This window comes from Seramator thermalis (assembly GCF_004138125.1).
In the GTDB taxonomy this organism is placed as follows: Bacteria; Bacteroidota; Bacteroidia; order Bacteroidales; family Dysgonomonadaceae; genus Seramator; species Seramator thermalis.
In genome coordinates, this window is the sequence record NZ_RXHS01000005.1 from 57,672 (window position 1) to 115,342 (window position 57,671).

Consider the following 57,671-nt stretch of genomic DNA (forward strand, 5'->3'; position numbering starts at 1 on the left):
AGCGTGTCAACAAGCTCCAACCAGGCTGAAACTTCACGTTCTGTCGTGTTGTCGATTTGCGTTCCTTCAAATTCTCCTTTCAAAAACATGGTTTGCAGGATAAAATTCCCCTCGAACTTGCGATAAAGCTCTACCTGTTTTGCCACAGAATAGTTGGGTGAATTGGGGCGATCGATGAAGCGTACCGTATCGTCGAAAGCCGAATCGAGTTTCAGCACGGGATTGTCGATTTTTGTAAGCGCTTCAAACACACTTTTTTTCCCGACATTCATGCCGTTTGAAAGTACACTGATTTTGGCGTTCGGAAAATATCGGTTTCGTAGCTCCAAGGTATCTTCGATGATTCCTTCAAATTCGGGGTGCATTGTGGGCTCACCATTTCCGGCAAACGTAATTACGTCGAGTTTGGTTTGTTCGCGATGAAGCGTTTGGAGTTTGTCTTTGAGCGCTTCACGCACGTTTTGGCGATCGGGCAAGTGTGTTTTGGAGCGGAAATCCTTGTTGAATCCGCATTCGCAATAAAGACAATCAAACGAACACAATTTGCCGTCGTAGGGTAAGAGATTCACTCCCAACGAAGTGCCCAAACGCCGGCTATGAATGGGCCCATACACAATTTCGTGGAAAAGGATGGTTGACATAAACGTTTAAAAAATTAAGTTATAACCATGAAACAATCTGACCGGTTCCAAATCCGATAATCACATACCGTAAGAATTTTCCGATCGTCATTGTTGTCAATACTGTCGGAGTATTGGCGCGCATAAATCCCAACGCTACCAAAATTGCATCGCCTATAGCGGGAAGAAATCCAAAAAAACCCATAACAGCTCCCTTTCCGTGCAACCATTTGATGGTACTGTCGATTTTTTCGGGTTTTATCTTGAAATATTTTTCGAGCCATTCCGTTTTGCCAAGTCTTCCGATGTAGTAGCAGGTAGCACCACCGGCCGCATTTCCGATGGTGGCGAACAGTATGCATGTCCAAATATCCATTCCTACGGCGATGAGGGCTGCAAAAACGACTTCAGAGCTGAATGGCAGCACCGTTGCCGCAAGAAAAGAAGCGAGCAGCAAACCCCAATATCCATATTCTGACAATCCCTCGAGCATGATTTTCTGATGTTTTTTTGAAAAAAATCAATGAGCTTCGAGCCAATTTTTGCCGTATCCAAAGTCGGTTTTGAGCGGAACAATCAGTTTGCAGGCATGTTCCATCTCTTCTACCACGATTTTTCGTACGGTATCGAGCTCTTCTTCCACTACGTTAAAGTCGAGTTCATCGTGTACTTGCAGAATCATTTTCGACTTCAGTTTTTCCTTTGCAAAGCGGTCGTGTATCTTTATCATGGCCACTTTGATGATGTCGGCCGCACTTCCCTGTATAGGTGCGTTTATTGCATTGCGTTCGGCAAAACCCCTCACATTTGCATTTCGCGAGTTGATGTCGGGCAAATATCGTTTTCGACCGAAAATGGTTTCTACGTATCCTTTTGTGCGTGCAGTGGCGATACTTTTGTCCATGTAACGCTTAACGTCGGGAAAGGTTTCGAAATATTCGTCGATCAATTGTTTGGCTTCCGAGCGCGAAATCGAAAGTCGTTCGGACAATCCGAATGGTGTGATGCCATAGATAATGCCGAAATTTGCCGTTTTGGCTTTGCGGCGCATGTCTGCCGTAACCTCTTCGATGGGAACGTGATAGATTTTGGATGCTGTGGCTGCGTGAATGTCCTGGTCGTGCAAGAAAGCTTCAACCATGTTTTTGTCGGCACTCAAGTGTGCCATGATGCGCAGTTCGATTTGCGAATAATCCGATGATGCGAATACACATCCTTCGTCCGGAATAAACACTTTTCGCATTTCTTTTCCGCGCTCGTCCCGTACGGGAATATTTTGCAAATTCGGATTTGTACTGCTCAATCGGCCTGTGGCTGCAACGGTTTGATTGAATGAAGTATGAATTTTTCCGCTTCGCGGATTTATCAGTTGAGGGAATGCGTCGATATAGGTGCTGAGCAATTTTTTAATGCCTCGCTGTTCGAGAATTTTGTCGATGATAGGATGTTTCCCTCGCAGTTTTTCGAGTTCTTCTTCGTTTGTGCTGTACTGACCGGTTTTTGTTTTCTTTGGTTTTTCCACTATTTTCATACGGTCGAACAGTATTTCGCCGATTTGTTTCGGAGAATTGACGTTAAAATCGATTCCTGCCATTTGCACGATTTCATGTTCTATTGTCGAAAGTTCTTCGGTTAGTTGCTTCGACAATTCTTCGAGGGCCTTCAAGTCGAGGCGAACGCCTGTCCATTCCATGTCGGCCAGCACGTAAATCAGCGGACATTCAACTTCGTAGAGAAGTTTATCGAGGTTGTTTTCGTGAATTTTCTTCTCGAGAACGTTTTTTAGTTTCAACGTTATGTCGGCGTCTTCCGCAGCATATTCGCAAACAATTTGTGGATCGATGTCGCGCATGTTGAGCTGGTTTTTTCCCTTTGGTCCGATAAGCTCGTCGATATGAATTGTTTTATACTTCAAAAATGTTTCTGCCATGTAATCCATGCCGTGTCTCAATTCCGGATTAAGGAGGTAGTGAGCGATCATCGTGTCGAACAGTTTCCCTTTTACTTCAATGCCGTAATTTCGGAGTTCAAGCATATCGTATTTGAGGTTTTGTCCGACTTTTTCAATGTTTTCGTTTTCGAAAAACGGTTTGAAGAAATTCACCTGTCTTTGCGCTTCTTCGCGGTTCGATGAAATGGGAATATAAAAGGCTTCGCCTTCGTCGAATGCAAAAGACATTCCTACTAGTTCGGCCAATAATGGATCGGTGCCGGTGGTTTCGGTGTCGAAACATACCGATGGTTGAGCGCATAGTTTGCGATTTAGTTCTTCCAATTTCTCGTCACCTTCTATCAATACGTATGAATGTGGTGTGGAATGTATATCGGTGAAATCTTTTGGCAGATCGAATAGCGAAGGCCGGGGCGCAATTTCTTCGAGTGGTTCGTCAAACAAATTGCCTTGCATGGGTTGCTGTGGTTTGGATGTCTGTTTTTCCATATTTGTTTGCGGATTCAGAATTCTGTTTGTCAATGTTCTGAACTCCAACTCGTCAAAAATTTCTCTTAATGCCGCCTCGTCAATTTGCTGACGTTTTAAGTTGTCCGTCTCGATTTTTAGTGGGACGTCGGTTTTGATGGTTGCAAGGAATTTTGAAAAAAGTATTTGATCTTTATTTTCTTCAACTTTCTCCTTTATCGAGCCTTTCAACTGTTTTGTGTTTTGCAGTAAATTTTCAATACTGCCAAATTCCGTAAGCAGTTTATCTGCGGTTTTTGGCCCTACGCCGGGGCAACCGGGTATATTATCGGATGCATCGCCCATTAATCCCAACAAATCAATCATTTGTTGAGGATTCTTCAGGTTATATTTTTCCAATACTTTTTCGTAGTCTAAAATCTCGAAATCGTTGCTTCCGTATTTGGGCTTGTAAATGAAAATATGATCGTCCACCAGTTGAGCATAATCTTTGTCAGGAGTCATCATATAGACATCGAAGTTACTTTTGTCCACTTGTTTTGCAATAGTCCCGATCACGTCGTCGGCTTCGTATCCTTCCACTTCGAGGATTGGAATGCGATAGGCCTCCAGAATTTTTTTTATGACAGGTATGGCTGTTTTGATATCTTCAGGGGTAGCTTCCCGTTGTGCTTTGTAGGATTCGAATTGTGTATGTCTGAAAGTTGGTCCTGCAGGGTCGAAAGCTACCGCAATGTGTGTCGGATTTTCCTTTCGGAGCACTTCTTCCAATGTATTCACAAATCCGAAAATTGCTGATGTGTTTACACCCTTCGAGGTCATTCGCGGATTTTTGATGAAAGCGTAATAGGATCTGTAAATCAGCGCATAAGCATCAAGTAGAAAAAGCTTATTTTTTGTCATAAATATCTTTAATATTCGAGTTAATCTGCGTAAAGTTACAAATATTTGTTGCTTTAAGCAGAAATATTTCTACTTTTGTACGGAAGAATAGGTTTTATGGATTTCAGTCAGGTTATTAAAGACGCTCTCCGTCTGGAATTGATTCGTTTCGAAATTGCTCTTAGAAAATCTGTTGAAAATGATAATCGTTGGATTTCGGCTATCATTAATCATGTTCTATCAGCCGAAGGCAAGCGAATACGTCCAATGTTGGTTTTTCTCACAGCTAAATCGTGCGGGGGCGTCACTCCGGCAACTTATTATGGTGCAGTTACTATCGAGTTATTGCATACTGCCTCTCTTATTCATGATGATATTCTTGACGAATCCTCCATCCGTCGCGGACAACCTTCTGTCAATGCGGTTTTTGGTAACCATCAAGCGGTGTTGAGTGGTGATTATCTGCTATCTACTGCACTTCGCGAGAGTGTTAAGACCGGGAATCTCGAAATTGTTGATATTATTTCTCATCTTGGTCAAAATCTCACAGAAGGAGAACTCAGTCAGTTTGCCATTGCTAATGAAGCAATTATTGACGAGGACGAATATTTCAACGTTATCGACAAAAAAACCGCTTCGCTTCTTGCTGCATGTGCCAAAGTAGGAGCTTTGACCTCCGGCGCCGATCGTGATACTGTGAATAATTTCGAAAGATTTGGACGAATTCTTGGCATTACATTTCAGTTGAAAGATGATATTTTCGATTATTACAGTCAAGATGTTGGCAAGCCTACCGGCAGTGATATTAAAGAAGGAAAAATTACCCTGCCTCTCATCTTTGCGCTGCAAAATGCACCTCGTTCCGATGCTGACGAGATGCTCGAGATAATTCGTTCTCGAACTTATTCTGATGCCAATGTTGCTACACTTTTGCAGTTTGCAAAAACACACGGTGGAATAGATTATACCAATCAAAAGATAGATGCTCTACTCGCTGAGGCCGATTCCATTTTGGAATCGTTAAGTTTGAACGAAGATTATCGACCGCTCTTGCAACTTTTGTTCAAGTATTTAAAAGAGAGAAGTTACTGATTACAATTGCTTTTAAAGAATAAAAAAAAGCACCACCCTTCAAGATGGCGCTTTCCCGCTTTATTACGTTTTCCTATTTGCGGGGCTAAAAGCTGTTATTGAATTTCGATGCGTTTAGCCTTTGTAACGTTTTCATCTTCTTTCTTGACAGGTATCTCTACCATCAAAACACCGTTTTCAACTTTCGCATTTATTTTGTCTTTCTCCGCATTTTCAGGGAGAATCATCGTTCTTTGGAATTGTGTGTAAGAGAATTCGCGTCTCAGGTATTTACCTTTTTTGTCTTTTTCTTCACTTTCGTTTTTCTTTTCGAAACTGATGATCAAGTTGTTGTCATCATCCACCATCACATTGCAATCTTCCTTCGTCATTCCCGGAGCAGCGACCTCTACCACAAATCCATTTTCTTCTTCACGAATGTTGATTGCAGGTACCGACCTATTGCTCGTCAGCCATTCGTTACCGAAGAAATCGTTGAATACACTCGGTACTAAATCGTTGAATACGCTCGGTAACCAATTGGTTGTTCTTTTTACCAGTGCCATAGTTGTGCCCTCCTTTCTTATTTTTTATTTTTCAACTTTCACTATCAAACAAGCAAATGGCATGCCAATCCATTTTCGTAAAGTTTACCTATTTGAAAATGACAAAATGTCATAAAATATCAAATTAATAGGTTGTTATTGGCCAAAGCTATGTCAAAATGTATGATTATTGGAGAAAATCACAACTCTTTGCTAAAAGTGGCTGTGAACGTCGAGTGCAAAAATCGATTCAATTAGTCCTCAATTGCTTTCAATAATGTATTTGCCAATCGGCTTGTGCCTATTCTGAAAAGGTCTTTGTTGCACCATTCGTTACCCAATATTTCTTTCACAATTGTGTAATATTTTACGGCATCTTCAACTGACGAAACACCTCCGGCAACTTTGAATCCGATTTTCGTCTTCGTTTTGTCGTAATACGATTTTATGGCGTGGCACATCACGTACGCAGCTTCAAGTGTTGCTCCTTCATAAATTTTTCCGGTTGATGTTTTGATGAAATCAGCTCCCGAATACATCGCCAGAATGGCTGCATTGTGAATGTTTGTGGCAGTTTTAAGTGCTCCGGTTTCGAGAATTACTTTTAGTTTTGCTTCGTGGCAGGCAAACTTCACTTCTTCGATTTCTTCGCACATCTCTTCATATTCTTCTCCGAAAAAGAGGCCCAAATTAATGACAATGTCAATTTCGTCGGCGCCATCCATGACGGCAAGTGCCGTTTCGGCAATTTTTGTTTCGGTAAAAGTCTGCGAGGTAGGAAATCCTCCTGAAACACATGCGATTTGCACATCTGCAGTCAGCGCTTCTCTTACCGTTTTGGCGAAATTGGGATACACGCAGATGGCCGCAACATTATCTATTTCGGGGTTTGTTCCTTCGAAATCGTTCACTTGCTGAACCATCTTCCAGATATGTTCGCGAGTATCTGTACCATTCAGCGATGTGAGATCGATGCATGAGTATAGAAGTTTATACACCTGTTTGTTGTTGTTTTCTGCATACTTTTCGTTAATCAGTTCGGCAACCTTGCTTTTAACCTGTTCGTCGGACAAATCGAATGAATGCGTGCGAAGCACGTCGGTATAACTTTTGATATCCATTTTTTTCGTAAAATTACAGTTTGGTGATTGTGATTGTATATTTTATTCTTTATTGTCTGAATTCAGTTTCTTGTTTTGTTTGTGGCGTTCGGCATCTCTGTTTGTTTTCTTTTCGATATTGTTTGCAAATGCCTGTTCCAAATCTACGCCGGTTTGATTGGCAAGGCAAATCAAAACCCACAGCACGTCGGCCATTTCATCGGCTAAATCATATTTTTTGTCCGATTCTTTGAAAGATTGTTCTCCGTAGGTACGTGCGATAATGCGCGCAAGTTCACCAACTTCCTCGGTAAGTATGGCCATGTTTGTCAATTCGCTGAAATAGCGAACGCCGTAGGTCTTGATCCATTTGTCAACCTGAAGTTGAGCTTCTTCCAGTGTCATTGTCTTTATTTTTCTTTTGAGTCTATCCAAATGGTAACGGGCCCGTCATTAACGAGCGAAACTTGCATGTCGGCACCAAATTCACCGGTTTTCACGTCCTGTTGCAATATTTGGCTCATCGATGAGCAAAATTCTTCGTAGATCGGGATGGCAAAATCCGGTTTGGATGCCCGTATGTATGATGGCCGATTCCCTTTTCGAGTGTCTGCAAACAGGGTGAATTGCGAAACGACCAACACTTCACCTCCTGTTTGGAGTATCGATTGATTCATGATACCTTTTTCGTCGTCGAATATTCTGAGATTTGCTGCTTTTCTGCAAATATACTGAATATCTTCACGATTATCGGCATCTTCTATACCAATGAAGATCAACATTCCTTCTCCTATGCTGCTTTTTTCGTTTCCGCCGATATGCACGGATGCAGATAATACTCGCTGAATGAGTGCCCGCATGATTATGATTGATTTTTGAAGTGATCGATTACAATTTTTCCTTTTGATTCACCCACTACTTCGATGATTTCTTTTTCGTCAGCTTCTTTCAATCGTTTGATGCTTTTGAAATGTGTCAACAATTTTTTTCTCGTCTCCGTTCCCACGCCTTTGATATTGTCGAATTCTGAAGTCAATTGCGATTTGCTTCTTTTTTGTCGATGAAAGGTAATACCGAATCGATGAGCTTCGTCTCGAAGTTGTTGAATGAGTTTTAAGGTTTCCGAATTTTTGTCGAGGTAGAGTGGGATAGGGTCTTCGGGAAAATAAATTTCCTCCAATCGCTTTGCTATGCCGATTACGGCAATTTTGCCGTATAATCCAATTTTCTGAAGCGAATCTACTGCAGCGTGAAGTTGGCCTTTACCGCCGTCAATTACAATGAGTTGTGGCAGTGGAGAGCCCTCGTTAAGTGCGCGAGAATAGCGTCTTTCCACAATCTCTCGCATCGATGCGAAATCGTCGGGTCCTACAACGGTTTTCACATTAAAATGTCGGTAGTCTTTTTTCGAAGGTTTTGCTTTTTTAAACACGACGCACGAAGCAACTGGATTTGTCCCTTGAATATTTGAATTGTCGAAGCATTCGATATGCCAGGGAATTTCTTTCAGATGCAAATCTTTTTGGACGGTTGTCAGAATTCTTGTGGCACGTTGGTCGGGATTCAGCATTTCTGCTTTTTTCAACTTATCGAGTTTGTATTGTTTGACATTTTTGTCCGAAAGTTCCAGCAGTTTCTTTTTATCGCCACGTTGAGGAATCGTGAATTCTACATTTGTGAGCGTGAGATCGGGCAGAAAAGGGACGATGATTTCTTTGGATTCGCTCCCAAATCGTTGGCGCATTTCCACAATGCCAAGGCTTAACAATTCCTCTCTCGTTTCATCTAATTTTTTTCGGTATTCAAATGTATATGCTTGCACTACGGCTCCATTAACAACATGCAGGTAATTAATGTAAGCCGAATTTTCGTCGTCGTCGTATCCAAAAACATCTAAGTTGTAATTTAAATTGCTGACAACCTGCGATTTTTCTCTGAAATTCTGTATCAACAAATATTTTTCTTTCAAGGCCTGTGCCTCTTCAAATCGAAGTTCTTCTGCGTATTGCTGCATTTTCGATTGAAGTTGTTTTTCTACAATGCCGACATTCCCTTTTAAAATTTCAACAATTTCCTCGATGTTTTTATTGTAATCTTCGAGTGATTGATATCCTTCGCACGGACCTTGACAACGTTTGATGTGATATTCCAGACATACTTTAAACTTCCCGGCAGCTATGTTTTCGGGGGTAAGATTCAACCTGCAGGTTCTCACATGATACACTTTTCGGAAAATATCAATCAGTGCGTTGACGGACATCACCGATGTATATGGCCCGAAATATTTGGATCCGTCCTTGACAATATTTCTTGTTTTGTAAACCCTTGGAAAATATTCGTTTTTAACCACGATTGAAGGGTAAGTTTTGTCATCCTTCAGCATCACATTATATCGCGGTTTCAGTTGCTTGATAAGGTTGTTTTCGAGCAAAAACGACTCTTCTTCGCTATTGACGACAATATATTTTATCTGACGAATATTTTTGACCAGAACTCTCGTTTTGGGGTTATCCTGAAATTTGTTGAAATAAGAAGATACGCGACGTTTTAAGTCTTTTGCTTTTCCCACATAGATAACTTTGCCTTTTTCGTCGAGAAATTGGTAACATCCGGGACTGTGAGGAATTATTTTGAGCGTATTTTCTATTTCAGAATTCACTGCAAATTTTTTTCAGATTTTAAACTTCAATATTGTATCTATATCTACATCATGATTGAATAATGCACGACCGTTCAACTCTTCCAATTCGATCAGAAAATTGATATATATTTTTTTTACGCCCAATTTTTTCACGAGTTGGTATGCTGCAGCCATTGTACCTCCTGTAGCCAACAAATCGTCGTGAATGAGAACGACATCTTCCGGGACAAGTGCATCCTCATGAATTTGAATCACATCATCGCCATATTCTTTCGAATATTTTTCTTCGATTGTCTTATAAGGAAGTTTCCCGGGTTTTCGGATCGGAACAAACCCTGCATGCAGTCTGATTGCAGTTGCGGGTCCCATAAAGAAACCGCGAGACTCTATTCCAACCACTTTGGTGATGCCTTTATCTTTGTATCGTTCATAAAGAATATCCGATAATTCCTGCAGATGATCTGCATTTTGAAATAGGGTGGTTATGTCCTTAAATTGTATCCCCTCAATCGGAAAGTCGGGAATATTACGCACTGCTTCTGTAAGTTTTTCTATACTCATTATTTTTGTTTATTAGTAATGTTCCACGTGAAACATTTTGTGTCTATCTTCCTAATAATATAAGCAATACCGAAATGTCGTTTGGCGAAACGCCGGGAATTCTGCTCGCCTGTGCGATGGTTTCGGGGTTAATTTTGGTGAGTTTCTGTCGTGCTTCGGTGGACAAAGACTGAATTTCGTTGTAGTTGAATTTATCTTTGATCCGAATATCTTCGAGTCGCGATATTTTGTCTGCCATTAATTTTTCGCGTTTGATATAACCGTCATATTTTATCTTTATGTTTGCCGATTCTACGATTTCGTCGCGGCGATTCGGAATTTGTTCAACCTGTGCTTTCAATGGAGCGATTTCTTCAGTTAACGTTTCAATATCGATGTGTGGCCGCGAAAGCAGTTCGATGAGTTTTACGCCACGTTTCAGAGGCGCTGTGCCGATTCTTTCCAGAAACGGATTGATGCGATCGGCTTTGACCGAGAAATTTGAGATAAAATCGATGAGTTTGGCAATTTCAGCTTCCTTCTCATCCAAGAGTTGGATCCGATCGTGCTTAGCCAATCCAATTTCGAAGCCTTTGCGCGTTAGTCGTTCATCGGCATTGTCCTGACGAAGCAAAATTCTGTATTCGGCTCTCGATGTGAACATTCGATAGGGCTCGTCCACGCCTTTTGTTATTAAATCATCTATCAGCACACCAATATAGGCTTCGTCGCGGTGCAATACGAAAGGATTGCCTCCGTGACAATTGATATGGGCGTTGATTCCGGCTATCAGTCCTTGTCCTGCGGCTTCTTCATAGCCGGTTGTTCCGTTGATTTGCCCTGCAAAAAACAGATTCTTTATGTGTTTCGTCTCGAGCGTTGCATAAAGTTGGGTCGGATCGAAAAAATCGTATTCGATGGCATATCCGGGCCGGAAAATATGAACATTGCGAAATGCCGGTATGCGTTGCAAAGCGTTTAGTTGGGTTTGCAAGGGTAGGGAAGATGAAAAACCGTTCAGATAATATTCGTTGGTATGTTCACCTTCCGGCTCTAAAAAAAGTTGATGGCTCGTTTTTTGCGAAAATGTAACGATTTTTGTTTCGATACTCGGACAATAGCGAGGCCCGATGCTTTTGATTTGTCCGTTATAAAGGGGTGAATCGCTTAGACCTTCTCTCAACGCTTCATGCACGTATTCCGAAGTATTGGCAATCCAACAGCTGCGCTGGATGAGCTGTCGTTGAACATGGGGAAGATAAGAGAATTTGTGAAAATCGTCATCTCCCTTTTGTTCTTCCAAAAGGGAAAAATCGACGCTTCGTCCGTCGATGCGAACCGGCGTTCCCGTTTTCATACGATCGGCTTTGAATCCTGCATCTCGAAGCTGCTCGGACAATCCGAAAGAGGCCGGCTCTGCAACTCTGCCGCCACTTATTTGTACTTTTCCGATATGCATCAATCCGTTCAAAAATGTTCCGTTGGTCAAAACAACGGCTTTGGCTGTGAATTCGACTTGCATTTTAGTCTTTACACCCGCAACCGAACCGTTTTTCAACAGAAGTTCCGTTACGGTATCTTGCCACATATACAGATTGGGCGTATTTTCGATGATCTCGCGCCAGGTGGCGATAAACTTCATTCGGTCGCTTTGCACCCGTGGACTCCACATAGCCGGACCTTTCGAACGATTTAACATCCGAAATTGTATTGCCGTTCGGTCACTCACTATTCCCATTTGGCCTCCTAACGCGTCTATTTCGCGCACAATTTGCCCTTTGGCAATTCCACCTACTGCCGGATTGCAGCTCATTTGGGCAATTTTGTTCATATCCATGGTGATGAGCAGCGTTTTCGAACCCATGTTGGCTGCTGCAACCGCAGCTTCACAACCGGCATGACCTGCTCCCACCACAATTATATCGTAATTAAAATTCATCTGCGATTTTATGTAAGCTTGCAAAGATACTAAAAAAGAAAATTTGGCAGTAAAACTTTATGTTAATGGAGGATAACAATGCATCGCTCAAGGTATTTTACCAAAATATGAAGATACCCAATAAATGATTGATGCCGGATACCCTTGAAGATTGCACCCGAAATGGTCTTTAATCGATGAATCCCGCATATAACAAGCCGATCAACAAAAGCCATCTTTCGAATATTTTGATTCAATTATCTGTAAAAAATGAGATTCCGGCAATTTCTTTTTCCTGAAGATTCTCGGATGGGATTATGATTTCGGCTTAGTTATTTCGATCTGATTGATAGAGCTTTATCTTCTGCTTTTCGCATTTTTTTGCTATCTGCTTCAGATTTGTCCTTCAAACCACAGAGATGCAATATGCCATGAATGATGACGCGATGCAATTCATCATCGAAATTTGTTCCGTATTTTTCGGCATTTGAACGCACAGTGTCGATGCCGATAAAAATATCGCCCGATATGCGATCGCCTTCCGAATAATCAAACGTGATAATATCCGTGTAGAAATCGTGATGAAGATAGGTCTGATTGATTTCCAAAATTTTTGCGTCATCGCAAAAAATGTAGGAAATATCACCGGCCTTTTTTCCGTACTCTTCAGCTATAACCTTTATCCAGTTAGAAGTTGCGCGTTTTTTTATATTGGGTAGAGCCACATTTTCGGCTTGAAAAGTGATAGCCATGTTCGAATGATTTTATTGATTATTTTCGATGTAAATTATCCAAAGAAAAGATACGCCACAAAAATAGCGGCAATTACGCCGGCCAAATCGGCTAAAAGGGCATAGGGAACCGTATAGCGCGTATTTTTTATGTTCACGGCGCCATAATATACCGCCACGATGTAAAAAGTAGTATCGGTGGCCCCTTGCAATACTCCCGATAAACGACCGGCAAACGAGTCGGCACCGAAGGTTTTCATGGCGTCGATCATCATACCACGAGCGCCGCTCCCGCTGAGCGGTTTCATCAGTGCTGTAGGCATCCCGTCCACCCAGCGAGTATCTATTCCGGTGAAGGCAACAACGTTGCGAAGGCCTTCCATCAAAAAGTCCATTGCCCCCGAAGCGCGAAACACCCCAATTCCCACCAAAATGGCAATCAGATAGGGAATGATGGCGACTGCGGTTTTGAAGCCGTCTTTTGCTCCATCGATGAAGGCATCGAATATATTTATTTTTCTCTTCATAGCTTTCACGATGAAGGCGATGATAATGCTCAGAAGAATAATGTTGGCAATCAGGCTCGAAACAATGCTGATTTGTTGTTGAGGCATCGTCCGGAAAGCAAAAATTGTGGCGACAATGATGGCTGTCATTACTCCGAAGAATCCTAAAATAGTTTTGTCGAAAACGTTGATTTTTTGCTTCATGCACACGGCCAGCACGCCAACCAGCGTGGCTGCGAAGGTGGCAATCATAATCGGAATAAAAACATCGGCCGGATTGGAGGCTCCCATCTGCGCCCGATAAACCATGATGGTTACCGGAATGAGCGTAAGACCTGAGGCATTCATCACCAAAAACATAATCATCGGATTCGAAGCTTCTTCCTTGTTGGGATTGATTTCCTGCAATTCGCTCATGGCTTTCAATCCGAAGGGGGTTGCAGCATTGTCGAGGCCGAGCATATTGGCCGAAACGTTCATGAGAATGGATGCTGAAGCAGGATGCCCTTTGGGAATATCGGGGAAAAGTTTCGAAAACAGCGGGGCAGCGGCTCGGGCAAAAAGTTCAACCATTCCGCCGCGTTCACCGATTTTCATCATGCCAAGCCATAACGAAAGTACGCCCGTGAGCCCTAAGGAAATTTCGAAACCGGTTTTAGCCGAATCGTAGGTCGAATTCATGATTTCGGTAAAGATAGTGACATCACCAAAAAAAATCAATCGCACAAGTGCGACCACAAAAGCTATCAGAAAAAATGCAATCCAGATGTAATTCAGAACCATAAGCGATGTTTTCGACGATTATTTTTCAGTGCTGGGCTGAAACCGGTTGTACGAATTTGTTGCTCAAAGATAGTGCTTTCGGTGGAATAATATGTATCTTCGCTGCTTCAAATTCCTTAATTTATGGCATGGAAGGACTATTTGTATTTTCGGCAGGGCCAAAAGATTGCGGTTGTGATATTGCTGGGACTTATTTTGACGGCTTTGATCATCAATGGCGTAATATCTGCACGTAAACGGCAGGAAGTTGTTGTCATTCAGAACGATTCACTCCAAAGAGAATTCGAAGCTTTCGAGAAATCGTTGCTGGAAAAAGAAGAGAATATCGATTCGGGATATCGTCGGAGATATTACGCTTCATCTGACGAAAGGAGATATCCCGATCGGCAAAGCGAATATGAATCCAAGAATCGTGAAACAGGTTATACCCCTTTCCCAAAAGCAGAAAAGTTGGCCGAAGGCCAAACCATTTCGTTAAACGAAACGGATACGGCGCAATGGAAAAAAATTCCCGGAATAGGGAGTGCTTTTGCTTCGCGCATCGTAAAATATCGGAATCGATTGGGCGGTTTCACCTCCGTGAATCAGTTGAAAGAAGTGTATGGCATCGATGCCGAATTGTATTCGAAAATCAGCCCTTATATCAAACCTGACGGGAATTATTCGAAAATAAATGTCAATAAGTTGGAATTTAAGCAACTGCTCAGCCATCCTTATCTGAATTACAAACAAGTGAAAGCAATTGTCGGTTTGCGTGACAGAAAAGGCAAGATTGCTTCGATCAACGAATTGTCGATGCTCGACGAATTTACTACAGCCGATATCGAGCGATTGACGCCCTACCTCGAATTTGAATAAATGAGTGGAAAACTGAATCGCTCGAATAGCAATTCTTCCCTGTTTGTTCTATGGATGTAACCTATAGCATACATGGAGTTGCATGGGAGTTGCCATGGAGTTGCCTCGGAGCTATAGCATAGCAAGGCTATAGATAAATGGAGAGTAACATGGACGAAAAAGCCATGTTTTATTTTCTGAGCGCCTTGATATTTTCTTTCAACAATTCGATTTTGCTTTGGGCATCTGTCAATTTTTTGCGTTCATTTTCAACAATTTCCGGTTTGGCATTTTGAATAAAACGTTCGTTGCTCAATTTTTTCTGAACCGATTGTAAAAAGCCTTCCTGATAAGTGAGTTCGGCTTCGAGCTTTTTCAATTCGGCTTCCACGTCGATTTTTTCGGCCAGAGGTATCGAAAATTCGGTGGTTCCGACCATAAAGCCAATGCCGCCTGCGCTCTTTTCATCTACCCTGTCGATAGCCGAAAGATTTGCCATTTTCAGGATAATGCTGTCGTAGGCGTGGTTGTAATCACCAATCACTTGCAGCGTCAGCACTTCCTTGTTCGGAATGTTTTTTTCCAGCCGCACGGTGCGAATACCCGCGATAATTTCCTTCGTCGATTCGAAATCGGCAAGCAATCGGTTATCAATGCTTCGGGCACGAGGTTGCAACGCCGTCATGATACTTTCGCCCGGTTGACGTTCTTCGAGTGCCTGCCACAATTCTTCCGTGATGAAAGGCATAAACGGATGAAGCAGTCGCAGCAAGGCATCGAAAAATTGCAGGGTCGATTGATAAGTTTGGCTATCGATGGGTTGTTGATAGGCGGGTTTGATAATTTCGAGATACCACGACGAAAACTCATCCCAAAAAAGTTTGTACACCATCATCAGGGCTTCCGAAAGGCGGTATTTCGAAAACAAATCGTCCACTTCGGCAATGGTTCCCGAAAGTTTCGACTCGAACCATTCGATGGCAATTTTCGACGATTCCGGCTGTTCGATTTCGGCCGTCTGCCATCCTTTGACCAGCCGAAAGGCATTCCAAATCTTATTGTTGAAGTTACGTCCCTGTTCGCATAGCGCTTCGTCGAAAAGCAGATCGTTTCCGGCAGCGGACGACAGCAGCATGCCCATGCGCACACCATCGGCACCATATTTGTTCATCAATTCAATCGGATCGGGCGAGTTGCCCAATTGCTTGGACATTTTGCGACCGAGTTTGTCGCGAACGATTCCGGTAAAATATACATTGCGGAAGCAAGGTTGCTTGCGATATTCGTATCCGGCCATGATCATGCGGGCAACCCAAAAGAAGATGATATCCGGACCCGTTACCAAATCGTCTGTTGGATAATAGTAGTTGATATCTTTGTTGTCGGGATGATTGATGCCGTCGAACACCGAAATAGGCCACAACCACGACGAAAACCAGGTATCGAGCACGTCTTCGTCCTGTTTCAGATCGTCGATCGTAATCGGATAATCTACCTGTTTTTTTGCCTTTTCGTAGGCTTCCTCTTTTGTCATAGCCACCACGTACCCGCCTTTGGGCAGAAAATAAGCCGGAATGCGGTGTCCCCACCACAATTGGCGACTGATGCACCAGTCTTTCACATTCTCCATCCAGTGGCGATAGGTGTTTTTGTATTTATCGGGATAGAATTTGATCGTATCATTTTCTACTGCTTCCAAGGCCGGTTTGGCAAGTTGATCCATTTTCAGAAACCACTGCATCGACAGTTTGGGCTCGATCACTTCGTTGGTGCGTTCCGAAAAGCCGACCTTGTTGGTATAGGGTTCTGTTTTTTCGAGCAGACCGGCTTCCTGCAGATCTTTTTCGATTTTTTTGCGCACTTCAAAGCGATCCATGCCCGTGTAAGGAGCTCCGTTTTCGTTGAGCGTGCCGTCGGGATTGAAAATATCGATGGAAGGCAGACGATGTTTTTCGCCCAGCATATAGTCGTTGATATCGTGTGCGGGAGTTACTTTAAGGCAACCCGTACCGAAATCGATATCGACATATTCGTCTTCGATCACCGGAATTACGCGATTGATGATCGGCACGATTACTTTTTTGCCTTTCAGGCGGGCGTTTTTCGGATCGTCGGGATGGATGCACATGGCCGTATCCCCCATGATGGTTTCCGGACGAGTAGTTGCAACCACGGCATAGTCATCTTCACCTTCCACGCGGTAGCGGAGGTAATATAATTTTCCGTTTACTTCCTTGTGAATGACTTCCTCGTCGGATAGGGCGGTCAGCGCTTTCGGATCCCAATTCACCATGCGAACGCCCCGATAGATCAATCCTTTATCGAAAAGGTCGCAAAAAACGCGCAGCACGCTCTCGGAACGTATTTCGTCCATCGTGAATGAGGTTCGGTCCCAGTCGCACGATGCGCCCAGTTTTTTAAGCTGTTCGAGTATGATTCCGCCGTGTTCGTGAGTCCAATCCCAGGCATGACGAAGAAATTCGTCGCGTGAGAGGTCGTTTTTCTTGATGCCTTGCGATGCAAGTCGCGCCACCACCTTCGCTTCGGTAGCGATGGAGGCATGGTCGGTTCCGGGAACCCAGCAAGCATTTTTGCCCTGCATGCGTGCACGTCGCACAAGTACATCCTGAATCGTGTTGTTGAGCATGTGCCCCATGTGCAATACGCCGGTAACGTTTGGTGGCGGAATGACAATCGTATAGGGTTCACGTTCATCGGGTTCGGAATGGAATAAACGGTTTTCCATCCAATATTTGTACCACTTGTCTTCTACTTCTGCAGGGTTGTATTTGCTTGCAATTTCCATAAATCGTTAAGATTGAAGTGCAAAAGTACAAAAAAAAGACAAGCAGACAAGTGAAAATCAGTTGTAACGATGTCTTGAAGGTTTGTTTCGAAAGGTAACGACAGATGAAAAGGAAGCGGAAATATTGATATTTATTCGGGATAAAAGGGACTTTGTCGCGAAGAATTGCAATTCGGCGTGGATGCCTCGTATGTCTTTTTTCGCTCAAAAATAGAGTTAATATACTAAAACAACAATCAATATTTATTTAATATCACATTCTTTTCAATTCGTAAATATATTCACGTTCATTTACATTTCGACATAGTTGTTAATCTGAAACGGCTGTTTTATATCGATTTTTACACTTTTTAACGCGACGAGTAGGTTTTGTGTCATAACATTGGTCACTTTCCATTTTGACGAGTGACCTTTGTGTTCACACAAAACGTACTTTCCTGAATGCGGAATGGCATTTGTGAACCCAAAATGGTCGCTTTTCACTTTGACGACCGACCTTTTACGATTTACATGACCCACTCCGTTAACAAATTATGGGATGTTTCTCCATTTTTGATAACTATTTTTAAGGTGGAGTGACTTTTGTGCAGACACAAAACCCGTTCCTCGCGGCGACGAGTGAGTTTTGTCTGCAAACAAAGGTCGTTCCTTTTAACGTCGAACAACCTTTTTCGGGTGAAAAAGGTCGTTCCGCATTTTGCGACGTGAGTTGTTTCGATAGTAAAAGGTCGTTCAGCGCAATGCGAAGTGGGCAATTCGGCAAAAACAGGTCACTCCGCATCCTGCGGACGGGGTGTTTTACCGGTAAAAAGTCGCTCCTCATAGCGGAAAGTAGGTTTTGTGTCTGCACAAAAGCCGTTCCTCGTGATAACAAGTCGTAATTTTCAGCGGAAAATTATCGTTCCTTTAACAGTCCGGTAACCTTTTCGAATAGCGATTGGTCGTTCCGCAAAATGGGAATCCCATCATGTGGCAGTGAAATGGTCGTTCGGCAAAATGACGAGTGGGGTTTTCGGTGTGGCGAATTGACAAATCCCAAAACGGAAAGGGAAAATTTATTTTTGATAGTGTGCCTCTTTTAGGTCGAAATCCGCATTTCGGTTTTTGTCCTCAAGCTTTTGCTTCCATCACTCTGCATACAGCAGATAGGGTTTGCGTTGCTGCTTGAATCGAATCACATCATTCTGCCATTTTGCCTTGATTTCCCGGGCCGATTTTCCGGCAATGATGTCGCGACGAATGTAATCGACACCCACAAGTTTTTCGAAAAAAGGAGTAAAAAATCGTTCGCCCATTTGAAGATTTTGGTAGGCATCGATGAGGTAGGAAAGGTCGAATCCTCGATCGCGAATCGTCGAAAATGGGATGTTCCGCAGATCAACTCCGCAACAGCGCTGATTGAGCAACGGCGGATTTTTTGCGCCCGGCATGCTTTGGGGCGTGAAACAAAAAGTGGAGCCTTTATACCTCGGATGCCCGTAAACCTGAAACGGGAATGGGGTGCCGCGACCAAGACTCACGACGGTGCCTTCGAACAGACAAACCGAAGGATAGAGATAAATCGATTGCATGTTAGGAAGATTGGGCGATGGCGCTATGGGCAATTCGTACAACGTTTGATGGGTATAGTTTTCGCACGGAATGACGGTCAGGTCGCACTTGCGTTTTTCGGGCAGCCAACCTTCACCGTTGATCATTAAGGCCAATTCGCCCGGCGTCATGCCGTGAACGATCGGAATCGGCAGCCAGCCGACACCCGATTTGTGTTTCATATCGAGGATGGGTCCGTCCACATAAAATCCGTTGGGATTGGGACGGTCGAGCACAATCATTTTCTTTCCCGTTTCGGCGCAGGCATCCATCATGCGGGCCATGCTGATGTAATAGGTATAAAATCGCAAGCCGACATCCTGCAAATCGAAGACGAGGACGTCGAACTGTTTCATTTGCTCGGGCGAAGGCTTTCCGCCCGCATTTCCGTAAAGCGACCAGATTGGAATTCCGGTTTTTTCGTCGATGGAATTATTGACATGTTCGCCGGCATCGGCATTGCCCCGAAATCCGTGTTCGGGTGAGAAAATCCCTACAATATTTATACCGTTTCTCACTAATGCATCCACCAAATGTTCGTTCCCAACGATGCCGGTTTGATTGGAAAGAACGACCACCTTTTTCCCTTCGATAAGCGGCAAATAGCAATCGGTGCGTTCGGCGCCAACTTTCACGGGAGGAATTTGTGCAAACACGGATAGCGTTGCAAGAAATGAGACGAAGAGGAAAAATGGTTTCATTTCAATCTTCGATTTGAGTTTTCGAATATTTCTGTTGCTGATGCAGCATTTCGAATTCTTCTTCGATAGAAGCCAATTCTTTGCGAATTTCCTGGAGACGGGCAACGGCTTCGACACGTTTTTCTTCGTCGTCCTTTTTCGATTTCAAAGTCTGTCGGGCGCCTTCTATGGTCATTCCCTTTTCTTTTACCAAATGATACACGATCTCGATTTGCTGAATATCCTCTTTGGTATATTGTCGTGTGCCTCCGGCTGTTTTTTTTGGGCGGATGTTTTCGAATTCTTTTTCCCAATAGCGGAGCAGCGATACATTCACGGCAAAATGGTCTGCCACTTCCTGTATGGAGTAGTAGAGCCGTTTATCGCTGAATTGGATGAGTTTTCTTCGTTTTGCCATGACGGGATGGAGCAATTTGTATTTTAGAGGTTTGTAATCATGCAAAAATAAACTTTTTGCCGTAACTTTGCAAACCAAATTTCAGACCAATAAGTGATAGAATTTATGATGACTTCGAAAGAGATACGTCAATCGTTTAAAGATTTTTTTGCATCCAAAGGACATCAAATCGTCCCATCGGCTCCGATGGTTATCAAGGGCGATCCTACGCTCATGTTTACCAACGCCGGAATGAATCAGTTTAAAGATATTATTTTGGGAAATGTTCCTGCAAAATATCGGCGCGTGGCCGATTCACAAAAATGCCTTCGCGTAAGCGGTAAGCACAACGATTTGGAAGAAGTAGGGCACGACACCTATCACCACACCATGTTCGAGATGCTGGGCAACTGGTCGTTTGGCGACTATTTCAAGAAGGAAGCCATCGAATGGGCTTGGGAATATCTGACCGAAACGCTCAAACTCGATAAAAACCGACTCTATGTAACGGTTTTCGAAGGAAGTGCCGAAGAAAATCTTTCGCGCGACGATGAGGCCGCGTCCTATTGGGCTAAATTTCTTCCTTCGGAAAGAATCATCGACGGCAACAAAAAAGATAATTTTTGGGAAATGGGCGATACAGGTCCGTGTGGTCCCTGCTCCGAAATTCATATCGATATCCGTTCGGATGAAGAACGATCGAAAACGGACGGGCTTTCGCTGGTCAACAAAAGCCACCCGCACGTGATCGAAATATGGAACCTTGTTTTCATGCAATACAACCGCAAAGCCGATGGTTCGCTCGAACCGCTTCCGGCGAAAGTGATCGATACCGGTATGGGATTCGAACGTTTGTGCATGGCCGTGCAGGGAAAAACATCGAACTACGACACCGATATTTTTCAACCGATTATTCGCAAAGTTTCCGACCTTTCGGGATTCAATTATGGGAATGATCCCAAAAAGGATGTGGCCATGCGCGTGGTGGCCGATCATGTGCGTACGATCGCTTTTTCGATTACCGACGGGCAATTACCATCCAATACTAAAGCCGGATACGTTATTCGCCGCATATTGCGTCGGGCGGTACGTTACGGTTACACGTTTCTCGATTTGAAGGACGCTTTCATGTACAAACTCGTGCCGACGCTCATTGATGTGATGGGCGACGCCTATCCCGAATTGATTGCGCAGCAAACGCTTATCGAAAAAGTGATGAAGGAAGAAGAAGATTCTTTCTTGCGAACACTCGATACAGGAATCCGCTTGTTGGACAAAAAAATTTCGGAACTCAAGGCTGCAGGAAATAATATCCTGGAGGGCGAGATTGCCTTTCAACTTTATGACACGTATGGTTTTCCGCTCGATCTGACGGAGCTGATTCTCCGCGAACACAATATGACGGTCGATACTGAAGGATTTGACGTGGAGATGCAGAAGCAAAAGGAAAGGGCGCGCAACGCCGCTGTCGTCGAAACAGGCGACTGGGTGAAGATTCACGATGGCGAGCCCGTTTTCACCGGTTATGATGAGGTGGAGAGCCGAACGCAAATACTTCGTTATCGCTCGGTGAAGCAAAAGAATAAGAATTATTATCAAATTGTCCTCTCGCGATCGCCATTCTATGCCGAAATGGGAGGTCAGGTAGGCGACAGCGGTTGGTTGATTTCTCCTGAAGGCGAAAAAGTAGAAATTTTCGACACGAAGCGCGAAAATAATCTTGCGATACACTTGGCCGAAAAACTGCCATCCGATCTTTATGAAACGTTCACGGCCAAAATCGATGAAAAAAAGCGCACCGCCACCGAATGCAATCACACGGCAACGCACCTGTTGCACGAATCGCTTCGCGAGGTGTTGGGTACGCATGTCGAACAGCGCGGCTCGTATGTTTCGCCCGATGTGTTACGCTTCGATTTCTCCCATTTTCAAAAAATGACTCCCGACGAAATTCGGAGAACCGAACAGTTGGTTACGGCAAAAATCCGTAGCGATTTTCATCTCGAAGAGAATCGCGAAGTGCCTGTAGAAGAAGCGAAAAGATCCGGCGCGATGGCGCTGTTCGGCGAAAAATATGGAGACAAGGTTCGTACCGTCAGGTTTGGAACTTCTCTCGAGCTTTGTGGCGGTACGCACATTTCGTCAACCGGCCGCATCGGAACGTTTCGGATTGTGAGCGAATCGGCTATCGCTGCCGGTGTTCGCCGCATCGAAGCCGTTACGGCGGAAAATTGCGAAAACTATCTCTATCGGCAGGAGGATTTGATTAAATCGATTCAGCAAATCTACAATAATGCGCCCAATTTGATTGCGTCCATCAAAAAGTCGTTGGATGAAAACAGCGAATTGAAAAATAGAATCGAACAGTTTGTTCATGAGAAGGCCGAAAACATCAAACGACAAATATTGGAAGAGCCAAAAATCATAAACGGGATCACGGTTTATTGTTTGCAGGGGGGGTATCCGTCGGATATGGTGCGTGAAGTAGCTTTTGCACTTCGTCGCGAACCCGGCGACAAAAAAGCTTTTGTGGCTGCAACTTATGACAACGGAAAACCCCAATTGCTGGTAATGTTATCGGACGATTTGGTAGATAAAGGGTTCGATGCCTCTAAGATGGTCAGAGAAGCAGCTTCATTTATACAGGGCGGCGGCGGCGGTCAAAAGAATTTCGCTTCCGCAGGAGGAAAAACCGTGGACGGATTGAATGCAGCGTTTGAAGCTGTTTTAAAGCATTTTCGGTAACGGACGAACTTAATACAATATTTAAGCCCATATCAAGATGTTTTGGCCTTGTTATGGGCTTTTCTGGTTAATTATCGGCTAAAGTAATGGAATGATAAGAATTTTTCTTATTTTTGAACCGATTAACAGTCGCTTTATCGATGGAAAAACGCCCGATCACATTGAAAGATATCGCCAAAGCGCTCGATTTGTCCACTTCGACAGTTTCGCGTGCCATGAGAGGCCATCCTGCCATCAGCGAGGAAACCCGAAAACTTGTGCAGCAGTATGCCGAAGAGCATAAATACAAGCCCAATACACTGGCGCTTAGCCTTCGCACCAATAAAAACAACACGATTGGCGTTATCGTTCCCGAGATTGTCCATTTTTTCTTTTCATCTGTTTTGGCCGGCATTCAGGACGAGGCAGAAAGCGAAAACTATCATCTCCTCATGTGTAACAGTAACGAGATGTACGAGCGCGAGGTGAAAAGTGTGCAAACACTTTTGGACGCTCGCGTGTGCGGCATTTTGGCGTCGATGTCGAAGAATACGCTCGAATACCGGCATTTTCAAAACATTATCGACGATGATGTACATTTGGTGTTTTTCGATCGGATTTGTCCCGGAATCAATGCCGACAAGGTAGTGGCTGACGATTATCGTGGGGCATTTACGGCTGTTGACTATCTTGCCGAAACCGGCTGCTCGCGCATTGCATTTTTAGGTTCCGATTCGCATTTGCCTATTTCGAACAATCGCAGAATGGGTTACGAAGATGCGTTGCGAAAACATAAATTGCCGGTTGAGAAAAAATGGATCAAAGTGTGCGATACGACTGCTCTGGCACAACAAGTCATTCCCGAAATGCTGGACGAGGAAAATCGTCCCGATGCTTTTTTCTGCATCAATGACGAGGTGGCAGCCTATTGTCTGCAAATCGTGAAAGCGTCCGGATTTCGTGTGCCTGAAGATATTTCGATTTGCGGGTTCACCAACGGTTATATCACCGAAGTAACCGATCCTGCTCTTACGAGCGTCGATCAGCATGGCTACGAAATGGGGCGCGAAGCCGCGCGATTGCTCATCAATCGCATCGAAGGAGTGGAAACCAAAAAAGGAGTTGTCAGCCGTTTGATCAAAACCGATTTGGTGATCCGTCAATCTACCCGATGAGGATTATGCACACGTTTGCATAAAAAATTTCGAATCTTTTTTCTATTGTAAAACAGATCGATAAGAAGAACCATTATCTTTGTCCACATACACGTTTTAATTTCATCGGAAAGCATCGATATCGTATGATATTTTTCGTACACGAGCCGATTATACCTGAAAATAATTCTCTTGCATTCTTTTTTCGCGTTGGTTGCCAACAACTGAAAGCGTGTCGGAGACGATATACTTGAAATCGATATGAAAAAAAAACATCTCTCCTTTTGGGAAATTTGGAACATGAGTTTCGGTTTTCTCGGTATTCAATTTGGATTTGCGCTGCAAAATGCGAACGTAAGCCGCATTTTCGAAACGTTGGGCGCAAAAGTTGAGGACATTCCTATTCTTTGGATCGCGGCACCTCTCACCGGTTTGATTGTACAACCCATTATCGGGCATTTCAGCGACAAAACGTGGAACAGATTTGGGCGTCGTAGGCCTTATTTTACCATAGGGGCTATTTTTACAACGCTTGCTCTCTTCATCATGCCCAATTCGCCATCTTTATGGATAGCTGCCGGAATGCTCTGGATTATGGACGCGTCGATCAATATTTCGATGGAGCCGTTTAGAGCATTTGTAGGCGACAATTTGCCTACCGAACAGCGAACAATGGGCTTTGCCATGCAGAGTTTTTTTATCGGTGTAGGAGCTGTCATTGCCTCTATTCTTCCCTACATCCTTACGAATTGGTTTGGCGTAGCCAATACCGCTCCCGAAGGAATAATTCCGCAATCGGTTAAACTGTCGTTTTATATTGGCGGTGTGGTGTTGCTGGCTGCTGTTTTATATACGGTATTCACTTCCAAGGAATACACTCCGGAAGAGCTTGCTGCTTTTGAAGAAGATAAAGCGAAAACAACCGGATTATCCTACGAAATCAAGCAGCCGGTTACCTTCGCTCAATATTTTAAAAATGGATTGATTTGGGGTTTATCCGGTTTGATCATTACGGCTTTGGTTGCAATGTTTAAGCTGAATGCACAGTTATACATCGTTTCGGGACTGTTGATTGCTTTTGGACTGATATTGATTGTTTCGGGATTTATTTCGAAAAGCAATCCCCAACCTCGCGGAATCACGGACATTATGAACGACTTGCTGCACATGCCCAAGACCATGGGCGAATTGGCCGTCGTTCAGTTTTTTTCGTGGTTTGCCTTTTATGCCATGTGGATTTATACCACGCCGGCCGTTACGCAACATATTTATGGAACCACCGATTCGGCATCGGAGCTGTATAATCAGGGCGCAAACTGGGTAGGAGTGCTGTTTGGCGTATATAGCGGCGTTTCGGCCATTTTTGCTTTTCTTTTGCCCGTTCTTGCGCGTCAAATTGGGCGTAAGGCCACGCATTCGCTTGCTCTTGCAGTAGGAGGACTTTCGTTCATCTCGTTCTTCTTTATCCAAAATCCCACGATGCTGATAATTCCGATGATCGGCATCGGATTCACTTGGGGAAGCATTCTTTCGATGCCTTATGCCATTCTCACGGGAGCGTTGCCGGCCAACAAAATGGGAACGTATATGGGTATTTTCAATTTTTTCATCGTAATTCCTCAAATTTTGGCAGCAAGTGTATTGGGATTCATTACGAAGGATTTGTTTGATGGAAAGGTCATTTACACGATGATTGTTGCCGGCTGCTCACTGTTGTTGGGTGCTGTATCGGTATTTATGGTTCAGGATCGTGATGATGTTTATAAACTCAAAAAGCAAGCATAATATGATGAAAAAGTCGTTCATTCCCTATCTTCTTATTCCGCTGTTACTCTTTTCATGTAAACAGGGAAATAAACCGGCGGTCGTTGCCGACCAGAAAACATCTGTTCATCCCGAGTGGGTGTATAATGCGACGATTTACGAAGTGAATACGCGCCAATACACGCCCGAAGGTACTTTCAACGCTTTTGCCCAACACCTTCCACGCTTGAAGCAGCTCGGTGCGGATATTCTGTGGTTTATGCCCATCCAAACCATCGGCGAAAAAGGACGAAAAGGGACGTTGGGAAGTTATTATTCCATCCGCAATTATACGGAAGTGAACAAGGAATTTGGAACACTCGACGATTTCAAGAGTGTGGTGAAGCAGGCACACGATCAGGGCATGAAAGTGATTCTCGATTGGGTGGCTAATCATTCGTCGCGCGATAATGTGTGGATGGATCAACATCCGGACTGGTACGTACGCGATAGTTTGGGCAATATTCCCGTGCTTTACGATTGGACCGATATTGCCGAACTCAATTACGATAAAGCCGATATGCGTGCCGAGATGATCAAGTCGATGATGTTTTGGATTCGCGAAGCCGATATCGACGGTTTTCGGTGCGATGTGGCCGGGGAAGTTCCGACGGACTTTTGGCTCGCAGCCAAAGATTCGCTTAAGACGTTGAAGCCCGATATTTTTTTGTTGGCCGAAGCCGAAAAGCCCGAATTAAACGAATCGGTTTTTGATGCCTATTATGCTTGGAATTTTCATCACAAAATGAATTTGGTTGCACAAGGCAAAGCCAATGCAGATTCGTTGCGTGCGGCGCTACAAAAAATGAAAACCGATTTCTCGCCGAATGCCATTCCGATGATATTTACTTCGAATCACGACGAAAACTCGTGGAACGGAACCGAGTTTGAGCGAATGGGTGATGCCTCCAAAACATTTGCTGCGCTCACTTATGTCCTTCCGGGCATGCCGCTTATCTACAGCGGTCAGGAAGTTGGATTGAATCGCAGGCTGCAATTTTTCGAAAAAGACAGCATTACATGGAAAGATCCCGACGGATTCACCGATTTCTATCGCTCGTTGAACAAATTGAAAAAAAGTAATCCGGCACTGATGTGTCAGGAAAAAGGGGGAGAGTTGGTTGAGATTGGCAATAATAATGCTCGCAATATTTGGTCTTTTAAGCGGACAAAAGATGCAAACGAAGTGGTATGTGTGTTCAATTTCAGTAAAAAAACGCAAAAGGTGGATTTCGAAGAGGATTTCCCCGGACAGGGCTTTAAAGCATTCCCGGACAACGCGGAAGTCTCTTCGCAAAAGTCGATGAATTTGGGTCCGTGGGAATATCGCATATTTTACAGGTAAAATCGAAAGAGTGTCGCAAAGAAATTTTCGCGACACTCTTCTATAAAAATTGAAACTCGATATCTTCAGCAGATAAACCTGCTAAAATCGAATGCACGATTAATATTCGTCTTCGTTGAAGAAGAAATCCTCGTTGCTCGGATAATCGGGCCAAATATCTTCGATGGATTCAAAAATTTCTCCGTCTTCTTCGATTTCCTGCAAATTTTCGATCACTTCCAACGGCGCACCCGAACGTTGCGCATAATCGATCAATTCGTCCTTGGTTGCAGGCCATGGAGCATCTTCGAGTTTCGAAGCCAATTCTAATGTCCAATACATGGTGATTCTATTATCTGATTAATTTTTTCTTGTTTCGTAAATTTCGCGCAAATATAGTAAAATTTCTATTTGATTATTTTTCCCAATATACTTCTTTACCGTTTTCGTTGACCTCTTTTCGTGCCAATACGAAGAAGTAGTCGGAGAGGCGATTAACGAATCTTGTAATGCGTTCGTCAACAGGATACTTTTCCGCTACTTTATAAATCATTCGTTCGGCACGGCGACATATCGATCGGCATACATGTGCTCGAGAGGCCGATTCACTTCCACCCGGAAGAATAAAACGGTTGAGTCTTGGCAATTTTTCGTCGAGCCTGTCGATTTCGATTTCTATTTTTGAAATATCATCCTCCGAAATAATGCTGGCTGCCTTTGGAGCCACAGATTCTGTTTCGGTAGCCAAATAGGAACCAACCGCAAACAATTTGTTTTGCACGAAAGACAGAAATGTCTTTGTTTCGTCGTCCTCCATTTCACAAGCGAGCCAACCGACAAAACTATTCAGTTCGTCCACTGTGCCATAGGCGTCGAGGCGGATATGTGTTTTTTCAACTCTTGTGCCACCGACCAGAGATGTTGTACCCGCGTCACCCGTTTTAGTATAAATCAAGCTCTTTTTCATTTGCGAAAAATTAGATACTTCTCAGACGAGATAGTTTAATTTATAATACGAAGAATTTAGAATAACAATGCCATCCTGGCGCATGTCAAAAGTAAGTGCGATGCGCGGATCGGTTTGTACCTCTTTCCAAAATCTTCGCGACTCCTTGTCAGCATCGATATGCCTTATCACCCAAAATGTTTGGTTATGGCTGATCTTCAAAAGGTTTTCTATCGAAATACCATACGCGTTCGGTAGCAATTGCATATCAACTATTATGACGTCCATCTGTTCAAAGCGAAATGCGTGCCAAAATTCTATCTTCCCTTCACAAATTTCGCTCATTTTGCTGTTTGTTTCCTGATCGGTCAAGCAGATAATTCGAGCTTCAGGCGAGGCAGCGTTGACGAACAGTGGTAAGGCATAATCTTGCTTTCCTCCGACGATTAATACGTTTTTCGGACGAAAAAAGTTCACGATACGAAAAGAAAGTTGATGGATGGACGAAATTGGAGCATCGATGTGCTTTTCGGATAAATATTGAGGGATATCGAAATAAGCGTAATAGGAATATTTCTCGAAGAGGATGTTGGTGATAAAGTTGAAAGCGAAAGGCGAATGAACGCCAAACCCTTTAGCCGTGCGTAGCCGTTTCAGATGATCGAACATGGATGCCTCTTTGTTGTGGTTTTATGGTTTTTGGATAAGGGCAACGGCGTACGCCGTGATTCCTTCTTCCCGACCTACAAATCCCATACGCTCGGAAGTAGTGGCTTTTATCGAAATATTGTCAATTTCGGTATGGAGAATGTCGGCCAATGTTTGTTGCATGAGCGGTATGTGAGGATTCAGTTTAGGACGTTCGGCACAGATGGTGGCATCGATGTTGCCGAGTGAATATCCTTTTTCCTCAACCAGTCGGAGGGTTTTTGCCAGCAAAATCTTACTGTCGATTTGTTCGAATTCGGGCGCCGTATCCGGGAAATGGAATCCGATGTCGCGCAAGTTGGCTGCCCCCAACAGGGCATCGCAGATGGCATGAATGAGGACATCGGCATCCGAATGTCCCAACAATCCCATCTCGTGTTCGATTTTTATTCCGCCGATCCATAATTCGCGTCCCGACTGAAGCCGGTGCATGTCATATCCAAAGCCAATGCGTACGATCATTTCCGATTAATACATTAAATTACGAATTCCATCAATGTCGAAGCCGATTGAAAGCCGTAAAGTCTGATCGAGGGGATTGTTTTGCACAGTCGAAACCAAATATGCCGCATCGAGTCGAAAGGCATTTTTGATGTCGAAGCCGGCGCCGAACGCAAAATATTTTCGGTTGCCCTTGTAAGCACTTTCATTGAAATATCCGGCACGAACCGAAAATTTTTGATCGTATGTATATTCGGTACCCACAGACCACATCACTTCCTGCATCTCTTCCCCGAATCCGCCGGGCGCATCGCCGAACGATTTGAAAATGCCGGAGATGGGCGATATGTCGCGGTACTCGTTCACCCGTGTTTGCCAATCGGCATCCGATTCGTTTTCATCTCTGATGGGTGGTGTCGGAACCAGCAGTTTGTTCAGATCGACACTGAACCCAATTGTATTGAGATTGTCGATAGGATAGGCAAGTGAAGCTCCCAAGCGGAGGTTTGTCGGGATAAATTCCGAAGTATTGCCTCCATCCATCGAGATCTTGGTTCCGATATTTGAAATATTAAATCCCAATCCCAACAGTGCTTCCGAACGGCCGATATTCAGATACGATTCGTTGTATCCCGAAATGTCGGCTGCAAATGCATTGCCGGGCGTAATGTCTTCTTCGGCACCCGTCGAATAGTCCGATCGGATGTAGCGTAATGTAACTGCTCCCGAGAATGTTTCGGATAGTCTTCGCGAATAGGCAACATCAAACGAAAGTTCATAAGGGGATACGCTTTGCCAAAATTCGCCATTCAAATCGGTGATATCGATATCGCCCAATGAAAAATATCGGAGCGAGGCGCTGACGGCATTTAGGTTTTCGTTTCCGAATTTCCAATATCCGGTAACATAGGTCAAATTGATATCGTTGACCAGTTTACTCAACCAGGGTGTGAATGAAACGGCGAATCCGGCATTGCTCTGTACGAAAGCATATTTGGCCGCATTCCAATATTGTGAATAGACATCGGGCAATGTGGCTCCGCCGATATCGCCCATTCCTCCTCCACGCGCGTCAGGAGCAATCTGTAACGAGGGAACGGCTATGGGTATAGGGTTATAATCTTGCCCGAATGCCGAATGGCTGATGCCGGCGGTGAAAAGAAGGAAGAGAGTTGCGAAAAATAGTTTTTTCATATCGCTCATGTACTTTTTAGAGTAGAAACAGAATAAATCGCTTTTTATTATAGAGCGGTCATTTTACTTTAAAATCGAGCAACTTTTGATCGCCTACAAATCCTTCGAGATGATCGTCGATGTGAACGGGCCCGATTCCGGCCGGTGTTCCGGTGAAAATGAGATCGCCGATTTTTAAAGTGAAAAACCGACTTATGTATGCGATTATTTGGTCAACCGAGAAAATCATATCTTTGGTATTGCCTTGTTGCACGGTTGTTCCATTGATATCGAGATGAAAAGGGATATCCCGGATGTCGGGAAACAACGCTTTCGAAACGAATGTGCCTATGGGTGCCGAGTTGTCGAAACTTTTCGAAATTTCCCACGGCAAGCCAAGTTGTTTTTGTTGTACTTGCAAATCGCGGGCTGTAAAATCAATACCAACCGTAAGCTCGTCATAGTATCGGTAAGCAAATCGTTCGGAAATATTTTTCCCCAGTCGGCTTATTTTAATCACAATTTCTGTTTCGTAATGAATTTCATTCGAAAAATCGGGGAGGAAAAACGGCTTGCCATCTTTGAGAACTGCCGTGTCGGGTTTCATGAAAATCACCGGGTTGGGACTTTCGAAAGTGCGTTTCATTTCCTGATTGTGAGAGCCGTAATTGAGACCTATCGCAAATACTTTCATATAGATAAACTATTTCGAAGAATGATGAGCATTCAGCCTGTTAAACATTACCGCCAGATCGGCATACATCGATGTGTTTTGCAAAACGATGTTTTCGGGTACACGAATGCGGAAAGGCGTGAAGTTCCAGATGCCGCGTATCCCCCCTTCGATCATATAATCGGCAACTTGTTGTGCAATTTCGGAAGGCACTGTGAGTACTCCGATTTCGGCTTTGATGATTTTATTCCGTTCGATGAATTCGTCGGAATGATATACCGGTATTTCGCCGATACTTCTATTGATTACGGCTTGATTCACGTCGAAGCCGGCTTCTATTTTCAGACTGTATTGTTCGAGCCCTGAATCTGCCAGGAGCGCTGCCCCGAGACTCCCTACTCCGAAAAGCACGGCTTTGTGTTTTGAGCTAAAGCCAAGTATCTCTTCGAGTGTTTCAATCAACGAATCGAGCTCATATCCTACTCGGGTTTTGCCGCTTGCATCGACATACGAGAGATCTTTCGCTATTTGCGTGGAGGAAACGTAGATTTTTTCCCCAATCTGAGTTGAAGACACGTGCGTTTCCCCCTGCTTTTTCAGCAGTTTTATGTAAGCCAAATAGAAAGGCAATCGCCTCAATGTTGGCTCGGGAATGATCGACTGAAAAGAAGAGAGTCCGGACATATCAAAATGGATAATAAGATTTGCAAAGTTATGCTTTTTTGACGATTTTATATTAATTTCGGTTTTGTTTAAGTGGACACTATCCATTTCTTTGTTATCCAAAGGCGTTGGTTTTGCCCATAATGTTTGATAAACATCACTTTGTCCGCATCACAAAAGGCATGTGGAAAGATTAATACATGAACGATTATCGAATCGAAATTCATCCGTTGCAGCCCTTTTTGCCATCCAATGCGATTCTTTTGCTTTTGGGTAGTTTTCCTCCTCCACGTTCCAAATGGAGGATGGACTTTTTTTATCCCAATTTTCAGAACGATATGTGGCGAATAATGGGCGTAGCGTTTTTTAATGACAAAGATCATTTTTTGACTGAAGACAAAAAATCGTTCAATAAAAAACGGATCATTTGTTTTCTGGAGGAAAAGGGGATTGCTATTTTCGATATGGCTCATAAAGTAATTCGCCATAAGGAGAATGCTTCTGATCGGGAGTTGGAAGTGGTAGCACCGATCGATATCCGCTCCGTCCTTCTCCAAATTCCTTCCTGTCGTTTTTTGGCAGCTACGGGAGAAAAAGCTATGGATACGCTGCTGTCACAATTCCCTTCGGTTGAAAAACGGCCATCGATCGGAAATTTCATAGAAATCCCGATCGATGAGCAACTGTATCGTCTTTATCGCATGCCTTCATCCTCAAGGGCTTATCCAAAGTCGTTGGAAGAAAAGGCCTCTTTTTATGCGAAGATGTTTCACGATGCCGGTTTGCTTTAAGGCTCGGCATCCATCATAAAATCTTCGGCCGCTTCGTTTTCCTCGGTATTAATCAGATAAAGCGTTTTTACGGTTTGATTTTTGATCAGTTTTTTTAATTTTCCGCCCACTATTTCCTTAAAATAAGGAGAATTGTTGTGTTTCTTTACCGCATCCTGATTTTCGTAGCTTTCGTACACGAAAATTTTATTAGGTTCTTCTTCGCTCATCAGTAAATCGTAGGCAAGGCAACCCTCTTCGTTTTCGAGTACTTGAGATTGCATTTGGGTCATTAGCTCGATTGCCGTGTCAAGGTCGTTTTCGTCGAACGAAAATTCTACAAAAAGAACTACACCATCAGGACTTGCTGCTGTTTCGTCGTTTTGCGCGCTCACACCGTTGGCATACGTCAATAAAAGAGCTGCTGTTGCAAGAAAGACTTTAATTAATTGTTGTTTCATAGAGCGTAAAATTTGAAGAGTTATGAAATTAATTGATAGGATGTCTTATTCCCGAAAAATTTTTTAGTACGACTCGCATCGATCCTATTTTCAGACCAATTTCGATAATGAGCGGCATGCGATTGAGATCATTGGTCAGTGCAACGTTCATAGCTTCCTGCTGATCGGCGAAAGCATCGTCCAATATCATGAGCGACAATTTAATGGAATCGTAGGTTTTTCCATCATTCGCTTTCACAGATTCCGTACCCATATAACGAATCGACATATTTACAATTTTTCGGCCCGTTACAAACTGAATGGGGATGTTGTCGCCCCGTTTCAGGTTCGAATAGTCGAGATTGCGGGCGTAAGCAAGAACAGAAATATAGTCGTATGAGCATTTGTTGGTTGTGAATATGGTGTCGAACCTGAGTTTACCTTTCCAGTGTCGTATGGAGCGTATTTTCATTTCTCCGTTCCGGTAGGAATAAGATTGTCGATCCGTAGAGTAATCTTTTCCCTCGAAAGCTTCTTTTGTGAATAGGAGCGGAACCATATTGGCATCGACATAACCGGTGAGTGTGTCGTTCACTGTGTACATGTTTCCTACGATTCCGGAGGTATTGGCGAGTAATTTGATTCTGTAGGCACTTTTCCCGGCTACATTTGTCAACGTGGTGCTGAGTGAGCCTACGCCGGCTTTGGCGTTGATAATCCCGTACTTGTAATATAAGTCGTAGCTCAATTTTTCTCCCTCTTTAAAGGCTTTGTTCTCGATTTTGCACTGTGCGGAGGAGAAAAATGCCATGAGGAAAAAGATGCCGAAGAAGGCGATTGTAAGCTGTATTTTCTTTTTCATTGCGATTTCTAATTTTATACATTTCCCATTCTTGTTATCGACTTAAAAAGGGATTATTTTCTGTACTTCGGGTTGGATTCATCCCTGTGTCATTTTGTCGATTTTGACCGTTCAATTGTTCATTTAAGTTTCGGCGTTTCTTAACTTCAGGTTTATTTTTAGTAATTTCAAGCGGTTTTTGTTTTACGGGAGGAGTTTCATTCACATTCCATATCTCTTCGTGATCTGTATATGCCCTTATTTCGAAATAGCGTGGATAATAATAAACAAATTCGGGTTGACGTTTTTTTTCGTAATTACCGGTCGTCCATTTTCCATCCCTGTTTTCGTCGATAAACAGTCGAGCGTAAATTGTTCCCGGATTGAGATCCATAAAAATTGCTTCATTGTTTTCGACGAGAGTTTTTCTGAAAGGTTTATCGGTTTTGTCCAGTAGCTCCACATACACGTCTTTGTCACCGGGTAATCCCGAAATCGTTATAAGGAGATTTCCATACTGATCAAGTTTTTTTACCGTGAAATCTTGCGAAACTTTGTTATTCCACAATCCGTAGTAGCTTGTGTAGGCTGCTGAATCTATTTCGAAACGATATTTCCCACCGGGAGCCCATCGCGTACGCAAAACATATTTTCGCGAATTGAGCGAGTCCTTTTCAATGGAATAGGGTGAGGCAACATACGAAGAATCGACCATTCGCAAGAGTTTGATGTGCGCGGTGTCAAATTGTATTACCGGTTGTTCCAATTCGATCCGAATCGGTTGGTAAATTTCGTGAGTTGATTGAATATTGCTTGTAATGTGGAGGTATTGGGTGTCTTCTTTTTCGTTGTCTTTGGATTTGACCTCTTTGGGTTTGCGAAAATTAAAACTGAGGGTATCGGTATCAATATAATTCCGGTTTAACGAGTCAGTTCTTACATAATTGACCAACATGCGGATACTATCGGTTTTATACACTGTTGAGTCCGTAATCCACAACGTGATACTGTCGTTGTTCACACTTCTTTCTTCCACGTACCATGAGGTGTCGTTTCGTTCGGGGCTAAGTAAACGGAATGTTGGCTTTGATGTAGGTGCGGCAAAAAACATAGTGAGCTTATATTGTTCGGGTCGTTCGTGTTTTTGGAGATATTGGCGTTGAAAATCACTAAGGAAGGATCTTAAAACAATGTCGTCGGGCAAAAATCGGGTATATTGTATCGTCTTGATGGTGTCTATTTGAGTTGTATCCTTTTTGTTGAAAATCGTGTCATTGCGGGTTGCCTGCACGGTGGAAGGAACGATAATGCTGTCGAGAAAAGCAATTGCCTCAGCCGGATTATCGTATTTGTAGTCGCGATTCAGATCGTTCAGCGCATAAATTTTGTAGCGACCGGGCGCCATACCTTTTACCGTGAATCGACCTTTCGAGTCGGTTCTGCCTATACGTTGAAAACGTGTTTTTGTAAAAGCTGTATCTTCGAGATTGGAATGAATTCCGACATAAATTCCCGATACAGGTTCCAAATTTTCGGCTTCGAGTACATTTCCCGATATGGCAAGCGTATCGAGTTGATCGCCGGTTGAAAACGATATCGAAAAGTTTTCAAGCGGATTGCCTTCGTTATTATCAACAATGGCATCGGTGAAATCGACGGTGTACGTTGTATTGGGTATCAAATCGTCTTTTAGTTTGACTACCACTTTTCGCCCGACGGCACTGATCTCGGGAAAATTTTGCTGCGGTGGTGTAATGATGATTTTTTCGGAAGGTTTCTCTATTTTGATATTTTCATCAAAAAAAATTTCGATGATGGATTTATCGACATTTATGGAATTGAATTCGGGTGTGGTTTTGAGTACAACCGGTGGATTTTCGTCATATAATCCTCCCGTCGGTGATGCCATATTGGCACACGAATGCATCATACTGATGGTAAGCACTATGAGAAACAGTATCGTGAGAAAAGAAAGTAGATTATTGTGCATAAGCTTCTCTTTGACGCTGTGTTTGAATATAAGCGACCACAAAAATACAATGTTTTTCAAAGATTTAGGAGATTTATATCTGAAAAATCGTAAAATCGGATTTTGTGAAGGTCCTTTTAAAACTTTATTGGGTGGACAGGATGTGATGCCCAAAACGGCAGTACAGACATTTTCGTTTTTGGCAATATTCCCTGTAGAGTTGAATTGACGCCTGTGTATCAAAAGCATTTTTCAGCTCAATCCCGGCGGCGCAAAAATCCCGGACGATGCTGTTCCTTTCGGGCTTCAGAGCTTCGAGGATGTGAATGGCTCTGTCGGTATATTTTTCGATATCGTTTTGTTTGCCGTAGGCAAAGAGAAGGGGAACAACCGAATTGATGAGAATGGCATCGAGCGAATTGTCACCCAATGATTTGGATATTTTCTTAGATGTTTTTCCGAAAGAATAATGAGTTTGCCAATATTCCGAAACCTTAATCTGAAAAAACATTCGCAACTGCAAAGGGTCTTCCTTTTCGAGAATGGCCGAAAACAATCGATCCGATTGTTGGATGATCGCTGCCAATTCGGCTATTCTGACTTGCGGAAATCCTTGCGGTCGGGTGCGAAGTTTTTTGAAATGGACATCTTCCAAAGGTTTAAGCATGAATTTCTTTTTCAGAAATTGATATTCCCGCTGCAGTTCGAAATAATAATCGTCGTTTGCCACATTTTCTTCCAGCATGCCGGCTTGTCCAAAAAGCAACGCTTCTACCTGAAACAGATTGTCGGAATGCTTGCGAATATAGCTATAGGGCAGGCTCAGAGCAAGTCGTTCGAATTCGTCGGAATTGAGCCCGAATCCGAAATTTCGTGCCAACAACACATAAAATGTGTCGTCCCATGAGTTATTGAACCTCTTCAGATGTGCGTAAATGTCATTTGTCTTTCGTTCCAACCGTTCGATGGCCAGTGTTGTGAGCCATGCGTCGGTCCGGCTTTTGGGAAGATCGGTAAGCTGTGATCTGCAGGGCAGCACGACATCGCTAAACAGCAAAAAGTCGGCATTTTGTTTCACTTTTTCCGAAACGTGGATCACAAGTTGGGGAACTTTCTGTCCTTTTTCGTTGAAAACATCGCCCTTGTCGTACTCTACCACGTGCAGCACTACCGAATTGTAAGCTTTATCCTTGTGGTGCCCATGTTTCGTCCATTCGTCCGATGAACGATGAATCTCTACATTTCCGGCCCAAACGGTTTCGCCGATCCTTATCTTGGCGTTAAAAAAATCGGGTCCGGCATTGTTGTTCCACGTTCCGGTGTCAATTATTTCAATCTTTTGTTCATCGGTCGTAATTAAATTTTCTGACGCGAACAGTTTAAATTTCCAGCAGTAGTGCAGTAGTTCCTCGCGGTTAGTCATTTTTTCCGAAATGTTTCTATGTTTCAAAAATAGCATGAATTTACGGCATTTCAAAAAGATACTTCGATTTTGTCTGTCCAAGAGTGATATTGTAGTACATTTGTACTTTAAAAAACCCACGCTGATGTTGACTTTGAATGAAAGAATGAAAATCGGTGCGCTAATGCGTCGTGAAATCGTTCCCGCAATCGGCTGCACCGAACCCGTTTCTGTAGCTTTATGCACGGCACGGGCTGTAGAAACGCTCGAAAATTTTCCGGACCGGATTGAGGTGTCGCTCAGTACAAATGTCGTTAAAAATGCGATGGGGGTCGGAATTCCCGGAACAGGCATGACCGGTTTGCCGATTGCGATTGCTTTGGGTGCTATTGCCGGAAAATCGGCTTATGGACTCGAGGTGCTCAAAGACATTACGGCTGATGATGTGGAAAAAGGGAAAAAGATGATTGCCGAAGGCAAAATTCATATCTGCCTCGAAAAGAATGAAACCGACAAATTGTTTATTCGCGTTCGATGTCAATCGGGAAAGGATTTATCGGAAGCCATTATTTGCGGCGACCACACGAGTTTTATTTTTGTCGGGAAAAATGGGCTAACGTTATTGGAAAAATCGGCAATGCGCGAACGCAAGGATGAATCGGATAATGATTTGAAATTAACATTCAAAAAAGTTTACGATTTCGCTATCGAATCTCCACTCAATGAAATTGACTTCATACTGGCCGCCGCAAAAATGAATCGCGAAGCATCGGAGGCTGCAAAAAATGATACCTACGGGCACAGCGTTTCAACCACAATTTTGAGCGAAAGAGGGAGGAATATCTTCGGTGATAATCTTCACAGTCGTATGGTTGCGGCTACAGCTGCCGCTTGCGACATCCGAATGGCTGGCGCGATGGTGCCCGTGATGAGCAATTCGGGAAGTGGGAATCAGGGAATTGCCGCAACACTTCCGGTATCGACTTATGCCGAAAATACCAATTGCTCTGAAGAGCAACTCGTCCGTGCTTTGGTTTTGAGTAATTTGTGCATGATTTACATCAAGCAGTATTTGGGGCGACTTTCGGCTCTTTGTGGATGTGTGGTGGCTTCAACCGGTGCCTGTTGCGGCATCGCCCGGCTGATGGGCGGAAGCTATGAGCAGATTACGTATGCGGCCAAGAATATGATTGCCGATATCACCGGCATGATTTGCGACGGAGCCAAACCGAGCTGCGCCCTGAAAATTGCGAGTGGAGTTTCCACCGCAACTTTGTCGGCGCTGATGGCAGTGGAGGATAAGGTGGTCTCGTCGCAGGAAGGAATCATCGACGACGATATTGATCAGACCATTCGAAATCTCGCACTGATCGGGAATAAGGGCATGACCGAAACCGACAAAATTGTTTTGGATATTATGACAAAAAAATGACTGCTTCGCTTTGCTTGAGCGAAACGAATTGTCTTGTTCGCATTTTTGAGAGGTTGAAATTCGGAAATTTCGATGATTTTGAGTAGTTTTGTGTCATCATTCACAAAACCGATTATTCATCAACAAATAACTCGAAAAATATGAAAAAAGTAGTTTTAATTCGTCACGGTGAGAGCGTTTGGAATAAGGAAAACCGTTTCACGGGGTGGACCGATGTCGATCTTTCCGAAAAAGGCATTCAGGAAGCTCACGAGGCCGGCAAGTTGCTCAAAAAGGAAGGCTTTCATTTCGAAAAGGCTTATACATCTTATCTGAAAAGAGCTATCAAAACATTGAATATCGTGCTCGACGAAATGGATTTGGATTGGATTCCGGTAGAGAAAACCTGGCGTCTCAACGAAAAACATTACGGGATGTTGCAAGGCTTGAATAAAGCCGAAACGGCCGAAAAATATGGTGAAGAACAGGTTTTGATTTGGCGTCGCAGCTACGATGTTCCGCCTGCACCACTTGCCAAGGACGATCCTCGTTCACCTTTTTTGGATCCGCGCTACAAAGGAGTAGATGAAAAAGATCTTCCGTTGACCGAAGCGCTCAAAAATACGGTGGAACGCATTCTGCCTTATTGGAACGACACTATTTTGCCAAGCCTTAATAATTACAACGAAATTATTGTTGCTGCTCATGGCAATAGTTTGCGCGGCATTGTGAAGCATCTCAAAAACATTTCGGACAACGATATCGTGGGATTGAATCTGCCGACGGGTGTGCCTTATGTTTTCGAATTCGATGACAATTTGAACGTTGTGAAAGATTATTTCCTGGGAGATCCCGAAGTAATCAAAAAACTGATGGATGAAGTTGCCAATCAGGGAAAGGCAAAATAACTTCGAAAGAAACCAACAAAAAAAAACGGACGCTAAAAACTTTAGTGTCCGTTTTTTGGTGTGTGAAGATTTTTATTTAAAGGATGGCTTTCAGTTGATCCGGAGTAATGTTCATGGCCCGAATCACACCTTGCTCATCAATTAAATAATTCTTGAATCCCTTGTTCAACTGAAACTCTTTGTAGATTTCAGATCGGATTCCATTCGTGTCGCAATACTGCGAGTTGTTTTCGAGTTGGTCCCAGAGAACCGTTTTTTCGAATACGCTTCGACTTTCATCAAAACATATCGAGAGAAGCGTGACGTCGGGATAATTGTTCTTCAATAAGTTATGTATCCTGACATTGTTTGCTCTGGATTGGGCGTCGTAAGCTGCCCAAAAGTTTACCATTACTTTTTTGCCTTTATATTCGCTTAAGTCGATGTTTTTCCCTTCCGCATCGTGCAATACGATATTCGGGAGAATTTCTCCCGGATGATAACCTATGGAAGGCTTGTCGGTCTTGATTGACCCTGACGACAAAATAAGCGAACCCAATGCGATGAGGCAAAAGTTCACGTACTTCATATAGTTCTATTTTAAATTAATACTCTATCTCACCGGATGCTTCACGCAGTGGATGAGATACTTTTTTGGCCATTCGCCAATGGCTGATTGTTAAAAAATTGCTTGCAAAGGTACGTTACATTCCGTAATGAGCAAAAAAATATCCTACAATATATGTTTTCAAATATTTATTCGTGTTAATTTGTGCTTGTTAGAGCATTGTATTGTAGTGTGTTATCTGTCTAAGGAAAAGAATCTCGACAATTCTTCAACGGAGGCATCTTTCAAAATCACCTTTTTCGATTTATCCAGCAAATAAATAACAGGCGTAGCCTGGATATCGTACAATCTTTTTTTGAAGATCGTGCCGTTTTTGTCGTAAGCATTGATCCATTCGGCGGGTAATTCGTTTAAATATTCCGTCCATTCGGAGTAGGAATCACCGGGATACATCGTCATAATCGAGAGAAAAGTACGGTTTGCATTATTCCTTTTCATTGCCGATTGAATGTTGGTGTTAGTGAGAATGCTATTAATGGCCGCCTTGCAGGTGTTACATCCCGGGTTGATAAAAATAAGTATGAGGTAATCGCTTTGAAGGGAATATAAATCACTTGTTTTACCCGAAGCTACCGTATAATCGAAATTGTTTGCTTTTGATCCCACCCGATTTTTCTGTATCATTTCCAATTGAAATTCGTATATCGATTTTTTTTCTTTTTCGGGAACAGGCGATTTAACAAGTTGTCGAAGCACTTCCAAATACATATCTTCGTTTCGAAAAGGTGAATGAGGGCCGTAATAATATTTTTCGAACAGCGACGCGAAATGGTGTAGCATCGCTTTGTTTGCAGAGGCTTTTTCAATAGTAATTCCGAGTGAGGTCTTGGCATCATTTTCGGGAACATAACTTAGCACATTGATGTAATCGACGAAAGCCTGCTCGGTGATGTCGGGCCGGTCGATGAGCTTTTCGTTCGTGAAATCGAAACGATCCCAATAGTGCATACACAAAAATAGGGCTCGTTCGTTTGACTCCGTCATCGTATCCGGTATTTCGGGTAATAAAAAGGTGTCTTTGGCAAGAGTTTGTGCGTAGGTTTTCCAATCTTCTGAAGCGGTTTCCGATTGTGTCTTCTTGCTCGAAGAACAAGCCGAAACAAAACAGACAATCAAAAGTATGATATAATGGGTTTTCATCTTCGGTTCGGTTTTCTGTGGTAAAGGTATAAAAAAAAACGGATAGTTTCGATTTAAATCGGACTCGAGATAAAACCGATAAATTTTGTACATTTGTGTTTTACAAGAAATATTCGCACAAATGGACAAATATATCGTATCGGCACGAAAATATCGCCCATCCACTTTCCGATCGGTTGTAGGACAGGAGGCGCTGACAACGACGCTCAAAAATGCCATTGCTTCGAATAAGTTGGCACATGCTTATTTGTTTTGTGGCCCTCGCGGTGTAGGGAAAACTACGTGTGCCCGCATATTTGCCAAAACGATTAATTGTTTTCATCGAACGGCTGACAACGAGGCTTGCAACGAATGTGAATCGTGTGTGGCCTTCAACGAACAGCGATCTTACAACATTCATGAATTGGATGCTGCGTCCAACAATTCCGTTGACGATATTCGTCAGCTGATCGATCAGGTGCGCATTCCGCCTCAAATAGGAAAATACAACGTTTATATTATCGATGAGGTGCACATGCTTTCGACGGCTGCTTTCAACTCGTTTCTGAAAACGCTTGAAGAACCTCCTGCTCATGCCATTTTTATATTGGCAACCACCGAAAAGCATAAAATTATCCCCACTATTCTTTCGCGTTGTCAGGTTTACGATTTCAACCGAATTACTGTTGCCGATATTGTTCGCCAGCTTCAATACATTGCCGATCGGGAGGGCGTGAATGCTGAACCCGAAGCTCTCAACGTGATTGCTCAAAAGGCTGACGGAGGTATGCGCGACGCATTGTCTATTTTCGATCAGGTGGTGAGCTACACCTCGGGAAACATCACTTACCGGGCCGTAATCGAAAATTTGAATGTGCTCGACTATGAATACTATTTCCGGCTAACCGATGCTATACTTTCAGGAAGTGTTGTAGATTGTTTGCTTATTCTCAACGACATTCTCAATCATGGTTTCGAAGGGCAATACGTCATAACCGGAATAACTTCGCATTTTCGTGATTTGTTGGTATGTAAAGATGCGCAGACGGCAAAATTGTTCGAAGTAGGGGCCTCGATCCGCGATCGTTATATCGAGACTGCAAAGCGGTGCAGCAACGAATTTCTGTATCAAGCTATCGAAATTGCCAATGATTGCGATTTGAATTATCGGTTGAGCAAAAACAAAAGACTGATGCTCGAATTGGCCTTTATCCGTTTGTGTCAGTTGTCGGATAATTCGGCACAGGTAAGTTCGCAGCAAACAAAAAACGCACTTAAACCCGTAGAACCTTCTTCGCGAACGCTTACCTCCGATCCGAAAAACGGCTCGAAATCCGCTGCACAATCTCCTTCAAAAGTTTCGGAATGTACAGAGAATGTGTTACATGAACCTGATTCGGCTACAACAGAATCCTATCAATCTGATACCAGGGCGAATGAAGCTAACTCGCGAACCACAAGATCGGCCAAAGAACCTGTCAAGAAAGCGAGTTCTTCGCTCGATGGCATCGGTGTATCTATTTCGTCGCTTCGCGGGAAAAAAGATGCGCACCAAAATGCTGCATCCAATTTGACACCTGCCACGAAAACCGGTCGCTCCGATCAATATTCCGAAAAAGAGTTGATTGATGCCTGGAATGCCTTTACTGCGGGATTGACTGAGGAGAAATTGCTCCAAAACGCCATGAACCTCTATAAACCACAAATGCTGAACGAATCGTTGTTCGAAGTGAAGGTGAGTAACGAAATCAGCAAACAGTTTCTCGAGGACAACAGCTTGCGCATTCTCTCGTTTTTGCGTGAAAAATTGGGAAACGATGATATTACGATGATCCTTTCCATTGCCGAAACTTCTGATATCAAGAAACCTCTTTCGCAACGCGAAATTTTCGATGCGATGGTTGACGAGAATCCCGCACTGCAAAAACTGTCGGACGAATTTGGACTCGAATTGAGTTGACGACTGATTTATCTTGATTTCGTCAATATTCAGAATCTCCGTGAGATGAAAGAATTGAAATTCTTGTTACTCTGTTTTTTGATGATAGGGGTGGCTTGTAACCATAGCAGGAAGCAATCTGTTGGCGAAAGCGAAAAAATAGAGAGAACGGATTCCGGTCAATCGCAATCTGTGCCGGATACCATCATCGATAGCGATTATTCGTTTGCAGAAGCCATTTCCGGTTCATCCGCTCCGGAATACATAATCGATAAACTAAAACTGATCACAGTACACTACGTTTCTACCGATGGTCGTATTCATCAGGGACAAATCCTTACGCATCGCCACATAGCCGATGATCTTTCGGAAATGTTCGATTTCATGTTATCGCATAATTTTGTAGTAGAAAAAGCCATCCCGATTGTGCGCTACAATTGGGATGACAGTCTTTCGATGGAAGATAACAATTCGTACAGTTTTTGTTATCGCAATGTTTCATATTCCAAACACGCTCAAGGCTTGGCTGTCGATATCAATCCTCGATTTAACCCGCTTCGCCGGAAAATCGGGAATCGACCCAACGAACCTGCCGGTGCTGTTAGAGATACCACCGTCAACGGCACATTTTTCACCGGACATCCGGTTGTCGAAGAATTTCGGAAACGCGGCTTCCGTTGGGGACATTCGTTCTCGAAATATTACGACGATCACCATTTCGAGAAACGATAGCGATTTCATCAATAGAATTGATGGGCAAGGCAAGAAAAATGCGTTTGGTTCGCATGAAAAAAAGCGCGTTTAATCCTAATTTAGTTGATGACGTATATAACAGAAACGGCACCCTTTGTTGGACCAAAGTAATTTTTCCGGTTTCCCCCGGTTTTGGAAGCATTTTCACCCAACGAATACACGTCATAATCAAACCGGGCATATCCTAAACCAAGCGTGGCCTCCACTCCCCATCGGTCATTCAAGATCCAATGATATCCATAACTTACGCCTATACCGATGGCCGATCCGTCATAACGCCGATCTTTCAGGTTTTCCAGTTTCCAAATCGGAATATCCAAACCTCCCATATTAAATTGTCCGCCAACGCCATGCACTCCGAAAAAATGACCGTTGGACGTTTCATCAAGCCAATAGCGTGCTTCAGGCCATACAACCCAATGTTTCAATTGTTTATTGTCTCCGAATTTAAACGGATTGAATCCTACCGATAATTCCACACTCACCTTGTCGGCCACTGCAAATTCCGCTCCCAAATTTGGTGTTGCGGTCAACCAATATGGAGCATTGGTTTTCAAAACGGTTTTCTGTGCAGTTAAGCCTAAGGATAGTCCCGTGAACAGAGAAAGGACTATAGTCATTTTTCGAAATGTATTCATCTTCATCAATTTAAATTAGAAATAACATCATTTGACTATCTACGCAAATATACATGATTAATGTCAATTTATATATAAATCGGTGAAAATTTTCCTCCGGAATATGAAATTTTATGTTGCAGACATAGTTTCCGTTTACGTCATTCGTTTTCGAAATATACACAATCAGCTTTTTCGGAAACAATCGCCATTTTTGCAATAATTACACGAAAAAAATATAACATCCACAGACCGGTGAGTTTTCGTTATCTCAAAAAAAAATATTCGGTTTTTTTGACCATTTGTCATGCATTCTTCAGTTCATGTTTCCGTCGTATTTGGGTCGTACTTGCGTCGTACTTGGTTCGAATGAAATTCGGGCGATTTTTGCTCTTCAATTTCAGAAATCCATTCTGACATCCTTGACATTGATTCCGATCTTTATCGCTATGCATCAGCAGGCCATTACAACGACATGGATATGTTGCAGGTCGGACGCGGGATGACTTACGACGAAGACAAAATCGCACTTTTCGATGTGGTGCATGCTTAAATTCTCTTTATTCGAGAAAGGCCAATTGAAAAAACGGCAGTTTTTCTGCTTTTACTATTCTTAATAGATGAAATAGCCGTTGTTATAAATCCGGAATCGTTAATTATACAGAGCAACAGATGGTGTCTATCGACGATAGGTCTCATCAATAATAGTGATTTTTACTCCTATTTTTAGTTACTTCTTGCTATTTTGCACCTCATAATTGAATGATAATTTTGCGACGATTAGAAAGTTAAGTCGCTTATGAGGGAAAATTTGATTTTTCTGTGGTTGGTAATAGCAGTTTCATTGCAAGCAGATAACGATTCTACAAAACAGGCTTCGCCTTTCCTATTTACTGCAAGCTACGTCGGTGAAAATGTGTTCAATTTGTCGGGCGGAATAAAAACGGGTTACAACTATTTGGGTTTTGCCAACCTCAACCTCACTTTTGATACCGAAAAAGCCGATTTGTGGATAGATGGTGAGTTTTTTATCAATGCAGCCAATACACATGGAAAAACGCCTTCGGAAAATATGTTTGGCGACTTGCAAACAGCTTCGAACATCGAAGCCGGAAATCACATTTATTTGCAGGAATTATGGTATAGGCATCATTTCGAAAAAGTGGAATTGACCGTCGGATTACAAGATATGAATGCTGAATTTGCCAATACCGAAAACGGCGGACTTTTTTTGAATAGTTCTTTTGGCATCCCACCCACTTTTTCGCTGAATCTACACGCACCAATTTTTCCGCTCACGTCTCTCGGTATTACGGCAAAATGGCAAATATCGGATCGTTTCATCTGGCTCAATGGAGTATATGATGGCACTCCAACCGATTTCGGAAAGAACCCGTATAATATCAATTGGCAGTTCAAAAAAGGAGACGGCATTTTAGGTGTAAGTGAAATGCAATATCTTTCGCAAAACAAACAATGGCCCGGAACGTATAAACTGGGCATTTTTGCTCACAACCATGTCATTGAACGCATTTTCATTAACCTTCCCGATTCGCTCGATACCAACACATGGGGGCTGTATGGTATCATCGATCAACAAATATGGCAGTTGAACAATAAAAAAATAAATGGTTTTTTGCAGATCGGCTATAGTCCATCAGAAGTAAGTGCTAACGATTTCTATCTGGGAGCGGGAATGAACTTCACGGGATTTTTGTGCAAGACTCACGACGATGAACTTGGCATTGCCATTGCACATGCTCATCTTGCACATGCCAACGAAAGCGAAACAGCTATCGAACTCACCTGGCACAAACCTTTATTGAGATATTTTTATTTGCAACCGGATATCCAATATATCATACATCCATCGGGGAAAAGCAGCGGACTGAAAAATGTTTTGGCCGCATTTTTGCGGTTCGGTTTCGAATTTTAATCGCTATTTTCCATCAATCGCGATGGGACTCATCATGATCGTGCTCAAGCAGTATCCGATGGGGCAGCGATCCATGTCCGAGAATTTCAATCGGACAGGAGTCATACGCTTTTTGTAACCAATCCGGTGAAATATCGGCTCCCGAATGATAATGCAAATCGCCGTTGACGCAGGCAATGTTTTTTACAAGAGAAATGATGGTGCCAATATCGTGCGAAACAAGCACGATGGATATGTCCCGGTTGATTTCTCCCAACAGTTTGTAGAAATTGGTTTCGAAGAGTTTATCTACATACGAGTTTGGTTCATCCAGGACAATCAGTTTGGGATTGTCCACAATAGCCCTTCCAAGCAATACGCGCTGCAATTGTCCTCCGGACAATTCACCGATAGGGCGTTTCAGCAAATCGTCTATGCCTAACTGTTCGGCCGTGTGATGCGCTTTTTGTTTATCGGCTGCTGTATAGCGCTTAACGATTCGACCCGAAGGGGTCAGCCCCGACAAGATGACATCCTGCACGGTTATGGGGAACTTCCGATCGATTTGATTGATTTGTGGCAAATAACCGATATTAATCGAACTTACCTGTTTTCCGTTTTCATAAAACTTGATAGATCCGGAGGATGGCGTTACCAAACCAAGTATAGCTTTAAGCAAAGTTGTCTTTCCACCTCCGTTTGGACCGATGATTCCTAAAAAATCGCGATCATACACCGTAAGGTTAACGTCGTGTATCACGTTGGGTTTATTTTCGTAACCAACGGTCAAATTCTCTATTTCAATCAGTTTATTCATCTCTTTTCCCTGCCAATATTTCGGCGATGCGAATCGTTTCCTTATCCCACTCATAGCCAAGCGGATTTATTTCGAATACTTTGGCTCCTACTTCCCGAGCCACAACTTCGGCATTCTTCCGGTCGAATCCTTTTTGAATGAAAACTACTTTCACCTGTTCGCTTTTAGCAACATCCACAAGCGATTTCATTTGCGATGGCGACGGATTTTTGCCTTCGAACTCGATGCTGTGCTGAATGAGATCGTAATCGCGCGCCAAATAGCTCAATGCAGGATGATAGATGATGAAACTGCGTGAAGGTGCAGTGCGAAGCAATCCGGAAACAATACTGTCCGTTTCGTCAATAATTTTTTCGAGCTTTTCGAAGTTGGTTTTATAAAACCGGGTGCTATCGGGATGTGCAAACACGAGAGCTCGATACATATTTCCGGCAAATATTTTTGCTGTTTTTGGTGAAGACCATACGTGGGGATCGGGTGCCGGCGAGCGATGAATGTCTTTCTCGTCCGAACCATGATCGTGCTCACCCATAATCAAATCAATTCCTCGCGAACAATCGACGATTGTCATTTTAGGATTATTTTTTGCCAGATCGGCTGTCCACGCATTTTCAAATCCGAGATAACCCACCTTGAAATACATTTCGCTTTCAGCCAAATCAAGCATCATGGCCGGAGTTGGTTCATACGTTTCGGGACTTGCACCGGGAGGTACGACCGTATTGATTCGATAGCTGTTGCCAACGATTTTTTCGAGGAAAAATCGCTGTGGCTCAATTGTTACAGAAAGCACCTTCTGATCGCTTTTTTTGTCCGATTGACACCCCACAAATAAAGCTAAAGAAAGTATAGTCCATACGGCAATTTGATTTGTCTTCATTATTTTTTTAACAAAAGTAAGAAATTCTACCTATATGCGAAATACTAACAAAGATTTCATATTTTTGTTGCAAATGGAAGAACTCAAAATCGAAATTACGGAAGATGGATCGCATACACTTTATGTACCGACTCTCGACGAACATTATCATTCAACTCACGGAGCCCTGCAAGAATCGTTGCATGTATATATCGAAGCAGGATTGCGAGCGTGCGAGAAAGACCAAATTCATTTGCTTGAAGTAGGGTTCGGGACAGGTTTGAATGCCTTTCTTTCGTTGCTCGAAACCGAATCGAGAGGGATAAAAATCATTTATCACACAGTCGAAAGATATCCACTCTCCCGCGAGAAAGTGTCGGCTTTGAACTATCCGTCGCTGATTGCGCCTCAACATTCCGATACATTTACGCTGCTTCATTCCTCACCTTGGGAAACTCCAATTGAAATAACATCCCAATTTACACTCGTCAAGCATTGTTTCGACCTTTCGCAACCTGCACAATTTGATCCACAAACAGAATTTGATGTGATTTTTTATGATGCGTTTGCTCCCGATAAACAGCCGAAAATGTGGACATTGGAGATTTTCGAAAAGATCTTCTCTCTCTGTTCTTGTGATGCCATCTTCACCACATATTGCGCCAAAGGTGAGGTGAGACGAACATTGCAAACTGCGGGATTTGTCGTTGAGAGGCTTCCCGGTCCTCCGGGAAAACGCGAGATGCTGAGAGGCAGGAAAGAATAATGAGGAAAATGCAGACCTGTCAAGTTAAACAGGGTTTCTTTTTTCCTTTTTCCCTCTTTTTCTCCACCAGATGACGAATCCGGTTATCGGAAGACCCGCGATAAAAATGCTCGCGAAAAAGGCAATTATTTTTCCCGGAAGGCCTAATATTGCGCCGGTATGAATTTCATAATTCATACGCATTAACTTGTCTGCCGTGTCGGCATCTGCAAAACGACCATACAGGTTGCCGACGCTCATCTCGGTAAGGGTGTTGCAATCGAAGTATCTATAATCAGTTTTCCAATATTTCCCGTCTGCTTGTGTGGCATTTGCAGCAATCAATGTGGAATCGTTTCGAGGAGGATGTATTTCTATGGAGGCGGCATTGGGATACTCTCTCTGCATCAGAAGCCATATTTTGTCGATGGATTCACCAATAGTCGATGATGACGATAAATTGTTTTTGGGCGCTGCATCGCTGTACGTGAGACTTTTGTCCCCTCCTGCAAATTTATAAACTGCCTCGGCAAACCAAGGATATCCCCAAACCAAACCACTGAATGCAAACACACATCCAAAAATGGAAGCATAAATTCCTCCAACAACGTGCAAATCGTAATTCACGCGTTGCCATTTCACTTTTTTACCCCACTTTAGCGTAAGCCTTTTTTTCAGTTGAGAAAATCGTTTCGGTAGCCAGACAATAATTCCTGAAATTAAGACAATGAGAAAAATCAAAGTTGATCCTGCTACTAATGGTTGTCCAATTTGTGGCGGTAACCAGAGATAAAAATGGCCCATTAGTATAAATCGAAAGAAATCTTTGTTCATATCCTTCACCTTTAGCACCTTTCCGCTATAAGGATCGATATAAACAATATAATAATAATTGGGATTATACCCATAGAAAATAGCTTCTGCCGATTTTCCTTTCCCATTGTATTTGACGGAATGAAGTGTTTTTCCCGGAAGAACTCTTTCGGCTACAGACTGCAGTTGCGACGGAGGTAATTTTGGCACATCAAGCACCTCAACTTTGTGATATTTCCCTAATCCGGATATCTCTTCCTGAAAAGCATAAAGTGCCCCCGTAATGGATATAAGGAACACCAATAGCCCGGATACAAGCCCGAGCCATAAGTGTATTTGATAAAAAAATCTTTTCATGCCCATTTCCCGTTAAAACTTATAAGTAATATTTAGGCGAGAATTCATTTTAGGTTCAGATTGCCAATAATAAAAATCGCCATATGAGTAATATGCCCCGGAATAAAGATATCGATTGGTTATATTATTGATGTTGAGAGCGATCAAAAATCTGTGAGCCTGATAGGAAATTGCTGCATCCAGCCTGAAATAATCGGGAAGTAATTGACTGGTTCCATCGAAAACATACCATGCCGTCCTTCCCGCCTGGTATTGTGTTCCCAACGAAATCCCAAGTCCTTTGAAGCTGCTGTCCCTAAAACGATATGTTAGCCATGCATTTGCAATGTGTTTAGTAGATCCGGGTGTAGCGATGCCCACTTTGTTCGGATCCGTATCTTTTGTTACTTTGCCATCAGTGTAAGCATAATTTGCCATCATGCTCAGTTGTTGCGTTATCTGTCCACGTAGGTCGAATTCGATTCCTTTTGTAGTAGTTTGTCCTAATTGTACCGAAAAATAAGTATGTTCGGGATCGGCAGTGAGAACATTGTTTTTCACAATCTGATAAAGAGATAGTGACGATACCCAACTGCTGTCAAACCAATCATATTTTACGCCTATTTCTTTATTCGATCCCGTAACAGGTTTAAAGCTATTTCCATAGTAATCCGATCCGGCTTGAGGTACAAATGATTGATCATATACGACATAAATGGATAAATTTTTATCTATTGAAAGACTCAATCCGGCCCGAGGAGTAAATCTGCTTGCATCAACTTTCCCCGAATAAGGGTCTGTATTGGTTGCTGTGGTATATCGACCGGCCAATGTTACTCGAAGCCGATCGTTGAGCATCGCTATTTCGTCTTGTAAATAGTAGCCGACATACGACTCTTCATAATTTACCCCTCGCTGACGTATATTTAACCTACGGTCATATTCCGGATAGCTCGAGGCCGGCACCTGACCATATACGGGTGAATAGATGTTTAATTTCCCAAATGATCCGCTCTGAGCCCAGTCGTGAAAATATGCTTTATCACTCATGTCGATTCCCGTGAGTACTCTGTGTCTCAATGCTCCTGTTTTCAGATCACCATTTATGAAGAACTGACCAACTTTACTTTCTCCCAAATAATCCCAAATGGAAGCTGCTCGATAAAGAGTATCCTTATCTGCAGAGAATCCTGTGGGCCACAAACTTTGTCCTTCCTGCCGTGAAAGAATATAAGCAAATTGTCCGGTAAAATTCCAATTATCGTCCAAATTGTGCATCAAGGTGACAAATGCTGAATGTTCATTCAATTTTGTAGGCGACATGTTTGGTTCGGCTGTAGTAAAATCGACCGGTAGATCAGCATATCCTTTTGCCGAAAAAGAATAATTGCTTCCAATGGGCGAAGTTTGATTGTAATTGTATGTGTATTCCGCCGTTATGGATGTTTTGTTGTCGAACTGATATTTGATTACCGGAGCAATCGAAAATCTGTTGTTAAACTCATAGGGGCGTTGAGAGTCTTTTGCTTGTCCAAGAATATTTAATCGATATAATAATTTGCCCGAACGATCGAGTTTACCATCCAAATCGAGTGTTGTGCGATAAGTATTAAAACTTCCGACAGTCATCGATGCCTCACCTTTTGTGATTCCTGTCGGTTTTTTCGTCACCACATTATAGAATCCGCTCGGTTCTCCATTCGAAAGCATGAATCCCGCCGGACCTTTGACAAATTCAATTCGTTCAACCATGCCCATATCTTCCGGTTGAGGACTCCATGACATTGTTACATTCATGCCATTACGATAAGCAGCTATCTGCGAACCACGCATAAAAATAAGGGCATAATTGTCCCAATGTTCCATTCTGCGTGCACCACTCACATTTCGAGTAACACCTTCCAGTATATCAAATATCTGCTGATCCCGGAGCACTTGTTTCGTAACGATCTGAATATTTTGAGGAATATTTAATACAGGCGTTTTTAAGCGAAGTGAAATTGACGGATAATCGGCTACATATTTCGATGGATTGGCTGTAACTATAACTTCTTTTAATTCCTGACCGGTCTCAGTCAAAACGAACGACGTTTTTATGATTTCCCCGGCCTTTACTTTCACTTCTTTTGTCTGTGTTTCCAGTCCTACGAAAGACGCTCGCAAAACGTAATTGCCTGGTTTTATATCATCGAGACGGAAATAACCCTTCGAATTTACGGTCGTACCCTTTGTAGTTCCAACTAACCATATATTTACAAATTCGGCAGGATTGCCGTCTTTGGTCGTAACCATTCCTTCAATAATTCCTGTTTGTGCCATCGCCACATGAATGGACATTGACAGGCATATCATCATTAGTAATATTCTTCTCATATATTTGCAAATTGTTTAAGTGATAATCGGCTACAAAAGTAGTTTCCGACTATTCCACCTGCAATACCAAAATATATGGGTTTTGGGAATCGGTACTAATAACAAATAAGTATAAAATGATTCTTTATCCACACAAAGGGGAGATGTTTAAATCTATCAATATCTCTCTGTAATGCGGATTAATAGATAACAGGAGAGACTGCATGGTTACAAAAAAAAATCGCCGTTAAAAACAGTAAACGGCGATTTTATCGGAAAGGAAGATATATCAATATTCCTAAAGTTACTGTGATACAATAATTGTGGAACCGCTTTTCAGACCATTGGAGGTAGCAGTCAGGCGAATCTTGTCGGCGGTTTTATCGCTTTGAATCACAACCAGACATTTGCCATAGAATGCTTTTCGTTGAGGTGCCTTGAAACTTTCCATGCTGATGGGACTTCCGTTATCGACGCCTGCAATTTTTCCATTGCCTGATATTTCGAAATAGATTTGGTTTTCGGCATTCGGACATAAATTCCCGTCACGATCCAAAATTTCCACCGTAACGAATGACAAGTCCGTACCGTCTGCTGCTATCTCTTTGCGGTCGGGTGTAAGTCTGATCTGATAGGGTTCTCCTGCCGTCTTAATTTCCTGCGAAAGGACTTCTCTCCCGTTTTTGCGGGTAACTACCCGAATCGTTCCGGGTTGATAAGTCAATCGCCATACGACATGGAACTCGTTTGGTGCTTTTTTTCGAACTCCTTGTGAAATACCGTTCAAGAAAAGTTCGGCTTCATCGGCATTGTTGTAATAAGCCCAAATGTCGATGAGCTGCCCTTTTTCCCAATTCCAGTGGGGAAAAACGTGCAACATGGTTTTGTCGGTCCAAACCGATTGATAGAAATAGTAGGCATCTTTCGGAAACCCGGCCAAATCCACTGCGCCAAAATAGGAACTGCGAGCCGGAAACCAATATGGTGTCGGTTCGCCAATATAGTCGAATCCTGTCCAAATATACATTCCGCTGACGAACGGATTGTCATTCACTTTTCGCCAAGTCTCTTCGTGTGTCGAACCCCAGGGAACATGGCAGTTGTCATAGGACGAACATGCATAGGATGGATCGGAGAAAGGCAAATCCCATCGCGATGGCCAGATATAGACCGAATCGCTTGGCATTCTGTAATATCCGCGTGTTGCCAAGGCCGAAGTAGTTTCGGTTGCGATGAACGGCTTTCCGGGAAAATGAACTTTTACATTATCGAAATCGGAGAGGTGATAGTTGAATCCGATCAGATCGATGGCTCCCGATTTGAAAAGATGATTTTGAGGGCTGGGTTCATTATTGCCGGAGGTAATGGGACGTGTCGGGTCAAGATTCCTGACGATGTCGGCGAGTTTTTTTGTCAATAGTGCGTTTACGCTCATCGAGTCCGATCGGAGCGAAGCAGGATCTCTTTTCAGATTGAGTATTAAATTGGCCTGTTGAATATCCAACGTGTCGGCATTGGCATCCGTCCATTGTTCCAACACCTCGTTGCCGATGCTCCACATGAACACCGAAGGATGATTTCGGTCACGCAAAATGTGATCGGTGAGGTCGCGTTCGTGCCATTCGTTGAAATATTGGGCATAGTCGTAGGCGGTTTTTTTCTTTCTCCACATGTCGAAAGTTTCGTCCATTACGATAAATCCCATGCTGTCGCACAATTGCAACAATTCGGGTGCAGGCGGATTGTGTGAGGTTCTGATGCCGTTTACTCCCATACCCTTCAAAATTTGCAATTGCCGTTCGATAGCGCGTTTATTGACCGCTGCACCCAGACAGCCCAAATCGTGATGCATGCACACACCTTTTATCTTCACGGGTTGTCCGTTGAGCGAAAACCCTTTGTCAGGATCGAAAACAAACGTTCTGACCCCGAGTGGGGTAGTGTAGGTGTCGATTGTTTTTTCCTTTTCTACAATCTCGGTGCATATTTTGTACAAATACGGATCTTCAATGCTCCAGCGCCGAGGATTGTCAAGCACTAATTGTTGTTCCTCTTTGGCAATATCGTTTTCTTTAATTGTTTTTGGCGATTGAGCCGTAGCCAAAATCTTGCCCGATTGATCGATGATTGATGTTTTCAACAAGATATTTGCCGGAGAAGATTTTTCGTTTCGTATGGTGGTAACGATGTTCACCGTAGCCTTATCGGTTGACACATTTGGAGTAGTAACATACGTTCCCCAATTATCTACATGCACGGGAGCGGTTTCCGTAAGCCATACATTTCGATAAATGCCACAACCGGAATACCATCGCGAGTTGGGCTGTTTGCTGTTATCGACCCTGACTGCAATTACATTCTCGCCATCGAAACGGAGATGAGGCGTGAGGTCATATTGAAACGAAATGTATCCGTAGGGACGAAACCCCAGATGATGTCCATTGATCCAGACGTCTGAATTCATGTACACACCATCAAATCCGACAAACAACTGTTTGCCTTTTGTCGATGGATCTACTCGAAAAGTTTTTCGATACCAGCCTACACCACCGGGTAGTGCTCCTCCTCCGGCTCCCGAAGGATTATCTATGCTGAAGGAGCCCTCAATAGCCCAGTCGTGAGGTAGAGTGAGGTTTCTCCAATCGGAGTCGTCGAACGATGGCTGTGAGGCCGCTGCAACGTCTCCCAAATGGAATTTCCATCCTTCGTTGAAACTGCTGACCTTTCTCCCATTTTCTTGTCCGGAAACATTCCATGCCAGTGTTAGGAGCGATGCAAAGAGATAGATTCCGATTTTTTTCATTGCTATAATTTTATGGTTACTTTTTCCCCTGTGTATTTCACTTCAATTCCTTTGGTTTCGAAATCCAGAGGTTTTGGAGAATTTTGTTGTACAAAAATAACGTTAAATTTTCTATTTTGCAGCATCCCGTCGTAAGATCCCTTTCGTTCTCCAATCGTAAGTGTTTTTGTGGAATTGTCGAAAGAGAAAGGAATCATGCTGAATTTCCCCTTCTCGTAATTGTAGTTTACCGCTTCGTCTTCATACAGGGTAAACGAACCATTCTGTCCGTCGTAAACATAAAGCGTGATTTCGTCAGGCAATTTTTGATTGTAATATTCTATCTCGGGGCCAAAAGGAACGATACTGCCGGCGCGAACGAAGATGGGCATTCTTTCGTAAGGAGCATCTACCGTTTTCCACTGCTTTGCGTCGATGAAAGTGCCGGAATACAGGTCGTACCACCCTGCACAATTCGGAAAATATACTTTTCGGGTTCGTGCTCCGTATTCATAAACAGGACAAGCCATGAAAGCCGTTCCAAACATATACTGGTCACCAATATTGGTTACATTCGCATCATCGGTAAAATCCATTACCAAAGCACGCATGATGGTATAATCATTGAAAAAGGTCATTCCCGCAAGCGAATAAATGTAAGGCATAAGTCGATACCTCAACCGATCATAATAGAGGATCGATTTGTAGGCGGGATGATCTTCAGGCGCAATGTTGAATGGCTCTCGAAATGGAAACTGACCGTGAGCGCGAAACAATGGGACGAAAGCTCCAAATTGATACCATCGGGTGTTAAGTTCGCGCCATTCTTTCAGGTCGGCATTTTCTATGCCTGTTTTATCAAAAATTCGTTGTCCGTTTTCGTATCTTTTTTCGACGCTAAATCCGCCGATATCCATTGTCCAATAAGGTATTCCACTTAACGAAAAATTCAGTCCGGCCGAAATTTGGGCTTTCATGTCTTCCCAACGCGTTCCGATGTCGCCACTCCAAACGGCAGTGGAATAGCGTTGCAATCCCGCAAATCCTGATCGGGTGAGAAGAAATACCCGCCGATTGGGGTCAACACCACGCTGCCCGTCATATATGGCTTCGGCATTCATCAACGCATACGCGTTGAAATATTTGGTGGATGGTCCCAATGCAGTTGGACCACACAATTTTTTTCGATAATTCATATCGGTATTGTCTTGGATATTTGGTTCGGAAGCATCCATCCACCAGGCATCAAATCCGAGAGGATATAATTTTTGCTCCAACTGTTTCCAGAACAATTTACGGGCTCCTTCGGCGTAAGCATCGTAGAACGAACCGATATATCCGGGATAAATCCAGTCACGAATGCTGTCTTTAACGGCTTGTCGATACATCCACCCATGTTCGTCGAACTGTTTGTAGTGTTCGGTAGTAATATAGAATTTGGGCCAAACCGAAATCATAATCTTTGCATTCATGGCGTGTACCGAATCCACCATGCCTTTTGGGTCGGGAAAACGCTGCTTGTCGAAATCGTGGCTACCCCATGCATCAACCGGCCAATATGACCAGTCCTGAACAATGTTATCGATGGGAATTTGTTTTTCGCGAAATTTTGCGAGTGTTTCCAAGAGTTCGTGTTGAGTTTTGTATCTTTCGCGACTTTGCCAGAAGCCCATAGCCCATTGAGGCATTACTTGCGATTTACCCGTAATGGTTCTGTAACCACTGATTACATCATCCATATTTTTTCCGTAGATGAAAAAATAATTTATTTCGTTGCCCATTTCGCTCCAAAGCGAAAGTTTTTTCTGTTCTGCGTCATCAACCGGACTAAGTGCTTTGAGCGATAAATACGAAACATTGCCGTCAGGCTTCCATTCGATGCGAATTGGCATTTTTTGACCGGCTGTAAAGTTGTAGGAAAATTTATAATCGTTTGGATTCCATGCTGCACGCCAACGCTCTTTTACCACAGGTTCATTGTTCAAAAACACTTTAGTGTAACCGGCATAATGAAGTAGGAATCGATAAATTCCACTTTCGGGAGATTCAATTTGTCCTTCCCAAACGACAGTTGCATCGGACAAATCGAAATTCTCAGGAAAATTTTTTATCAACGAAAGGTTTTCATAATCAATCGCAGATTCGATTCTTGATATCGTTTTTTCTTTATTCGCATAAGTTGCCGTAAGCCCGCCTTCTTTACCGGTTTTGTCGTAAAGTTTAAACTGGCTGAGTTGTCCATAATCGCGAATATCGCCAAATTTGCTCAATGAATAGTTATCCCATAAAATTCCGTAATTTTTTGTGGAAACAATCATGGGCACTGAGACTTTTGTATTGTACTGAAAGAGAGATTCGTTCTTTCCTTTATAATTGAATTCGTCGGATTGGTGTTGTCCTAATCCGTAAAAAGCTTCATCGTTCTGTGATTCGAAAATCTGACGAAGGGTATATCCTTTTGTGCCTTCCACTTCGATGGGTGTAAATGTTTTTCCTCCTCCCTTATTTTCGAGAAGGATTGGTTTGTTTTGCTTGTCAAAAAATGCAATTTCGCCTGTTGATTTATTTATGGTTACTGTCAATGAATCAGTCGATAAAACC

48 protein-coding genes (2 of these 48 cut by a window edge) are annotated in these 57,671 nt (G+C 43.1%); 13 read left to right on the forward strand and 35 right to left on the reverse strand.

Going from position 1 to position 57,671, the window contains the following annotated elements; all coding sequences use genetic code 11:
• The 3 genes in view from EJN84_RS05540 to polA are tightly spaced (at most 27 nt apart) and all read right to left on the reverse strand, a layout consistent with a single transcriptional unit that may run on beyond the window.
• Positions 1-641 carry the 5' portion of a radical SAM protein gene (locus EJN84_RS05540; protein WP_129594483.1) on the reverse strand. The gene continues 139 nt to the left of window position 1, outside the view, so only the first 641 of its 780 coding nucleotides appear in the window; its start codon is at positions 639-641; its stop codon lies off the left edge, out of view.
• Positions 642-660: 19 nt separating this feature from the next.
• On the reverse strand, positions 661-1,113 hold the full coding sequence (locus EJN84_RS05545; protein WP_129594484.1) for a YqaA family protein: 453 nt from the start codon (positions 1,111-1,113) through the stop codon (positions 661-663).
• Positions 1,114-1,140: 27 nt separating this feature from the next.
• Complete coding sequence (polA, locus tag EJN84_RS05550) at positions 1,141-3,942, reverse strand: DNA polymerase I (protein ID WP_129594485.1); 2,802 nt, start codon at positions 3,940-3,942, stop codon at positions 1,141-1,143.
• Between the two features lie 96 nt (positions 3,943-4,038).
• On the opposite strand from polA, the gene EJN84_RS05555 reads away from it, so the two are divergent.
• Positions 4,039-5,013: a polyprenyl synthetase family protein gene (locus EJN84_RS05555; RefSeq protein WP_129594486.1), complete on the forward strand. Its 975-nt coding sequence runs from the start codon at positions 4,039-4,041 to the stop codon at positions 5,011-5,013.
• A gap of 95 nt (positions 5,014-5,108) precedes the next feature.
• Here EJN84_RS05555 and EJN84_RS05560 read toward each other — a convergent pair whose 3' ends face one another.
• The 9 genes from EJN84_RS05560 to EJN84_RS05600 all read right to left on the reverse strand — a co-directional run bounded on the left by EJN84_RS05560 (position 5,109) and on the right by EJN84_RS05600 (position 13,756).
• The gene (locus EJN84_RS05560) at positions 5,109-5,558 is read right to left on the reverse strand and encodes an Hsp20/alpha crystallin family protein (RefSeq protein WP_129594487.1); all 450 of its coding nucleotides are present in this window, start codon (positions 5,556-5,558) and stop codon (positions 5,109-5,111) included.
• A gap of 233 nt (positions 5,559-5,791) precedes the next feature.
• Entirely contained in the window at positions 5,792-6,658 is an 867-nt protein-coding gene (gene deoC, locus EJN84_RS05565) for a deoxyribose-phosphate aldolase (protein ID WP_129594488.1), read from the reverse strand.
• Positions 6,659-6,700: 42 nt separating this feature from the next.
• Positions 6,701-7,042: a nucleotide pyrophosphohydrolase gene (locus EJN84_RS05570; protein WP_129594489.1), complete on the reverse strand. Its 342-nt coding sequence runs from the start codon at positions 7,040-7,042 to the stop codon at positions 6,701-6,703.
• Between the two features lie 5 nt (positions 7,043-7,047).
• Entirely contained in the window at positions 7,048-7,497 is a 450-nt protein-coding gene (gene dtd / locus EJN84_RS05575; RefSeq protein ID WP_129594490.1) for a D-aminoacyl-tRNA deacylase, read from the reverse strand.
• 2 nt (positions 7,498-7,499) lie between these two features.
• A complete protein-coding gene (gene uvrC / locus EJN84_RS05580; RefSeq protein ID WP_129594491.1) occupies positions 7,500-9,296 on the reverse strand; it encodes an excinuclease ABC subunit UvrC in 1,797 nt (598 codons plus the stop codon).
• A 12-nt stretch (positions 9,297-9,308) separates the two neighbouring features.
• Positions 9,309-9,839 carry an adenine phosphoribosyltransferase gene (locus tag EJN84_RS05585; protein WP_129594492.1) on the reverse strand — a complete coding sequence of 177 codons (531 nt, stop codon included), beginning with the start codon at positions 9,837-9,839 and terminating at the stop codon, positions 9,309-9,311.
• Positions 9,840-9,882: 43 nt separating this feature from the next.
• A complete protein-coding gene (gene mnmG, locus EJN84_RS05590) occupies positions 9,883-11,757 on the reverse strand; it encodes a tRNA uridine-5-carboxymethylaminomethyl(34) synthesis enzyme MnmG (protein WP_129594493.1) in 1,875 nt (624 codons plus the stop codon).
• A gap of 311 nt (positions 11,758-12,068) precedes the next feature.
• Positions 12,069-12,488, reverse strand: coding sequence for an rRNA maturation RNase YbeY (gene ybeY, locus EJN84_RS05595; protein ID WP_129594494.1), 420 nt, complete (start codon positions 12,486-12,488; stop codon positions 12,069-12,071).
• A gap of 35 nt (positions 12,489-12,523) precedes the next feature.
• Positions 12,524-13,756, reverse strand: a complete 1,233-nt coding sequence (locus tag EJN84_RS05600) for a nucleoside recognition domain-containing protein (protein WP_129594495.1) — start codon at positions 13,754-13,756, stop codon at positions 12,524-12,526.
• A gap of 123 nt (positions 13,757-13,879) precedes the next feature.
• Between EJN84_RS05600 and EJN84_RS05605 the strand changes: the two genes are divergently transcribed.
• Positions 13,880-14,614, forward strand: coding sequence for a helix-hairpin-helix domain-containing protein (locus EJN84_RS05605; RefSeq protein ID WP_129594496.1), 735 nt, complete (start codon positions 13,880-13,882; stop codon positions 14,612-14,614).
• A 169-nt stretch (positions 14,615-14,783) separates the two neighbouring features.
• Here EJN84_RS05605 and EJN84_RS05610 read toward each other — a convergent pair whose 3' ends face one another.
• From EJN84_RS05610 to EJN84_RS05620, 3 genes are all read right to left on the reverse strand, one after another.
• The gene (locus tag EJN84_RS05610) at positions 14,784-17,399 is read right to left on the reverse strand and encodes a valine--tRNA ligase (protein WP_129594497.1); all 2,616 of its coding nucleotides are present in this window, start codon (positions 17,397-17,399) and stop codon (positions 14,784-14,786) included.
• 1,127 nt (positions 17,400-18,526) lie between these two features.
• A complete protein-coding gene (locus tag EJN84_RS05615; RefSeq protein ID WP_129594498.1) occupies positions 18,527-19,690 on the reverse strand; it encodes an exo-beta-N-acetylmuramidase NamZ family protein in 1,164 nt (387 codons plus the stop codon).
• 1 nt (position 19,691) lies between these two features.
• Positions 19,692-20,087 carry a MerR family transcriptional regulator gene (locus EJN84_RS05620; protein ID WP_129594499.1) on the reverse strand — a complete coding sequence of 132 codons (396 nt, stop codon included), beginning with the start codon at positions 20,085-20,087 and terminating at the stop codon, positions 19,692-19,694.
• A gap of 105 nt (positions 20,088-20,192) precedes the next feature.
• Between EJN84_RS05620 and alaS the strand changes: the two genes are divergently transcribed.
• The 4 genes from alaS (at position 20,193) to EJN84_RS05640 (ending at position 27,092) form a co-directional block, all read left to right on the forward strand.
• Entirely contained in the window at positions 20,193-22,811 is a 2,619-nt protein-coding gene (gene alaS / locus EJN84_RS05625; RefSeq protein WP_129594500.1) for an alanine--tRNA ligase, read from the forward strand.
• Between the two features lie 140 nt (positions 22,812-22,951).
• Positions 22,952-23,965 carry a LacI family DNA-binding transcriptional regulator gene (locus EJN84_RS05630; protein ID WP_129594501.1) on the forward strand — a complete coding sequence of 338 codons (1,014 nt, stop codon included), beginning with the start codon at positions 22,952-22,954 and terminating at the stop codon, positions 23,963-23,965.
• 240 nt (positions 23,966-24,205) lie between these two features.
• Positions 24,206-25,729, forward strand: a complete 1,524-nt coding sequence (locus EJN84_RS05635) for an MFS transporter (RefSeq protein WP_129594502.1) — start codon at positions 24,206-24,208, stop codon at positions 25,727-25,729.
• Between the two features lies 1 nt (position 25,730).
• Positions 25,731-27,092 (forward strand): alpha-amylase family glycosyl hydrolase, encoded by a 1,362-nt coding sequence (locus EJN84_RS05640; protein ID WP_238943937.1) that lies wholly within the window; start codon positions 25,731-25,733, stop codon positions 27,090-27,092.
• A 99-nt stretch (positions 27,093-27,191) separates the two neighbouring features.
• Here EJN84_RS05640 and EJN84_RS05645 read toward each other — a convergent pair whose 3' ends face one another.
• The 7 genes from EJN84_RS05645 to EJN84_RS05675 all read right to left on the reverse strand — a co-directional run bounded on the left by EJN84_RS05645 (position 27,192) and on the right by EJN84_RS05675 (position 31,696).
• Entirely contained in the window at positions 27,192-27,413 is a 222-nt protein-coding gene (locus EJN84_RS05645; protein ID WP_101487620.1) for a DUF2795 domain-containing protein, read from the reverse strand.
• A gap of 73 nt (positions 27,414-27,486) precedes the next feature.
• On the reverse strand, positions 27,487-28,038 hold the full coding sequence (locus EJN84_RS05650) for a cob(I)yrinic acid a,c-diamide adenosyltransferase (protein WP_129594503.1): 552 nt from the start codon (positions 28,036-28,038) through the stop codon (positions 27,487-27,489).
• A 21-nt stretch (positions 28,039-28,059) separates the two neighbouring features.
• Entirely contained in the window at positions 28,060-28,686 is a 627-nt protein-coding gene (locus EJN84_RS05655; protein ID WP_129594504.1) for a hypothetical protein, read from the reverse strand.
• A 21-nt stretch (positions 28,687-28,707) separates the two neighbouring features.
• Positions 28,708-29,187 carry a 2-C-methyl-D-erythritol 2,4-cyclodiphosphate synthase gene (ispF, locus tag EJN84_RS05660; RefSeq protein WP_129594505.1) on the reverse strand — a complete coding sequence of 160 codons (480 nt, stop codon included), beginning with the start codon at positions 29,185-29,187 and terminating at the stop codon, positions 28,708-28,710.
• Between the two features lie 6 nt (positions 29,188-29,193).
• Positions 29,194-30,360 carry a type IX secretion system outer membrane channel protein PorV gene (gene porV, locus EJN84_RS05665; protein WP_129594506.1) on the reverse strand — a complete coding sequence of 389 codons (1,167 nt, stop codon included), beginning with the start codon at positions 30,358-30,360 and terminating at the stop codon, positions 29,194-29,196.
• A gap of 58 nt (positions 30,361-30,418) precedes the next feature.
• Positions 30,419-31,033: a fumarylacetoacetate hydrolase family protein gene (locus tag EJN84_RS05670; RefSeq protein WP_129594507.1), complete on the reverse strand. Its 615-nt coding sequence runs from the start codon at positions 31,031-31,033 to the stop codon at positions 30,419-30,421.
• Positions 31,034-31,042: 9 nt separating this feature from the next.
• Positions 31,043-31,696 (reverse strand): redox-sensing transcriptional repressor Rex, encoded by a 654-nt coding sequence (locus tag EJN84_RS05675; protein ID WP_129594619.1) that lies wholly within the window; start codon positions 31,694-31,696, stop codon positions 31,043-31,045.
• 179 nt (positions 31,697-31,875) lie between these two features.
• On the opposite strand from EJN84_RS05675, the gene EJN84_RS05680 reads away from it, so the two are divergent.
• Entirely contained in the window at positions 31,876-32,466 is a 591-nt protein-coding gene (locus EJN84_RS05680; protein WP_101487626.1) for a uracil-DNA glycosylase family protein, read from the forward strand.
• On the opposite strand, the gene EJN84_RS05685 is transcribed toward EJN84_RS05680, so the two are convergent.
• The 4 genes from EJN84_RS05685 to EJN84_RS05700 all read right to left on the reverse strand — a co-directional run bounded on the left by EJN84_RS05685 (position 32,463) and on the right by EJN84_RS05700 (position 37,118).
• Entirely contained in the window at positions 32,463-32,906 is a 444-nt protein-coding gene (locus EJN84_RS05685) for a putative quinol monooxygenase (protein ID WP_129594508.1), read from the reverse strand. The genes EJN84_RS05680 and EJN84_RS05685 overlap by 4 nt on opposite strands.
• Positions 32,907-32,934: 28 nt before the next feature.
• Positions 32,935-33,747, reverse strand: a complete 813-nt coding sequence (locus EJN84_RS05690) for a DUF3108 domain-containing protein (protein ID WP_129594509.1) — start codon at positions 33,745-33,747, stop codon at positions 32,935-32,937.
• A gap of 34 nt (positions 33,748-33,781) precedes the next feature.
• Positions 33,782-35,716, reverse strand: coding sequence for an Ig-like domain-containing protein (locus EJN84_RS05695; RefSeq protein ID WP_129594510.1), 1,935 nt, complete (start codon positions 35,714-35,716; stop codon positions 33,782-33,784).
• 124 nt (positions 35,717-35,840) lie between these two features.
• The gene (locus EJN84_RS05700) at positions 35,841-37,118 is read right to left on the reverse strand and encodes a DUF2851 family protein (RefSeq protein ID WP_129594511.1); all 1,278 of its coding nucleotides are present in this window, start codon (positions 37,116-37,118) and stop codon (positions 35,841-35,843) included.
• Positions 37,119-37,242: 124 nt separating this feature from the next.
• Between EJN84_RS05700 and EJN84_RS05705 the strand changes: the two genes are divergently transcribed.
• Both EJN84_RS05705 and gpmA read left to right on the forward strand, forming a co-directional pair.
• Entirely contained in the window at positions 37,243-38,529 is a 1,287-nt protein-coding gene (locus EJN84_RS05705) for an L-cysteine desulfidase family protein (protein WP_129594512.1), read from the forward strand.
• A 140-nt stretch (positions 38,530-38,669) separates the two neighbouring features.
• Positions 38,670-39,416, forward strand: a complete 747-nt coding sequence (gene gpmA / locus EJN84_RS05710; RefSeq protein WP_129594513.1) for a 2,3-diphosphoglycerate-dependent phosphoglycerate mutase — start codon at positions 38,670-38,672, stop codon at positions 39,414-39,416.
• A 76-nt stretch (positions 39,417-39,492) separates the two neighbouring features.
• Here the strand turns inward: gpmA and EJN84_RS05715 are convergent, their stop codons facing one another.
• Entirely contained in the window at positions 39,493-39,984 is a 492-nt protein-coding gene (locus tag EJN84_RS05715) for a TlpA family protein disulfide reductase (protein ID WP_129594514.1), read from the reverse strand.
• A 213-nt stretch (positions 39,985-40,197) separates the two neighbouring features.
• Positions 40,198-41,163 carry a DUF5106 domain-containing protein gene (locus EJN84_RS05720; protein WP_165004098.1) on the reverse strand — a complete coding sequence of 322 codons (966 nt, stop codon included), beginning with the start codon at positions 41,161-41,163 and terminating at the stop codon, positions 40,198-40,200.
• A gap of 121 nt (positions 41,164-41,284) precedes the next feature.
• On the opposite strand from EJN84_RS05720, the gene EJN84_RS05725 reads away from it, so the two are divergent.
• Both EJN84_RS05725 and EJN84_RS05730 read left to right on the forward strand, forming a co-directional pair.
• Positions 41,285-43,102: a DNA polymerase III subunit gamma/tau gene (locus EJN84_RS05725; protein WP_129594516.1), complete on the forward strand. Its 1,818-nt coding sequence runs from the start codon at positions 41,285-41,287 to the stop codon at positions 43,100-43,102.
• A 45-nt stretch (positions 43,103-43,147) separates the two neighbouring features.
• Positions 43,148-43,813, forward strand: coding sequence for a M15 family metallopeptidase (locus EJN84_RS05730; RefSeq protein WP_129594517.1), 666 nt, complete (start codon positions 43,148-43,150; stop codon positions 43,811-43,813).
• Between the two features lie 80 nt (positions 43,814-43,893).
• Here the strand turns inward: EJN84_RS05730 and EJN84_RS05735 are convergent, their stop codons facing one another.
• Positions 43,894-44,454: a DUF3575 domain-containing protein gene (locus tag EJN84_RS05735; protein WP_238943938.1), complete on the reverse strand. Its 561-nt coding sequence runs from the start codon at positions 44,452-44,454 to the stop codon at positions 43,894-43,896.
• A gap of 796 nt (positions 44,455-45,250) precedes the next feature.
• On the opposite strand from EJN84_RS05735, the gene EJN84_RS05745 reads away from it, so the two are divergent.
• Positions 45,251-46,387: a carbohydrate porin gene (locus EJN84_RS05745; RefSeq protein ID WP_129594519.1), complete on the forward strand. Its 1,137-nt coding sequence runs from the start codon at positions 45,251-45,253 to the stop codon at positions 46,385-46,387.
• Positions 46,388-46,400: 13 nt separating this feature from the next.
• Here the strand turns inward: EJN84_RS05745 and EJN84_RS05750 are convergent, their stop codons facing one another.
• Together EJN84_RS05750 and EJN84_RS05755 are read right to left on the reverse strand one after the other, a co-directional pair.
• Complete coding sequence (locus EJN84_RS05750; RefSeq protein WP_101486847.1) at positions 46,401-47,183, reverse strand: metal ABC transporter ATP-binding protein; 783 nt, start codon at positions 47,181-47,183, stop codon at positions 46,401-46,403.
• Positions 47,176-48,063: a metal ABC transporter solute-binding protein, Zn/Mn family gene (locus tag EJN84_RS05755; RefSeq protein WP_129594520.1), complete on the reverse strand. Its 888-nt coding sequence runs from the start codon at positions 48,061-48,063 to the stop codon at positions 47,176-47,178. Before EJN84_RS05755 ends, EJN84_RS05750 begins: the two co-directional genes overlap by 8 nt.
• 34 nt (positions 48,064-48,097) lie before the next feature.
• Between EJN84_RS05755 and mnmD the strand changes: the two genes are divergently transcribed.
• A complete protein-coding gene (gene mnmD / locus EJN84_RS05760; protein ID WP_238943939.1) occupies positions 48,098-48,808 on the forward strand; it encodes a tRNA (5-methylaminomethyl-2-thiouridine)(34)-methyltransferase MnmD in 711 nt (236 codons plus the stop codon).
• A gap of 24 nt (positions 48,809-48,832) precedes the next feature.
• On the opposite strand, the gene EJN84_RS05765 is transcribed toward mnmD, so the two are convergent.
• The 4 genes from EJN84_RS05765 to EJN84_RS05780 all read right to left on the reverse strand — a co-directional run.
• Positions 48,833-49,957 (reverse strand): PepSY-associated TM helix domain-containing protein, encoded by a 1,125-nt coding sequence (locus EJN84_RS05765; protein WP_238943940.1) that lies wholly within the window; start codon positions 49,955-49,957, stop codon positions 48,833-48,835.
• Between the two features lie 12 nt (positions 49,958-49,969).
• Positions 49,970-52,309, reverse strand: coding sequence for a TonB-dependent receptor (locus tag EJN84_RS05770; protein WP_129594522.1), 2,340 nt, complete (start codon positions 52,307-52,309; stop codon positions 49,970-49,972).
• A gap of 283 nt (positions 52,310-52,592) precedes the next feature.
• A complete protein-coding gene (locus tag EJN84_RS05775; protein ID WP_129594523.1) occupies positions 52,593-55,091 on the reverse strand; it encodes a glycoside hydrolase family 2 TIM barrel-domain containing protein in 2,499 nt (832 codons plus the stop codon).
• 2 nt (positions 55,092-55,093) lie between these two features.
• Positions 55,094-57,671 carry the 3' portion of a TIM-barrel domain-containing protein gene (locus EJN84_RS05780; protein ID WP_129594524.1) on the reverse strand. The gene runs 281 nt beyond the window's last position, so the window shows 2,578 of its 2,859 coding nt (coding positions 282-2,859); its start codon lies off the right edge, out of view; its stop codon occupies positions 55,094-55,096.

Excerpts from the sequence above, each read along its gene's own strand:
- EJN84_RS05545 (WP_129594484.1), bottom strand. The coding sequence starts at position 1,113 with ATGCTCGAGGGATTGTCAGAATATGGATATTGGGGTTTGCTGCTCGCT.
- polA (WP_129594485.1), bottom strand. The coding sequence starts at position 3,942 with ATGACAAAAAATAAGCTTTTTCTACTTGATGCTTATGCGCTGATTTAC.
- EJN84_RS05555 (WP_129594486.1), top strand. The coding sequence starts at position 4,039 with ATGGATTTCAGTCAGGTTATTAAAGACGCTCTCCGTCTGGAATTGATT.
- EJN84_RS05560 (WP_129594487.1), bottom strand. The coding sequence starts at position 5,558 with ATGGCACTGGTAAAAAGAACAACCAATTGGTTACCGAGCGTATTCAAC.
- deoC (WP_129594488.1), bottom strand. The coding sequence starts at position 6,658 with ATGGATATCAAAAGTTATACCGACGTGCTTCGCACGCATTCATTCGAT.
- EJN84_RS05570 (WP_129594489.1), bottom strand. The coding sequence starts at position 7,042 with ATGACACTGGAAGAAGCTCAACTTCAGGTTGACAAATGGATCAAGACC.
- dtd (WP_129594490.1), bottom strand. The coding sequence starts at position 7,497 with ATGCGGGCACTCATTCAGCGAGTATTATCTGCATCCGTGCATATCGGC.
- EJN84_RS05585 (WP_129594492.1), bottom strand. The coding sequence starts at position 9,839 with ATGAGTATAGAAAAACTTACAGAAGCAGTGCGTAATATTCCCGACTTT.
- mnmG (WP_129594493.1), bottom strand. The coding sequence starts at position 11,757 with ATGAATTTTAATTACGATATAATTGTGGTGGGAGCAGGTCATGCCGGT.
- ybeY (WP_129594494.1), bottom strand. The coding sequence starts at position 12,488 with ATGGCTATCACTTTTCAAGCCGAAAATGTGGCTCTACCCAATATAAAA.
- EJN84_RS05600 (WP_129594495.1), bottom strand. The coding sequence starts at position 13,756 with ATGGTTCTGAATTACATCTGGATTGCATTTTTTCTGATAGCTTTTGTG.
- EJN84_RS05605 (WP_129594496.1), top strand. The coding sequence starts at position 13,880 with ATGGCATGGAAGGACTATTTGTATTTTCGGCAGGGCCAAAAGATTGCG.
- EJN84_RS05610 (WP_129594497.1), bottom strand. The coding sequence starts at position 17,399 with ATGGAAATTGCAAGCAAATACAACCCTGCAGAAGTAGAAGACAAGTGG.
- EJN84_RS05615 (WP_129594498.1), bottom strand. The coding sequence starts at position 19,690 with ATGAAACCATTTTTCCTCTTCGTCTCATTTCTTGCAACGCTATCCGTG.
- EJN84_RS05620 (WP_129594499.1), bottom strand. The coding sequence starts at position 20,087 with ATGGCAAAACGAAGAAAACTCATCCAATTCAGCGATAAACGGCTCTAC.
- alaS (WP_129594500.1), top strand. The coding sequence starts at position 20,193 with ATGATGACTTCGAAAGAGATACGTCAATCGTTTAAAGATTTTTTTGCA.
- EJN84_RS05630 (WP_129594501.1), top strand. The coding sequence starts at position 22,952 with ATGGAAAAACGCCCGATCACATTGAAAGATATCGCCAAAGCGCTCGAT.
- EJN84_RS05635 (WP_129594502.1), top strand. The coding sequence starts at position 24,206 with ATGAAAAAAAAACATCTCTCCTTTTGGGAAATTTGGAACATGAGTTTC.
- EJN84_RS05640 (WP_238943937.1), top strand. The coding sequence starts at position 25,731 with ATGATGAAAAAGTCGTTCATTCCCTATCTTCTTATTCCGCTGTTACTC.
- EJN84_RS05645 (WP_101487620.1), bottom strand. The coding sequence starts at position 27,413 with ATGTATTGGACATTAGAATTGGCTTCGAAACTCGAAGATGCTCCATGG.
- EJN84_RS05650 (WP_129594503.1), bottom strand. The coding sequence starts at position 28,038 with ATGAAAAAGAGCTTGATTTATACTAAAACGGGTGACGCGGGTACAACA.
- EJN84_RS05655 (WP_129594504.1), bottom strand. The coding sequence starts at position 28,686 with ATGTTCGATCATCTGAAACGGCTACGCACGGCTAAAGGGTTTGGCGTT.
- ispF (WP_129594505.1), bottom strand. The coding sequence starts at position 29,187 with ATGATCGTACGCATTGGCTTTGGATATGACATGCACCGGCTTCAGTCG.
- porV (WP_129594506.1), bottom strand. The coding sequence starts at position 30,360 with ATGAAAAAACTATTTTTCGCAACTCTCTTCCTTCTTTTCACCGCCGGC.
- EJN84_RS05670 (WP_129594507.1), bottom strand. The coding sequence starts at position 31,033 with ATGAAAGTATTTGCGATAGGTCTCAATTACGGCTCTCACAATCAGGAA.
- EJN84_RS05675 (WP_129594619.1), bottom strand. The coding sequence starts at position 31,696 with ATGTCCGGACTCTCTTCTTTTCAGTCGATCATTCCCGAGCCAACATTG.
- EJN84_RS05680 (WP_101487626.1), top strand. The coding sequence starts at position 31,876 with ATGAACGATTATCGAATCGAAATTCATCCGTTGCAGCCCTTTTTGCCA.
- EJN84_RS05685 (WP_129594508.1), bottom strand. The coding sequence starts at position 32,906 with ATGAAACAACAATTAATTAAAGTCTTTCTTGCAACAGCAGCTCTTTTA.
- EJN84_RS05690 (WP_129594509.1), bottom strand. The coding sequence starts at position 33,747 with ATGAAAAAGAAAATACAGCTTACAATCGCCTTCTTCGGCATCTTTTTC.
- EJN84_RS05695 (WP_129594510.1), bottom strand. The coding sequence starts at position 35,716 with ATGCACAATAATCTACTTTCTTTTCTCACGATACTGTTTCTCATAGTG.
- EJN84_RS05700 (WP_129594511.1), bottom strand. The coding sequence starts at position 37,118 with ATGACTAACCGCGAGGAACTACTGCACTACTGCTGGAAATTTAAACTG.
- EJN84_RS05705 (WP_129594512.1), top strand. The coding sequence starts at position 37,243 with ATGTTGACTTTGAATGAAAGAATGAAAATCGGTGCGCTAATGCGTCGT.
- gpmA (WP_129594513.1), top strand. The coding sequence starts at position 38,670 with ATGAAAAAAGTAGTTTTAATTCGTCACGGTGAGAGCGTTTGGAATAAG.
- EJN84_RS05715 (WP_129594514.1), bottom strand. The coding sequence starts at position 39,984 with ATGAAGTACGTGAACTTTTGCCTCATCGCATTGGGTTCGCTTATTTTG.
- EJN84_RS05720 (WP_165004098.1), bottom strand. The coding sequence starts at position 41,163 with ATGAAAACCCATTATATCATACTTTTGATTGTCTGTTTTGTTTCGGCT.
- EJN84_RS05725 (WP_129594516.1), top strand. The coding sequence starts at position 41,285 with ATGGACAAATATATCGTATCGGCACGAAAATATCGCCCATCCACTTTC.
- EJN84_RS05730 (WP_129594517.1), top strand. The coding sequence starts at position 43,148 with ATGAAAGAATTGAAATTCTTGTTACTCTGTTTTTTGATGATAGGGGTG.
- EJN84_RS05735 (WP_238943938.1), bottom strand. The coding sequence starts at position 44,454 with ATGACTATAGTCCTTTCTCTGTTCACGGGACTATCCTTAGGCTTAACT.
- EJN84_RS05745 (WP_129594519.1), top strand. The coding sequence starts at position 45,251 with ATGAGGGAAAATTTGATTTTTCTGTGGTTGGTAATAGCAGTTTCATTG.
- EJN84_RS05750 (WP_101486847.1), bottom strand. The coding sequence starts at position 47,183 with ATGAATAAACTGATTGAAATAGAGAATTTGACCGTTGGTTACGAAAAT.
- EJN84_RS05755 (WP_129594520.1), bottom strand. The coding sequence starts at position 48,063 with ATGAAGACAAATCAAATTGCCGTATGGACTATACTTTCTTTAGCTTTA.
- mnmD (WP_238943939.1), top strand. The coding sequence starts at position 48,098 with ATGCGAAATACTAACAAAGATTTCATATTTTTGTTGCAAATGGAAGAA.
- EJN84_RS05765 (WP_238943940.1), bottom strand. The coding sequence starts at position 49,957 with ATGAAAAGATTTTTTTATCAAATACACTTATGGCTCGGGCTTGTATCC.
- EJN84_RS05770 (WP_129594522.1), bottom strand. The coding sequence starts at position 52,309 with ATGAGAAGAATATTACTAATGATGATATGCCTGTCAATGTCCATTCAT.
- EJN84_RS05775 (WP_129594523.1), bottom strand. The coding sequence starts at position 55,091 with ATGAAAAAAATCGGAATCTATCTCTTTGCATCGCTCCTAACACTGGCA.